We start from the raw sequence: 56,283 nt of genomic DNA on the forward strand, positions 1-56,283 counted from the left end.
CGGCTGACGAGCACATCGGTCTCGAGGTCGTTGGTCTCTTTACCCACGCCCCGGGTCAGATTCAGATGGCCGAGCCGATCAAGAGCCTGGCCGAACTCGAAGGCAAGAAGATCCGCCTCGGCGGCGGTATCCAGAGCGTGCTCGGCGAACGCATGCACGTGACGCCGGTCAACGCGCCGGCCACCAAGGTCTACGAGATGATGCAGCAGGGTGTCATCGATGGCGCCTTCATGCCAGTCTGCGAGCAGAAGGTCCTGCGCCTGAGCGAAGTCGCCGACAACCTGACGCTGCTGCCGGGCGGCCTGTACCTGGGCAGCTTTGCCATCTTCGTCAACCCGGACTTCCTCGCCGACCTGTCCGACGAGGACCGTGCAGCGGTTCTCGGCGTCTCCGGCGAGAAGCTGTCCCGGCTGGCCGGTGAGGTCTGGGATCAGTGCGGTCACGATGCCCTGGTTGAAAGCCGCGCTTCCGGTGTCGACATCGTCGAAATCGCCGCTAACGAACCGATGGCCGAAGAGTTCCGCAAGGTCGCCGAAGGCCTCGATGACGTCTGGCTGAAGGAAGTGGCCGACGAAGGCGTCGATGCCAAGGCGGCGCTGGCCGAACTGCGTGAAATCGCCCGCAGCTACCCCAACTGAGGATATCCGGCATGCATTTCTCTACCTGGTTGCATTCGCACTACAAGGAGAAAGGCCCGGTGCTATGGCTGGCGTTCGCCCTCGAAGCGCTGGCCGCGCTCGTCCTGGTGCTGCTGATGCTGCTGACCTGCGCCGATGTCGTCGGCCGCTATTTCTTCAGCAATGCGGTGGACGGCGCGGTGGAGATGACCGAGATCGCCATCGCCGTGATCGTCTTCGCGGAGATCCCGGTCATCACCTGGCGCGGCACCCATGTGGTGGTCGACATCATGGACAACTTCTTCGGCCAGGCCTGGGTGAAGTTGCTGGAGAGCCTGTCGGCGGTCGTGATCACCGCCTCCCTCTACTTCCTGGGCGAGCGCATCTTCGTCGAGGCTGCCCGCTCGCTGCGGCGCAACGAGGTCACCGAGCATCTGCAGCTGCCGATCGGCTACGTCATCCAGTATATCGGCGTGATGTGCTGGATCGCCGCCGCCGGCACCCTGACCTGGGGCATCTACAGGCTATTCCGCGGCAGGGCCGCCGCGGTCACCGCCTGATGGCGGCAACCCATAACAATAACTGCGAGAACCCAACATCATGACCGTTGCACTCACTGGTTTCGCCCTGCTGCTGATCCTGATCGTGATGGTGAGAATTCCGCTTGCCTTCGCGATGGCCCTGGTCGGCTTCTTCGGTTTCGCCTACCTCTCGGGACTCGGCTTCGACAACTTCATGGATTTCCGCTGGACGGCGCCGCTGGCGATGGCCTCGTCGCGGGTCGTCTCCACCGCCCAGGAATACAGCCTGTCCGTCATTCCGCTGTTTATCCTGATGGGCAACCTGGTGACCCGCTCCGGACTGTCCCATGAGCTCTACCGCGCCTCCAATGCCTTCCTCGGCCACATGAAAGGCGGCCTGTCGATGGCGACCGTGGTCGCCTGCGGCGGCTTCTCGGCGATCTGCGGCTCGAGTCTGGCCACCTCCGCGACCATGGCCAAGGTGGCGATGCCGCCGATGCGCAAATACGGCTATGACGACTCCGGCCACCGCCTCTATCGCGGCCGGTGGCACCCTCGGCATTCTGATTCCGCCGAGCGTGATCCTGGTGATCTACGGCCTGTTGACCGAAACCAGCATTCGCGAGCTGTTCGCCGCCGGCTTCCTGCCGGGCCTGATCGGCATCCTGCTGTACCTGGGCGCCGTGCGCTGGGTGGTCTGGCGCACCCCGGGAAGGGTCCGGGCGGCGAGCGCCGGGCTGGCCGGAGCGCCTGCGCGCCCTGAAGGACGTGCGCGACATCCTGTTGCTGTTCGTGCTGGTGATGGGCGGCATCTATATGGGCGTCTTCACCCCGACCGAGGCGGCCGGTATCGGTGCCGGCGGTGCCTTCGTCATCGCCCTGCTGCGCAAATCGCTGAGCCTGCGGTCGCTGTTCGAGTTGCTGACCGACACCGCCCGCACCAGCGCCATGTTGTTCGCAGTGCTGATCGGCGCGCTGATCTTCTCCAACTTCATCAACCGCGCCGGCCTGCCGGACGAACTGCTGACCTTTGTCACCTCGCTCGAGATACCGCCGATGGCGGTGATCTTCGTGATCCTGCTGATCTACATGATCCTCGGCATGGTGTTCGAGAGCCTGTCGATGCTGTTGCTGACGGTGCCGATCTTCTTCCCGCTGGTGCAGAGCCTGGGCTTCGACCCGGTCTGGTTCGGCATCGTAGTGGTGATCGTCACCGAGATCAGCCTGATCACGCCGCCGGTGGGAATGAACGTCTTCGTGCTCAGCGCCGTGCTGCCGGACGTGCGCACCGGCGTCATCTTTCGCGGCATCACCCCCTTCTGGTGCGCGGACATCGTGCGTCTGCTGCTGATCACCCTGGTCAGCTGGATCTCGCTGGTGCTGCCGCATCTGCTTTACAGGTGACGGGTGACGCGTTACGGGTGACGGGTGACGGGTGACGGGTGACGGGTGACGGGTGACCGGTGAGATTGATTCGTAACGCCTAACCCGTCACCCGTCACGTGTAACCGCCCTTTACGCCAGCTCTATCCTGTTGCGGCCATTGTGCTTGGCCTGGTACAGGGCCTGATCGGCTTTGTGGAACACATCCACCAGCTGCGCCCCTGGTACATTTCGCACAGCCCGATCGAGACGGTTATGCGCACACGCTGATTGCGGAAGTGGAATGGCAGCCGGGCCACCTGTTCCTGCACCTTTTCCAGTGCTTGCGCCGCAGCGGCCAGGTCCTTTTCCGGCAGCAGTATCACGAACTCCTCGCCCCCGTAGCGGGCGATAAAGTCGGCCTCGCCCAGGAGGCTGGCGACCTCCTTGCTGATCAGCTGAATGACCTTGTCGCCGGCCAGGTGACCGTATTCATCGTTGATCGCCTTGAGCTTGTCGATATCCAGTACAGCCACCGTCAACGGACAGCGGTTGCGATCCCAGCGCTGCAGCTCCAGCTGAGCGCGCTGTTCGTAAGCCACGCGATTGGGCAAGCCGGTCAGCGCATCCGTCAGCGCCCGCTGCTGCTCCCGGATCACCTGCTGCTGCAACTCGCGGGAGTCCTCTTCCATCTGGCTCAGGCGTTGCTGCAGTTCCCCCAACTGCGCATCGGCCGACTGCTCGCGCTCGGCCTCCTTTTGCATAAAGCGGTCCAGGGAGTCGAGGATGGAATCCAGGTTCGAGTTGACCGTTGACATCAGGCTCTCGACATCGGGCCCCGCCTGCATGCTCGCCTGCAGGTTGGTTACATGCCGGCGCACGGCATGCTGCAATTCGGCATTGTTGTTCCGGGAGCTGGAGTGGTTGGCCTGGCTGCGATCGAGCACCTGCTGGATGCCGTTGAGGCGTTCGTCCAGCGACTGCAGAAACAGCTCGAACTCCTGCTGTCCCCGGCCAAGGGCGCTGAGCACCAGGTCAACGACCGCATCGAAAACGTCCAGCAGCGCTTCGCTATCCGCCCCTGCGTCGAGACGACTTTTCAGCTGGCTCAGCTCCGCATGCATCGCGCCCGGCAACGGCAGCTGTTCGACCAGACTGCGCAACGATGCCGAAAGCTGATCGACTATGGCGGTAGGCTCAGGATCGGTTGCTGCAAGATCGCCGGCGGTATAGCCGTAGTGCTCGGGCGAATCGAGAGCGACACGGGAGAAAAAACGGTCGAGGAAGCCCGCCTTGCGTGCCGTCGGCGGTGGTGGCGCGATCTGCTGCAATGCCTGGGCCTGCAGACGGCCATACTCCGCCAGCAGCACCGGATAGCGTTGCAGACCGGCAACCCGCTGCTGCAGCCGATTGCCCAGATCGACCAGCGCGGCCTTATGGCTTTCGGGCAGCTCGCACCCGAGCAGTTGATCGACCAGGCTGCAGAGCGTCCCCAGCACCGTTTCGGTATCCCGCTGGCGGCGCCGGTCCAGCCCCTGCACGGATTGCTCGACCTGCTTGACCAGAGTGTCGAGCACAACGAGATCGGTGCCCTCCTGCTGCAACAGCGCGTGAAGCTCGAGCAGTTCGCAGTCCAGCTCGCTGTCGACGCCCTGGACGGCCGCGGTGACACGGAACAAAAGTCGTTCCAGCGTACGCATGCGGTTTCTCAGACTCGTTTCTTCCTGCTCGGTCGTTGCAAGCTGATCGAAATATTTTTGTCGCCAGCGTTCGGTTTCTGACAGCACTTTGATACCAGGTCCCTGTAAAGTGGCTGTAATCCTGATTGATTTTATGTACCGAACGCCATCACCGCAACAAACCGATGCCGAATTTACCGAATAATATTGAGTACCCCTGAAGCCGCTGCACCGGGCGCTCCAATGACGTGACAGCCGGCGCCATGCCGACTCTGCAGCCAGATGTTCTGCGTCGCCAGGTTGATGACGTCCCCCGGGCTCCTGAACTTGCAGCAGCAGCCTGGACAGATTGCCCGGCGCCTCGATTCGGTGCTCGTCCCGGGGAAGTTCGGCTAGCGGCTACTGCAGCTGCCTCCCGCTTTCGCTGCGCGCCAGCCGACGCAGGCGTCGCGACAGGCTGTCGACCAGCATGTTCAGAACTGCCGTCACCAGGATCAGCAGGAAGGCGCGGTCGTAGCGGATCTCCTCGAACGCCGAGTCGATATAGAAGCCCAGAGTGGCGATACCCAGTATTCCCATGATGGCGCTTTCGCGCAGGATCACCTCCCAGCGATAGAACAGCAGCGCCAGCATGGCCGGGAAACGTCGCGGCGTTTCGATATAGGCGTAACGCTTGAGTCCTGTCGGATCGTCCGGCCGGGCCTGCGGGCCATTGTGTTCGGCGTCGCTGGCGTTGGCGACGAGAAAGGCGATCAGCCCGCCGTTGTGCAGCGCCAGCGCCAGTACCGCCGGCAGGCCCGAGGGACCGAACAGCAACAGCAGCACATAGGCCAGCACCATCTCCGGCGTCGAACGCAGCACCAGCAGCAGGAAGCGTCCGGGCCAGCGCCCCCGTGGCCCGGCAAGCGCCCGGGTAGCGAAGGGATAGGCGGCCAGGATCAAAATACCGGTCAGCACCAGCGCGATCTGGGTCAGCAGCAGCGTCTGTACCAGTCCCGGCCAGATCTGCCCGCTGAACAGGGCGCCGTACCAGTCGAGCGTCGCTGACCAGTCCCCCTGCCGCAGCGCGGCCGGCCAGATATCCTGACTGACGAACTGCCACAGATAGCCGCCGTTGCTGAAGCCGATGGTCTGCGGCAACAGCCAGATCGCCACCAGCAGATAGACCGGAATCAGCCGTGGCCGCAGCCAGAAACGGATGCTGCCGATCAGCAGCAGGAAGGCCCAGAGCAGCGCACCGGCTTCGCTGTACTGTCCCTGCTTGAACGCCGTCTCGAGGTGAAAGCCCAGCGTCGGCAGGCCGATGAAACCCAGGATCGCGCTCGAGCGCAGCGCGCATTCGAAGCGGTAGCGGGTGTAGCTCAGCAGCGCCGGCCAGGCCGGGGAACGAGCGTATAGAGATGACGCTTCAGCGCGCCCACGCCCGGCGGCACTGTATGCGCCGGTTCCGGCGCCTGCTGTTCGAAGATCTCGGCGAACACCTTGGCGAAGACGCCGGTGAAGGGCACCAGGATCGCCAGCACACCGGTGGTGGCGCTGAGGCCGTACAGCTGCATGAAGATCAGCCCCCAGAACAGCTCGTGCACCGAGCGCACCGCCGCGCACAGCAGCCGCACCGGCAACCGGCGATACGCCAGCGCCAGCGCCAGCCCCAGGGCGCCGCCAGTGCCACCGCCAGGAGGGCAAAGGCGATGGTCTGCCCCAGCGCCTGCAGCAGCGCCGGCAGGTCGGTCCAGCCCGGCCGTATCAGTCCCAGCCCGATGCGCGACAGCTCCTCCCAGGGATCCACCGGATAGATCTCGATATCGGCGCCGATCAGCGCCAGCAGCGCGGCAACAATCAACAGTGCACAGACGCCGTTGAGCCTGCGTACGCTGGAGCCCGGACGCGAAAGGAAACCGGTGGCCGACATCATGAAGTGCGAATCACCCAGCCGTCACTGTCGGGAAGGGGCGGCGCCGGGCCGGCGACGCCTCCTGCTGGTAAAAGTCGTCGAGGTCCGCGGGGCTGAGTTCGCGGGCCGCACAGTCGCAACGGATGCGACCGTCGCGCAGCACCAGGATACGATCGAAGTGATCCAGCGCCAGCCCACGGTTGTGCAGACTCACCACGGCCGTCTCGTGCTGCTCGAGCAGGTGTCCGAGCAGCGTTTCGGCCTGCAGCGGATCCACCGACGATACCGGCTCGTCGCCGAGGAAGACCGGCTGGCGGCGATAGAGCGCACGGCCGATGGCGACCCGCTGACGCTGCCCGCCCGACAGCCGGTCCACCGACTGCCAGAGCTTGTCTTCCAGACCGAGCTGCTGCGCCACTTCCGTGATCGCTCGGCGATGGACCGGCAGCGGCCGCAGCAGGTTCCACAGCGCCGGCAGGTTGCCGACGCGATCCAGCGCGCCGATGAAGATGTTCTGGTACACCGACAGCAGATCCACCAGTCCCCCGCCCTGAGGTTGCAGCGCGCTTTGCTGCGGCTGCAGACTGTAGAGCAGGTTCAGCAGCGACGATTTGCCGGCCCCGGAGGGGCCGAGCAGCGCCACCTTCTCGCCCTTGCGGATACTCAGGCTGATATCGTCCAGCACCCGCTGCCGACCGTAAGCCAGCGACTGGCCGGTCAGCCGGAACAGGGCACGGGAGCGGCCCATCCGCTCACTCATCGAGCAGTCCGATCGCCCTGGCGGTATCCTCGATCGGCGCGTAGTCGGCATTGCTCGCCGGCACGAAGCTCTGGCGCGGGAAGCTTTGCAACAGCTCCGGATCCTTCATCGCCAGCAGCGCCTCGCGTACCCTGTCCCTGAAGCCTGCGCCGAAATGCGCATCGACATCGCCGCGCAGGGTCCACTGGTAGTCCGGATAGCTGGGCGTGGTCCAGATCACCCTGACCTTGCGCTCGTCGATCTTGCCCTGCTCGAGCTCGCTCTCCCAGACGCTGTAGTTCACCGCCCCGATCTGGTAGGCGCCGGACTGCACCTGGGCGATGGTGCGGCTGTGATCGCCCGAGAAGCCGACGCGGGAGAAGATCTCGTCCGGCGCGGCGCCGAAGCGTTCGCGCAGGTAGAACTCCGGCATCAGGCGCCCCGAGGTGGAGCCCTTGGAGCCGAAGGTGAAGGTCTTGCCCCTGACGGCGTCGCTCAGCGACTCGCCCGCCTCGACCCCGGCGCTCTCGTGGGCGATGAAATAGGTCTTGAAGAACTGATCCTCGTAGCCCTGCGCCAGCGCTTCGGAGCCGGGCACCAGGCGGCGCGCCTGGACGCCGGAGAGGCCGCCGAACCAGGCCAGCTGCACCTGATTGTTGCGAAACGCCGTGATCGCCGCGGCGTAGGACTTGACCGGAATGTACTGCACCTCGACCCCGAGCTGCCCGCTCAGGTAGTCGGCCACCTTGCCGAAGCGCTGCTGCAGGCGGGACTCGTCCTCGTCCGGAATGGCGGTGAACACGAAGCTTTCGGCCCGGGCCAGTGCCGGCAGCAGCAGCGCCAGCGTCAGTAAACGTCGCAATATAGACATAGGTTTCCTTTTCCTGTCAGTCAGCGGTTGAAGTGAGATAATCGCGGACCGCGACCCGGTCGCCACGGAAGACGATGCGCCCGGCACGCTTGTCCAGTTGATAGTCGTACATCGGATCGTAGTAATCCACCAGCAGGTGGCGGATCCAGTCGCGGTGGGGCTCCGGATTGCCGTTGCGGTGGCTGTCGAGCGCCCGCTCCAGCAGCGCGCCGACCTCGCGGTAGCGCACGCCACCCAGCCGCTTGCGCACCCGGTAGAGTGACTGGCTCAGGTCGTCGGCGAAGGCCTCGAAGCCCCCGGCCTCCCCCGATTGCCGCTGCCACTCGTCGAGCTTGTGCAGAATGTAGTTGCGGTAACTGTGTTCGATCCGCTCATCCAGCGGTACCTCCAGCACCAGGATCGGACTGCGCTCCATCGCCTGCTGCAGCAATGGCGGCACCATGCACCGGCCGACCAGGCGCCCCTCGTCCTCCAGCAGGAGCGGCTGACCCGCACGCACGCACGGCTGATGTTCCGCCTTCAGCAGCGCGACCGCCAGCGCGTTCTCGAAGCCGAGCTGGGTCGGCTGTCCGCCGGGGCGGCGCCCGAAGCTGGAGCCGCGATGGTGTGCCAGCCCTTCCAGGTCCACCGCCTGCGGCAACGCCTCGACCAGGGCGGTCTTGTTGCAGCCTGTGCGTCCGCCCAGCAGCAACAGCGGCCGTTGTGTGCAGATCCGTTCGAACTCGGTTATCAGGAAGCGGCGCATCGCCTTGTAACCGCCGCTGATGCGCGGAAAGTCGCAGCCCGCCTCGCGCATCCACTGCTGGCAGGTCTGGCTGCGCAGGCCGCCACGCCAGCAGTAGAGGTAACCGTCGGGATGCCGGCGGGCGAAGTCGACCCAGCCGGCCACGCGCTGCGCCTTGATCTCGCCATGCACCAGCCGGTGCCCCAGCTCGATGGCCGCCTGCTGTCCCTGGCGCTTGTAGCAGGTCCCCACCTGCGCCCGCTCCTCGTCGGTCATCAGCGGCAGACTGACACTGCTCGGGAAAGCCCCCTTTTCGAATTCCACCGGGGCGCGGGTGTCGATCAGCGGAATATCGTCGAGGAAGATCGACAGAAAATCCCCGGTATCGGGTCGGCTCACGGCGCCACCTCGCCGACGACCTCGACGAAGGGGCCGCCGTCCGCGGCACGAAGCTCGCCGATACTGCGGTGACAGACGCCCTGCCCGGCCAGCAGCGCCTCCAGCGCCGACGCCTGTTCCGGCCGCACCGCTATCAGCAGGCCGCCGCTGGTCTGGGGATCGCAGAGCAGCTGCTGCACCCGGGGCGCCATCGGTGCCAGCTTGTGGCCGTAGCTGTCGAAGTTGCGGCCGGTCCCGCCGGGCACGCACCCTGGGCCAGGTACGCCAGCGCCTCGGGGATCACCGGCACGGTGCCGGCATCCACCACCGCCTGGACACCGCTGCCCTCGCAGACCTCGAGCAGGTGGCCCATCAGGCCGAAGCCGGTGACGTCGGTGATCGCGGTCACGCCCTCCAGCGCCGACACCCGGGCGCCGACACTGTTGAGCTGGCACATGATGTCGCGCGCCAGATGGGTATGCTCCGCCCGGAGCTTCTTCTGCTTCTGCGCCGTGGTAAGAATGCCGATGCCGAGCGGCTTGGTCAGGTAGAGCCGGTCCCCGGCCCGGGCACGGTCGTTCTGCTTGAGCTGCTCGCGCGTCGTGAGGCCCGTCACCGCCAGGCCGAAGATCGGCTCCGGTGCATCGATGCTGTGGCCACCGGCCAGCGGAATGCCGGCGTCGGCACAGGCCTGGCGGCCCCCTCGACCACCTGCTGCGCCACTTCCGGTCCCAGCACGTTGACCGGCCAGCCGAGAATGGCGATCGCCATCAGCGGCCTGCCGCCCATGGCATAGATGTCGCTGATCGCGTTGCTCGCCGCGATGCGGCCGAAATCGAACGGATCATCGACGATCGGCATGAAGAAATCGGTGGTGCTCAGCACGACCTGACCGTTGCCCAGATCGTAGGCGGCGGCGTCGTCCTTGCTGCTGTTGCCGACCAGCAGCTGGGGAGAATCCGGCAGCTGCAGCTGCGATACCAGGATCTGGTCCAGCACCTTGGGAGAAATCTTGCAACCACAGCCCGCACCGTGGCTGTATTCGGTCAGGCGTACAGGGGATTCAGACATGCCTTGGCCTCCGCGTTGAAACAGGGGGTGAATAATACGGCCAATGCGGGGTTTTGTCAGTTGCCGGCCCCCTGTCAACGGGCAAACGCACTTTCTCCTTTTGGTGACGGGACGCCCCGGCTCGATATGACCCTGCCTGACACGCCGTGAATCGTCCCTGAGGGCTCGGCTGCTGCCGTCCTGGCGACAGACGGTCAGCCAGGGTCACATTGCCCCGCTGAACCTGTGACATCGACATGGGTCCTGCCTGCTATCGGTGTATTTCCAGTTTGCAGGATTGTCCAGGCGAAGCGGGCCCGTCAATCAATGCCCGCTTGCCGGTACCCTAGGAGCCTGTCTGACTTAGCCGATCGTAGCGAGGGAAAGTCCGTTTTGAGTCAGTTTTTTAGCGATTTTACGGCGAATAGTGGTTCTATTTAACAAGAAAGCGCTCAAAAAATGGCCAAAATCGGCTTTTCCGCAGTAGATCAGTGTTAAGTCCGACAGACTCCCAGGCTCAGGACATCAGATGCTGCTTGAAGAACTCGAGGGTGCGGCTCCAGGCCAGTTCCGCCGCAGCTTCGTCGTAGCGCCCGGTGGAATCGTTGTGGAAACCGTGGTTGACGCCTTCGTACAGGTGCATCTGGTACTGCTTGTCGCCGGCCTTGAGATCGGCCTCGTAGTCGGGCCAGGTGGCATTCACGCGCTCGTCGAGTCCCGCCAGATGGATCAGCAGCGGCGCCTTGATATCGCCGCGCAGCTCCTTGGCCGCCGGCGTGCCATAGAAAGGCACCGCGGCATCGACCAGATCCGGCACCCGGGCCGCCAGCATATTGGTGATATAGCCGCCGAAACAGAAGCCGACGACGCCGAGCTTGCCGTTGCTCAGCGGATGGTCGTTGAGGAAGCGGGCCGCGGCGATGAAGTCCTGCTCGATCTTTTCCCTGTCCATCGAGCTCTGCAGCTCGCGCCCCTTGTCATCATTGCCGGGATAGCCGCCCAGGGTATGGAGGGCATCCGGCGCGAAGGCGATGAACCCGGCCTTGGCCACCCGCCGGGCCACATCCTTGACATAGGGGTTGAGACCGCGGTTCTCGTGCACCACCAGCACCACCGGCGCCGACTCGGTGACCGCCGTCGGAGTTACCAGATATCCCCGTCCCTCGCCATGCCCGTCGGGGGACGGAAAGGTCGCGTATTCGGCCCGGATATCGGGATCGTTGAACGACACCTGCTCGGCGAGGGCATAGTTGGGGAGCAGCGCCGAGGTCAGCACGCTCAGACTGAAGCCCAGCGCCGTCAGGGTCGACAGCCGGCTCAGAAATTCGCGCCGGCTGATGATGCCGTGGGCGTATTCGTCGTACCAGTCGAAGGCTTCCTGGGGGATCGGGTACCGCTTGCCGTTATCCTTGTTCGCGTCCATAAACACCTCTGCATCATCGGGCCAGATCAGTCCATAAGGCTAGGCCATGGAAGGCCTTTGTGCAGACAATGCAGGAGCAATTGTCTGCCTGGCAAACAGACCGGAAAGCGCCCGGGAAACGAAGAGTCTTTACATTTCTTTATCGATCAATAGAACCAGCCCGTCCTGAAGGATACGCCGACGACCACAAAGAGCACCGCAAACAGCGTGACCGGGATGATATGCCAGGCCATGACCCGCAGATTGTGCTCGGACAGTCGCGGGATCACCCGGAAACGGGCATGGACGGCGAAGGCGGCCGTCAGCGCCAGCAGACCCAGCTTCAGCATCAGCACACGGGCGACCGGGTTGCCGGGATCGATCCAGTGCACCGGGTTCGGAAGCAGGCGATAGGCCAGTATCGGCCCGGTGATGATCTGGATCAGCAGTGCCGGCATGCCGATTTTCTCGAATCCCTCTTCGAAGCGCAGCAGCTCGGACGGCGAGCGTTCCCGGATGACCCGGGGCAGGACGGTGAGCGCCAGTACCAGGTGCCCGCCGGTCCAGACGGTGGCGCCCAGTATGTGCAGCAGCAGCAAGAGTCCGTACATGATTCACCCGCCTTCTTCAAAAAGACTTCAATTCCGAGCTACCTTGCCTAACCCCTGCAAATGATGGGCGATACTTCGATACGGCGGGAACTGTTGCCGACAATAGCCGACTCGCCTGCCGCCTGACCCGCCAATCGGTCGCCGATCAGGTTCAGCACCGACCACTTGTGGGCACACCAGTCTGGCGCCAAAAGAAGTTCGCGGGAGGCCGTTCCGGTCAGCCGGTGAAAACTCAAGTCTTCCGGCGCCGCCCGGATAATGCTGCAAACGATATCCACATATTCGGACTGCGAGAGCACCGGCACCTGGCCCTGCTTCCATTCCCGCGCCATCCGGGTCCCTTTCACCACGTGCAGCGGATGCAGTTTCAGACCGTCGGTCCCCTGCTCGATCGCCAGCTGTGCCGCGCCCAGACTGGCTTCGGGTGCCTCCCCCGGCAGTCCGACGATCAGGTGTGTGCAGACCTGCAGGCCTCGACGGCGCGCGCGTTTCATCGCATCCCGGTAACAGGCGACGTCATGACCGCGATTGACGCGCCGCAACACCGCATCCGACGCGGATTGCAGCCCCAGTTCGAGCCAGACCTCATAACCCCGGTCCCGGTACGAGGCTAGCAGATCCAGTACGGCATCGGGTACGCAGTCGGGCCGGGTGCCGACCGACAGGCCGATCACGCCCGGGACGGACAAGGCGCTGTCGTAGAGCGCGGCCAGTGTCCCGACATCGCCATAGGTATTGGTATAGGCCTGAAAATAGGCGATAAACCGGCGCGCGTTCATCTGCCGGCCGACCACCGCCTGGCCGGCACGGACCTGCTCCTCGACGCCCGGAATGCGCCGCGTATTGGGATTGAAGGAAGCATTGTTGCAGAAGGTGCAGCCGCCGATCCCCTTGGTCGAATCCCGGTTGGGACAGGTAAACGCCGCGTTGATCGAGACCTTGTGGACCTTGCAGCCATGGCGGGCACGCATCAGCCCGCCGAAGGTATTGACGTACTGGGTAAGATTCATGAGTCAGGCTGTCTGGATACCTGTTCGAAGGATGGCATTCAAGCCTAGCACCCGCACCCGCCGTGGCGCTTGATATCGGTCAAAGTCGACAAAGTATCCCTGCCCGGAGGCGCGCTCAGCCGGATTGGTCCGATGCGGGTTGCCGGTGCAACAACTCGATCAGTTCCGACTTGCGGCTGATGCCGAGCTTGCGGTACGCCCGCTTGCGGTAGGTGACGACGCTGTTCTCGGACAACGAGAGACGGCGACCGATGGTCTTGGCGGTATGCCCCTGCAGGATCATTTCGCAGATCTGGGCCTCGCGTTCGGACAACGAGGCCGACAGCAACCGGCGTTCATCGCCGGCGCGTCCCTCCTCCCGGAAGTGCCGGATCAGCAGCGCACTGATCAGCGGTACCTGCTGCCCGAGCCGTTCGATCTCCGGCTGCGAGAAGCCGCCATCGCGACCGGCGCGATAGAAGTTGATGTAGAAGATGCGGCCACTCTCCTCCTCCCGGGCGACGATGGCGAATTTCTCGTTGAGGTCGGGCATATTGAAGAAGCGACGGCGGTAGACCGGCGCCAGCCGCCCCTCAGCAACAGCTCGCAGGCCGGCCGGCTCGGACGGCTCAGCAGCTCGTCGGCCAGCCGGCTCAGAAGCTCGTCGGCCAGCCGGCTCAGAAGCTCGTCCTTGCGGTAATTGCCGTCGACATACTGGGCAGCCAGCCGGACGCCGAGTTCCGGATCCGCCACGTTGTGGGCCAGATAGCAGCGCGCCTGGTCACGGTCGTCCGAAAAGCCGAACACCATGTACTGGTCGATCCGGGCGATCGCCTCCATCAGTTGAAAGAATCGCGGATAGAAGCGTCCGCTGCCGAGCGCCTCGATGCAGGCCGCAATCTCGAGACCCGGCCCCGCCAGATTCCCGTCCTTCATCACGACTCCCGCTGCCTTATGATCCGATCAGCCTAGCGGTCTTCGCGCCTCGGCTTTGTCCCCTTTTGACAGGGACAAGTATAGCCTGCGGCCCGGGTAGTCTGGCCGCACAACAACAGCAACAGAAGCAGGAGCGCTGCCATGCATCAGCCACAGACGACGCCGCGTGCGTCGATCTATTACGATTACCGGGTCTATCCGTTCGAGACCGCCCCCGAGCAGCGCGGCGAATCCCGCCGCTACCCGGTGATCATCGTCGGTGCCGGTCCCATCGGCCTCACCACCGCGCTGGATCTGGCCCGTTACGGCGTGCCGTCGGTGATCGTCGAAGCCGAATGCCAGGTTTCCCATGGCAGCCGTGCCATCGTCTTCACCCGTCGTTCGATGGAGATCCTGCAACAGGTCGGAGTCGCCGACCGGATGCTGGAAAAAGCCCTGCCCTGGCGTTTTGGCAACTCCATCTACCGCGGCCGGCGGGTGTTCCGGATGGAGGCGCCCCATGACGACGACGACCGTTTCGCGCCGATGAACAACCTGCAGCAGCAATACCTGGAGGAATACCTGCTCGAGCGGGTACTGCAGACGCCGCTGATCGAACTGCGCTGGGGCACCAGGGTCACCGGCATCGACAACGGTGACGACGGCGTCCGCCTCGAACTCGATACCCCCGAAGGCGCCTACGGTCTCGACTGCGACTGGCTGGTTGCCGCCGACGGCGCCCGCTCCACCGTGCGTCAGTTGCTCGACCTGCGTATGGAGGGCGACAGCTACAGCGGCCACTTCGTCATTGCCGATATCCGCATCGACATCGACCTGCCGACCGAGCGGCTGGCGTTCTTCGACCCGGACTGGAATCCGGGCAACACCATCCTGATGCACCGCGAACCGGACGGCATCTGGCGTCTCGACTACCAGTTGCCGCCGGACGAGACCCCGGAGCAGGCGCTGGCGCCCGAAGCGCTGAATCGCCGCATCCAGGCCCAGCTCGAGATGATCGGCGTCGATGCCCCTGGGAACTGGACTGGTGTTCGGTCTATTCGGCCCGCGCCCTGACGCTGCCGGATTATGTCCGGGATCGGGTGATCTTCACCGGCGATGCCGCCCACCTGCTGCCGATCTTCGGCGTACGCGGCGCCAACACCGGCTTCCAGGACGCCCAGAACCTGGCCTGGAAACTGGCTTTCGTTGCCGGGGCCTGGCGCCCCGGGCGCTGCTGCAGAGCTACTCGGACGAACGCGTCGCGGCGGCCCGCGAGATCATCGCCGAGGCCGGCAAGAGCACCCGCTTCATAACGCCGCCGAGCCGCGGCTTCCGGCTGCTGCGCGATGCGACCCTGTCGCTGTCGCTGAGCGAGCCCTTCGTCGGCCCGCTGTTCCACTGGCGCACCTCCAGGCCCCACGACTACCACCACAGCCCGCTCAACGTGCAGGCGGACGACAATGAAATGTTCGTATCGGGTCCGGCCAAGGGTGCGCCGCTGCAGAACCTGCGCCTGGGCGACAACGACTACCTGCTCGATCACCTGCCAGTGGGCTTCTGCCTGCTCTGGTTTGCCGCGGAGCCGGAGCTGCCCCCGGCGCTGGCCACACAGCGGGATCGGTTGCAGGCGCGCGGTGTCCCGTTCGAGGTCCTGACCGTCTGCCGCCGCGGCGAGCCCCGGAGCGATAACCCGACCCTGATCGACCGCAGCGGCCGGTTGTTCGAAAAATACGGCGCCAGAGCCGGCAGCGCCTACCTGGTGCGACCGGACCAGCATGTCTGCGGCCGCTGGAAGGCCCTCGACACCGACGGGCTGCCCGCAACGCTTGCACAGGTACTGCAGAACCTGGAGGAGAACTGAAATGACGACCCCGAACCTGTCCGTCCAGGACCTGGAAACACTCTATGACACCCTGGCCGCAAGCCTCGATACGGTCGGCCCCGACCGTGAAGCCCTGTTCCTCACCAAGCTGGCGTTGCTGATGGGCCCCGAGATCGGCGATATCGAGAGGGTCCTGGAGCTGATAGACAAGGCGCGGAAAGACCTTTAGGAGCCTGTCGGACGCAGCATCGATCTTCGACGGAAAAGCCCGGCAGCCCCCGGTCGGCAGGCCTGCCTGCAGAGTGCTGCGTTTGGATTCAGGGCGCCGGTCTGAAGCGCAGCGTGCCGGCATCGTCGGCGAGCTGCAGGTAGAGCTGGCCGCCCTCGACCCGGAAGCCCTCGACCCGGTCCAGCGCCTGCATCAGGGTGGTATCGAGCGAACCCGGCAGGCAGGCCATGCGGGTCGTTGCGATCGCCCCGAACGCCAGGGTTCCGTCTCCGATCTCATAGCGGCCATTGCCGCGGTTGCAGTCGAAGCGCGCGAGCACCCGGCCGTCCGGCTGGAACTCGAGGGTATACTGCTCCGGCTGCGCCACCTCCAGCCGCTCCCGCTCCGAGGTCTTGCCGACCCACTGCCACTGCTGCCCCTGGGCGGCCTCGGGCTTCGTCACCGGACCGTCGACGGTGTTCATCGGTTGTTGCGCGCAAGCAGACAGCAGGGCGACCGAGGTGGCGATACAGATTGTCCTTAACATGGTAATGCTCCTTGAAACGGTGAGAGGCCGAGCCTATCGACCCGTGACGGTACCCCACCTGAATATAGCTGCTCCTTCCGGCCTGCTCCGCTTGTTCTGGCATGCACAGGAGAATTCTGGTAGTTTCTCCGCCCGCTTTTTAATAACCAGAATAACAGTGGTCAAACATGCTTCAGAATGCCCACCAGATCAGTGATATCAGCTTCGTCCCCTACACCGTCTGCGACAGTGAAGACTACATGAACGAGCAGCAGCGCGCGCATTTCACGCAAATACTGCTGAAATGGCGCCAGGCTCTGCTGCAGGACATCAGCAATACCGTCGGGCACCTGCAACAGGGCCCCATGAACCACGCCGACCCGCTGGACCGTGCCACGCAGCAGGAGGAGATGACCCTGGAGCTGCGCACCCGGGACCGCGAAAGCAAGCTGATCCGCAAGATCAACCAGACACTGGAGCGCATCCGCGAGGACGATTACGGCTTTTGCGATACCTGTGGCATCGAAATTGGCATTCGTCGCCTGGAAGCGCGCCCGACGGCGAACCTGTGCGTGGACTGCAAGAGCATCGCCGAGATCAAGGAGCGCACCCAGCGCTAAGTTTCGCGCTATCGATCGATGGACAGCTTCCGCAGGGCACCGTCAGCTTCCATGAAGCGTTTCAGGTGGATGGTTCGCCCGAGGAGGCCGGCGACGCTTTGGCGCCCGTTTGAGCGCAATGAACCTAAAAATAGCCGACAAGGCGCCCCAGCGTCATGGTCGCCAGCCAGGCGACCAGGGAAAATCCGGCGGCGAGGCGCAGACGCAGTAGCGGCACGCCGGTTTCGGGCCAGCGGGGTGATTCTCTGCCAGGCAGTAGCAAGCGCAGAGCCAGCGCATTCGCGCAGCCGGCGAAGACCAGGATCATTTTGGTAGTGAACAGGCTGGAGGCCGCATACTCGGTCGCCCTTGTCGCGAACAGCAAGCCTCCGCAGATCAGGGCCAGTGCGAGTCCGGCACTGGCGGTGCGGGTGAGTACCCGCCAGAGCGGGGCCAGCGGTACCGTCCGCCACAGCCCCAGCAGACGCAGATCCAGCGGCAGGATCGCCCCCAACAATAACGCCACACCGAGAATATGTGCAGCGTTGACCAGCGGATAGGTCCAGACGGAATGTCGCAACGCCACGGCGAAGCCCATGGCTTCCAGAGTCGCCAGCCAGTCTCCGATCATGGTCGTTCGGAAAGCCGCCTATCAGGATTCCCGATCCGGGTAGAGCACGTGGTTGTTCCCATCGATGACGAGACGCTCAGCTTTCATCCGCTTCTCCCCTTCCCGCGCGGACCGGTGACCATGGGCGGTGATTGCCTGTCCCGGCCGCAACAGCTCCTCCGTCAGTCCCGCGCGGGTATTGCGCCATGGCTGTCCCACTTCGACGATCCAGTGCTCGGCTCCCACCTCCAGCGTCAGTTCACCATGGGGATTGCCAAGGCGCACGTCAATGATGACACCGCTCAACTCGAACTCGTCGTCTGTCGCCCAGGCCCAGCCATGGTGGGCCCAGACTGCCTGGGACAACAACGCGCCCAGCACCAGCGCAAGACAGGACCCTCTGGCAATGCTGTGCATCCTGAACCCTCCCCGGTTGACCTTTTGTTCATTCATGCCTGAAGTGTAGCCCGGCACCGCAGCTGGCGGACATAGCGCACCGGCGGTATTTGCTGAGGCTTGTTCATGAACAGCCGTCCAGCGACCTGCACGCTGTTCGGCACGATGCGCTACGTTTGTGGCATCCCGGGTATGGAATTTCAGGAAGTGTGAGGAAAACGACTGGCGTCGGCGCCAAAACGGGTCCACCTTTTGGAAGCAGCAACAACGGGAGAGTGGCATGGGTACCGACAGACACGGCCTTACACTCGAGATCAACCAGGTAAATGATGAGTTCATGCTGTCTTTCAAGGCACTGGGCAAGTTGACCCATGACGACTACGCCGCCATCACGCCGGTACTGGAGTCGAAACTCGGCAGCGTGAAGCAGCCGAAGATACGGGCTTTCGTCGATGCCGAGGAGTTCCGTGGCTGGGAACCGCACGCGGCCTGGGACGACTTGAAGATCGGCCTTCACCACGGCAGAGAATTCACCCGGATCGCGATCTACGGTCATCGCGACTGGATGGACTGGGCCGCACGCATCGGCAGCTGGTTCATTGCGGGCGAGGTGAAACACTTCGATGACAGGGACGCCGCCCTCGACTGGCTCAGGCGCCCGGAAAGCGCGAATTCCGGTCGTTAACCCCTTGCAGCAGCCTCGCCGCGGAAAAGCTCCGGACGCTGATTGCACGAAGCACCTTCCGCCCGGGTCTCACCGTGACTGCCAGCTTCGGGTGGCCGAGTTCGCTGTCGATGCGTTCGATATGTTGCTGCGCCGTGCCGATAGGGCCCCACCAGGCCAAGCAGCAGGGCCGAAACAGGGTCGCAGGCCAGGTTCCGGCCGAAAGGCCGGTCTTGACCTGAGCCGCGCCCCTTTCCCGACTACCGTCCGAGCTTTTTCGCCGACTGGCCGCCGATACCGAACTGCGTTTTCGGAATCTCGTTGATCAGTACACGCACCGACTCCCGCGGCGCACCGACCGCCCTGTAACAGGCTTCGGTAAGCTCGTGGATCAGCGCTTCCTTCTGCTCGTCGCTGCGACCTTCCATCATATTGACCTGCAGAATAGGCATGACGCTTTCTCCTTAGACGAAACGCCCGCTGACCGAGCCGAGCCCCTGATAGTGGACGCTGAAGTTGTCGCCCGGATTGACCGGCATCGCCGCGGTGATGGCGCCGATCATGATGAAGCTGCCCGCCGGCAGGCTTTCGCCGCGCTCGCCGAGCATGTTCGCCAGCATCGCCACCGAGGCTGCCGGATGGCCCAGCACCGCCGCACCGGCGCCGGTCTGCACCACTTCGCCGTTGATCTCCATCACCACGCCAAGGGTCTTGAGGTCCAGCTCCGACGGCGGCGCCATGCGCCCGCCGGTCACGAAGCGGGTCGAGCTGGAGTTGTCGGCGATGACGCTTTTCAGGTCGAACTTGAAGTCCTTGTAACGCGAGTCGATCACCTCGACCGCCGGCACCACGAAGTCGGTGGCGCGCAGCACGTCGCCGATATGCACGCCCGGGCCCTTGAGCTCGTCTTTCAGCACGAACGCCAGCTCCGCCTCGATCTTCGGGTGGATCAGCTCGGCATGCCTGATCTCGCCGCCGTCCGGCACGCTGAAGTAGTCGGCCAGGAAGCCGTAGCAGGGATGCTCGACGCCCATCTGTGCCATCTTGGCCCAGGAGGTCAGGCCCATCTTCATGCCGACGATCTTGTTGCCACGCTCTTCCTTGCGGCGGCGGATCTCCCACTGGATGTCAAACGCATCCTCGTAGGTCATGTCGGGGAAGTCGTCGGTGATCTTGGTGACTTCGTACGCTTCGAGCTCGGCGTTTTCCAGGTGGATCGCCAGTTCTTCGATCTGCTGCTTGGTCAGGTTGCCCATTGTTTCTGTCCTTTCGGTTGGTCCGGCGGATGGCGGTGCGCGAAGCGCACCGCCATCCGCCGTCGCCATATTCGTTTCGGTGGTTAAACCAGGCCTTTCTCTTTCGCCATGGTCAGCGCCAGGTCCTCGATCATGTCCTCCTGGCCGCCGACGGTGCCGCGACGGCCCAGTTCGACCAGGATGTCGCGGGCCGGGATGCCGTACTTCTTCTCGGCGCGCTGGGCGAACAGCAGGAAGGAGGAATAGACGCCAGCGTAACCCAGGGTCAGGGCGTCGCGGTCGACGCGGATCGGCTGGTCCATCAGCGGCACCACCCGGTCCTCGGCCACATCCATGATCCTGTACAGATCGATGCCGGTGTTGGCGCCCATGCGATCGAGCACCGCGCAGAGCACCTCCAGCGGGGTGTTGCCGGCACCGGCGCCGAGGCCCGCCACCGAGCCGTCGATGCGGGTCGCACCGGCGTCGATCGCGGCCGGGAGTTGGCGATCGCCATGCCCATGTTGTGATGGCCGTGGAAGCCGATCTCGATGTTCGCAGGCAGTTCGCTGCGCAGCAGGCCGATCTTCTCGCTGACCTCGTCCGGCAGCATGTAACCGGCCGAGTCGGTGCAGTAGACGCAGTTGGCGCCGTAGCCGACCATCAGCTTCGCCTGCTCGAGGACCTTCTCGGGGCTCGCCATATGGGCCATCATCAGGAAGCCGACGGTGTCCATCTCCATCTTCGCGGCCAGGCCGATGTGCTGCTGCGAGACGTCGGCCTCGGTGCAGTGGGTGGCGACGCGGATGGTCGAAACGCCGCAGTCGCGCGCCATCTTCAGGTGATCGACGGTGCCGATGCCCGGCAGCAGCAGCGCCGAGATCTTCGCCTGCTTCATCTTCGGCACCACGGCGTTGAGGTATTCCTCGTCACTGTGGGCCGGGAAGCCGTAGTTGACCGAGGTGCCGCCGAGGCCGTCACCGTGGGTCACCTCGATCAGCGGCATGCCGGCCTCGTCGAGGCCGGTGGCGATGCTGACCATCTCGTCCAGGCTGATCTGGTGGCGCTTGGCATGCATGCCGTCGCGCAAGGACATATCGTGCAGGGTGACGTTCTTGCCTTTCAGGTTCATCATCAAATCCTCCTCAACCGCGTGCCGGCAAAGTGATGGTGCCGTTCGCCGCTTCTTCGGCGAACATCTCCGCGGTGCGCAGGCCCGCCGCGGTCATGATGTCCAGGTTGCCGGCGTATTTCGGCAGGAAGTCGCCCAGACCCTCGACCTCCATGAACATCGAGACGCGGTTGCCGTCGAACACCGGGCCGTTGACCAGGCGGTAGCCCGGCACGTATTTCTGCACTTCGGCCACCATGGCGTGGACCGACTCGGTGATCGCCGCCTGATCCGGCTCGCCCTCGGTCAGGCAATGGACGGTGTCGCGCATGATCAGCGGCGGCTCGGCCGGGTTGATGATGATGATCGCCTTGCCCTTCTTCGCCCCGCCGACCTTTTCCACGGCGCCGGCGGTGGTGCGGGTGAACTCGTCGATGTTCTGGCGCGTGCCGGGGCCGACCGAACGGGACGAGACGGTGGCGATGATTTCGCCGTACTCGACCGGCTGCACGCGGGAGACCGCCGCCACCATCGGGATGGTGGCCTGGCCGCCGCAGGTGACCATGTTGACGTTCATCTCGAGGTTCTTGGCGTGGTCCTGCAGGTTGACCGGCGGCACGCAGTAGGGGCCGATCGCCGCCGGGGTCAGGTCGACCATGATGACGCCCAATTCGTTGAGCTTGCGGCTGTTCTCGGCGTGGACATAGGCCGAGGTGGCATCGAAGGCGACGCGGATATCGTCCGCGATGACGTGCGGCAGCAGGCCGTCAACGCCTTCCGCGCAGGTCTTGATGCCCATCTCGCGGGCGCGCTTGAGGCCCTCGGATTCGGGGTCGATGCCGACCATCCAGACCGGCTCGATCCATTCGGAGCGCTGCATTTTCATCAGCAGGTCGGTACCGATATTGCCGGGGCCGATAATGGCGGCTTTGAGTTTTTGAGTCATAGCAATTGTCCTGAAAGAGTTATCGAACAGTGGGAGCCATGGGTGCCGATCAGGTAAAGCGCACCGAGGCGTTGCCGATGCCACCGATACTGACGCTCATGAAGTCACCGGCCTTGACCGGCTCCAGCGGCACCAGGGATCCGGACAGGATCACCTCGCCGGCCTTCAGCGGAATGCCGAACTGACCGAGGGTGTTGGCCAGCCAGGCGACGCAGTTGACCGGGCTGCCCAGCGCTGCCGCGCCGGCGCCGGTGCTCAGCAGCTCGCCGTTCTTCTCCACCACCATGCCGCAGGTGCGCAGGTCGACCTTGCGCGGATCGACGGCACTGTCACCGAGGACAAAGAGGCCGCAGGAGGCGTTGTCGGCGACGGTGTCCTGGATCTTGATCTGCCAGTTCTCAATGCGTGAATCCACCACCTCGAAGCACGGCAGCACGCAATCGGTCGCCGCCAGTACGTCGGCCGCGGTCAGGCCCGGCCCCAGCAGGTCCTTTTTCAGGATGAAGGCGATCTCGCCTTCGGCCTTGGGCTGGATCAGCCGCTCGGAGATCGGCATCTCCTCGCCCTGGCTGAACGCCATCTTGTCGGTCAGGAAACCGAAATCCGGCTGGTCGACGCCGAGCATGGTCTGCACCGCCTTCGAGGTCAGGCCGATCTTCTTGCCGATGATCTTCTCGCCCGCCTCGACGCGGCGCTCCACCATCCGCAGCGAGATATGGTAGGCATCCTCGATGCTGATATCGCTGAAGCGTTCGGTCAGCGGACGCAGAGTCTCGCGACGGGTCAGCGCCTGGTAGAGTTCGTCGCCGAGCGCCTGGATTTGCTCTTGTTGCATAGAAAGTGTCCCGCGTGAATTTGTTTGCATTCGTGTAGGGTGGAATGAGTGCCGAAGGCCCGAATTCCACCTTTTTGCCAGAAAGCATCGGTGGAATTCGCAAGCTCATTCCACCCTACGTAAGGCTCCTCAGAGCTTGATGCAGATGTTCTTCAGCTCGGTGTAGAACTCCAGTCCGTGAACCCCGCCCTCGCGGCCGATGCCGGACTGCTTGGCGCCGCCGAAAGCGGTGCGCAGATCGCGCAGGAACCAGCTGTTGACCCAGACGATGCCGGCTTCGATCTGCTCGGCGACGCGCACCGCGCGGGCGCTGTTCTCGGTCCAGATCGCCGCGGCCAGACCGTAGTCGGTGTCGTTGGCCAGTGCGATCACTTCCTCTTCGGAATCGAACGGGCGGATGTGACAGCAGGGACCGAAGATCTCCTCGCGGATCACCCGGGCGTCATCGGCAAGTCCGGTCCAGATGGTCGGCTCGATCCAGGCGCCGCCGTTCAGCGCCTCGCCCATGTCGGGGATGCCGCCGCCGATCTCGACGGTCGCGCCCTCTTCCACCGCCAGCTTGTAGTAGCTGTGCACCTTCTCGCGGTGCTCGTGGCTGACCAGCGGACCGAAGTTGGCGTCCCTGTCTTCCGGGCGGCCCAGTTTCAGTTTCGCGACCTCTTCCTTCATCCTCGAGAGGAAGGCGTCATAGACCGGGCGCTCGACGTAGACGCGCTCGGTGCCCGTGCACACCGCCGCAGTTGACGAAGGCGGAGCGCATGGTGCCCTCGACCGCCTTCTCCAGGTCGCAGTCGGCGAAGACGATACCGGGGTTCTTGCCGCCGCACTCCAGCGAGATATTGCGCAGGCCCACCGCCGCGGCCTTCATGATCGCCTCACCGGTGCGGGTCTCGCCGGTGAAGGTAATGGCGTCGACCAGCGGGTGCGTGGTCAGGAACTCGCCGGCCGAATCCGGTCCGAAGCCGTGCACGACGTTGAACACGCCCGCCGGCACGCCGCACTCGTTCATCACCTCGCCCAGCAGCGTGGTGGTGGCCGGGGTCTCTTCCGACGGCTTGACCACAACGGTGTTGCCGCAGGCCAGCGCCGGGCCGACCTTCCAGGTCATCAGCAGCAGCGGCAGGTTCCAGGGGCTGATCACCGCGATCACGCCCTTCGGCGTGCGGTGGCCGACGTTCAGGGCGCCCTTGCCGTCCGGGGTGTCGAGGCGGAAGCCCTCGGTCGGATGGTTGGCCAGGGTCTCGGAGAAGGCCTTGAAGTTGGCCGCACCGCGCGGGATGTCGATATGGCTGGCGATGCTGTGGGGCTTGCCGGTATCGCGGGACTCGGCCTCGAGGAACTCGTCGAAGCGCTCGTTGATGCGGTCGGCGACCCTGTTCAGCAGTTCGATGCGCTGCGCCTGGGTCAGCTTGGCCCAGGGCCCTTTCAGGGCGGCCTTGGCGGCGCGTACCGCGGCATCGACCTCGTCGCGGCCGGCCTCGTGGACCTGGCCGATCAGGCTGCCGTCGACCGGGCAACGGTTCTCGAAGGTCTTGCCGCTGGCCGAACCCACGTATGCGCCGTTGATAAAGTGTTTGAACTCTTGCATGTCTTTACTCCTGCCCACTGCCTCGAGAATCCTCGAAAACGTCTGTTCGCGTCCCGGAAATGGTTATTCGAATGTGACTTGGAGCCAGTATAGATGTCTCAAATCAGGAATGAAGCCAGCAAAACGAGTACTTATATTCCCATTTTCGGGATCATAATCCCGCGCGAAGCCCCGTCGGAATCGTTTCGGGCCCTGATGTTCAGGTTGCCTCGTCCCGGACGCCGGGACTCACCTGTCGGTAAGTCGATGATTCGACTGGCTTGCCCCGTGAGAGCAATGTCTTTGCCTACTGCGCCCCAAGCGGCAACTCATTCTCGACGTCTCACTCCGGCGGGTCCTGCTCTGGGGGGACGGGCGGTGTTTCGACCCGGATCAACAGGTCTTCACGGGGGAAGATCCGGCAGGCCAGGACCCGGCCGAAACTTTCGTCCCGCGCGCAGATATAGGCCCGGCTCATGCGCTTGCTGTCGTAATGCCCCGCGAGCACGCGAACCCGGCAGCGCCCGCAACCACCGCCCCGGCAACCGACCGGGATCAGCGCCGCACCGGCCTGCTCCATCGCCGCAAGCAGGCTGAGACCGGCCCGGACCTCGAACATCCCGCCGCCGTTCTCGAGCCTGATCCGGTATTTCGCTTTATCGACCCTCTCCATGCCCGAATTACCCCAAGGCCCGGTACAGGCTCTTGAGGTTCTCCTTGAGCGCCTGCTGCTGCGCCTCGGACAGGCACGCCAGGGTCTGCCGTTCGTGCTCAATCGCCATATCCAGCAGCTGATCGGTAACGCCCATGCCTTTCCCGGTCAATTCGAGGCGTTCACCATCGATGCGGATGAGGCCTTTGTCCTGCAACCATTCGCCGGTTTCCAGCAGTGCTTCGACAGGCTGGGAAACCTGCCCGGCGATCTCCCGAGCCTCCTGCGTGCCGCCGTCGGCCAGCAACGTCAGCACCCGCCACTCTTCGGCGGTGATGCCGAAGTGGCCGAGGCGCGGATAAAAGTCCTCGCGGTAGGCTGTCAGGCTCTGCCGCAACAGGTAAAGCAGGTAATCGCCGAGGAAACCACGCGCCAGCAGCGACTCGGTCGGCGACTTGGCCGCCGGGTGGACCTCGGGCACCGCATAGTGCCCGTTGTGGAACACCAGCGAGCTGGCATTGTCTTCGTAGCTGTAATTCAGCACCTCGCCAACGACGATGAAGTGGTCGCCGCCTTCATATACATTCCAGGTGCGGCATTCGAATACCGCGGCGGCGCCCGGCAGCAGCGGACTGTTACCAAGACCTTCGCGCACCTCGATACCGGCGAATTTGTCCTCGCCGCGCCGGGCAAAGCGGTTGGATAGCTCGACCTGGTCGTTGCGCAGCACGTTGACCGCGAAGTGGCGGCCCTCTGTAAAGGCTTCGAGGCTGTAGGCTCCCTTGTCGATACTCCAGAGCACCAGCGCCGGATCGATCGAAACCGAGTTGAAGCTGCTGGCGGTCACGCCGATGCGCTCACCGTTTTGGTCCCGGGTGGTGATGACGGTAACGCCGGTGGGAAACTTGCCCAGCGCACGACGGAAATCCTTGGGATCGAAGTTCATAAGGCCCCCGAAAATGTTGGTTAGGTTTGCCCCCCGTGCCTTGAAGCAGGCAACAGAGGGCCCTCGCCCCTGATCGGGCGATAGTGATGTCGTCACCGGCTCGCGCCGGGATCAGGTCAGTACGGTGAGGAAGCGTTCGTTGAGCTGACGGTCGTGGTAGAAGATCGCCTTGCCCAGCTTGTCCGCGTCCCAGGTGACCGGCGGGTGATCCGGGTAGAAGGCGTCGCCGCCGCAGAACACCTCGTTGCGGTTGCCGGACGGGTCGAAGAAGTAGATCGTCTGGCCGTGGGTGATGCCGTGGCGGGTCGGGCCGATATCGATCGAGGTGTCGGTCATCGAGATCAGGTCGCCGGCCCGCAGCACGTCCTCCCAGGTCTCGAGGAAGAACGATGCGTGATGGAACCTATTCTTCTCCGGATGCTTGATAAAGGCGACGTCGTGGGCCTTCATCGACACGGTGAGGAACTGGGCGACACGGTTGCCTTCGGGGTCGACCACCTGTTCGCACAGATCGAAACCGAGCACCTCGTTGAACAGCTCGTAGGTGCCGTCGATGTCGTCACCGTAAAGCAGGCAGTGGTCGAAGCGCTGCGCCTTCATGCCCTTGAGATCACGCGGCCAGGCTTCCGGGTTGTGATTGCCGATGCCGTAGCGGCCGGTCTGCTCCTTCTCGGCGAACAGCTCGAACGAATGACCGGTCGGAACGATGAAGCGGATGCGGCGGCCGCAGCCGTTGAGCTCGCCGGCCGGGATCTGCTCGACCGCGCAGCCGTACTCGACCAGCTCACCGTGCAGCCGCTCCAGCACTTCATCGTTGAGCACCTTGAACGCCATAAAGTCCATGCCCGGCGCATCGGCCTCGCGCAGCACCACCGAGAACTTGTCGACCTCGGTCCAGCCCTTCAGATAGACACGGCCCTGGCTGTCGGTTTCGACTTCGATCAGCCCCATCAGGTCGCGGTAGTGAGCCACCGCTTCGTCGATATCCAGTACCCGGAGCTGTACGTGACCTGGACGCATTACACCTTTTTTCATGATTTCGCTCTTCCTTTGTTGTGTGGCAGAGTCAGCCCAGCGTTCCGGGCAACAGCAGCGATATGGACGGAACAGTGGCAATCAGCGCCAACCGGCACAGGTCAGCCACCCAGAACGGCGTCACTCCGCGGAAAATGGTCGACAGCTTGACGTCGGACACCACACCGCGCAGCACAAAGACGTTCATGCCGACCGGGGGCGTGATCAGGCTGATCTCGGTGACCACTACCACCAGGATGCCAAACCAGATCAGGTCCATGCCCATGGCCTGGACCATCGGGTAAAACACCGGCACCGTCAGCAGGATCATCGACATGCTCTCGAGCACGCAGCCGAGCAGCAGATAGATCGCCACCAGCACCAGGATCACGGTCAGCAGTCCGAAGCCCTGCGCCATGACCCAGTCCCGCAGCAACATCGGCAACCCGGTGAGGTTGATGAAGTTGGAGAAGATCACCGCGCCGATCACCAGGAAAAACAGCATCGCCGTGGTGCGAGCGGCGTTGGTCAGGGCACGGCGGATGCCGGCAGCGCCAATCCGGCCGCTTAGCAGCGCGAGCAGAAAGGCACCCGAGGCGCCGATTCCCGCCGCCTCGGTGGGTGTGAAGATGCCGGCATAGATGCCCCCCATCACGACGATGAAGATAACCCCGATACACCCGACACCTTTCAGCGCCTCGCGCCGTTCACCCCAACCGGACCGCTCACCCGCGGGCCCGATCTCCGGCTTGAGGTGTACCACGACCGAGACGGCCGCCATGTAGAGCAGCACGCCCACGAGACCAGGCAACAGTCCCGCGACGAACAGCTTGCCAATATCCGTTTCGGTCATCAGGCCATAGATAACCAGGATGACGCTCGGCGGAATCAGAATCCCCAGGGTGCCGCCTGCAGCGATGGCCCCGGTGGCCAGGCTGTCGGCATAGCGGTATTCGCGCATCGATGGCATCGCGACCTTCGACATCGTCGCCGCGGTCGCCATGGAACTGCCGCAGACGGCGGAAAAAGCGCCGCAGGAGACGACTGTCGCCAGCGCCAGTCCGCCCTTGAAGTGACCGAGAAAGGCGTTGGCGGCACGGTAGAGTTCGCGAGACATGCCCGACTCGGTAATCAGGTTTCCCATCAGCAGGAACAGCGGCACCACCGACAGCCCGTACGCGAGTCCCGTATCGAAGGCAGTGGAACCGATCATGGTCAACGCGGCGTTCCAGCCGCGCGGGTTGCCGTATTCGAACATCTGGGTGAGCGCGAAGCCGATGACACCGACCGCCCCCATCGCGACTCCGAGCGGAACCCGTGCCAGGATCAGCACCATCAGCGCTGCAAAGCCGATCAGACTGGCTTCCATCAGTGGCCTCCCCGGACGACCAGACGGTCACCCTTGATAAACAGCATCAGCAGCAGCGCCAGCGTCGACAGTGTCGTGGTCGCGGCCATCAGAAAACAGAGCCAGGCATAGGGGATCTGCAGCACGGCAGTGGTGTCCCCGTAACGCAGCACCTTGAACGCCTTGTCCCAGAGCACCCAGGCGAAAACGCCGAATGCCAGCACATTCGCCAACCCGATCAACCAGCGCTGCAGCCGGGCCGGCATGAGCGAGTCCAGCAAGTCCACGGCGATATGGCCGTTTTCCGCGGTGATCAGCGGCAGTCCCAGAAAAATGACCGCCGCCAGCATCAGCTCGGTGAGTTCGAAGGCTCCTTTCAGCGGCGCGTCGAACAGATAACGCCCCACCACGTCGACCAGCGTCGTCGCCATCATCAGGAACATCACCACCATCGCGACGACCCGCAGCGGCCGATTGACCAGCCGGTCAAACCAGCGGATCAGGGTTTCGGAGTTTACGGTATCCATGCATCACCTCAGGGCGCCGCCGGCGCATCGCTCTCGGCACGAAACGCCTGCAACGCAGCGGCGCCGTCGATGCCAAGTTCTGCAGCCTCCGCCTGCCAGGCCTCGACCATTGGATCGACGCTGGCCCGGACTTCGTCGATGAGAGCTTCCGGCGCCTCGGTAATCTCGTTGCCGTTGGTTTTCAACGCCTCCAGCGCGGCCGCATCGACACGATCCCAGACCCGGCCGGCCAGGCGTGCCAGCGCTTCGCCCGACACCGACATGACGGCGTCCTGATCCTGCTGCGACAGGCCGGCGAAGCGGTCCCGGTTCATCGCCACGAAGAAGCTGAAGTTGTACAGACCGCCCGGCACCAGGGTGGTATGCGTGGCCTTGTCCTGGATGTTGAACGCCGTCACCGACTCCAGCGGGAACAGGGTGCCGTCGGCGACGCCGCTGGACATCAGTTCGTAGATGCTGGACGAGGGCTTCTGCAACGTCACGGCGCCAAGATCCGAGGCCAGATCGTTCATGATGCCGCCGCCGACACGCAGCTTGAGTCCCTTCAGGTCAGCCGCAGCGGAAACGGTTTTCCGGCTGTTGTGGATATGACCCGGACCGTGGGTAAAGAGCCCCAGCAGTTGCACGTCCCGGTGCTCGCCGGCCTTGCCCAGGGACTGGTTGTAGACCTTCCAGTAGGCGACCGAGGTCGCCTCGGCGCTGTCGCCGCCGAACGGAAACTCGACCATCTTGTAGAGCTTGAAACGGCCCGGAGTATAACCGTGGGCGCCGTAGGTGATATCCGCCTGACCGTCGCGGGCAATGTCGTAGTGCATTTTCGGATGCCCCAGCGCGGAGGGCAGCATGACGATCTCGACGCGGCCTTCGGTCGCCTGCTCGACCTGTTCGGTCCAGGGCACGATGACGTCCTTCACCAGCGGGTGACCGGACGGCAGCCAGGAGGACAACGTCAGTTTGGTGGTGTCGGCCTGGGACAGGGCCGCGGTCAGTGAGAGTGCCAGTGCAGCGCAGAACTTGAGTGGGTTTTTCATTGTTATCACCGTTATTGTTATTGCCAGTCGGTTGGGAAACCGGGCGCCTTTCACGCCATTTCGAAATCCCCTTCAGATATCCAGTACCAGGCGCGGCGTCTGGGCCCGCGAACAGCAGGGGGCGATCTGATCGTTGTCCTCGCGCTCCTCCTCCGAGAGGAAGTGGTCGCGGTGATCGGGGATACCCTCGAGCACGTCGCAGATACAGGAGCCGCAGACGCCCTGCTCGCAGTACATCTCGACCTTGACGCCCGCCGCCTTGAGTGCCTGGGCGATGGTCTGGTCGGCGCCGACCTGGACCCTGACGCCGCTCTGCGCCGCGACCACCTCGAATGCCTCGCCGCCGGTCTCGACCTCGGCACTGAAATATTCGAAATGGATGGACCCCTTCGGCATTCCCGCAGCTTTCGCCTGTTCGATGACCCAGTCCATGAAGCCGGTCGGTCCACAGACGTACAGGTGGGTGCCGGCCTCTGCGGACTGGCACAGCCCTTTGGGATCGACGAGATTGGCATCGCCCGCATCGTCGAAATGCAGCAGGAGCCGGGGCCCGAACTCGCGCTTGAGCTCCTCCAGGAATGCCGCCCGCGATTCGCTGCGGCAGCAATAGTGCAGCTCGAACGACAGGTCGGCCGCCTTCAGCGCATAAGCCATGGCGATCATCGGTGTGATACCGATACCGCCGCCGATCAGCAGGCTGTGCCGGGCCTTCGGATCGAGCGGAAAGTGGTTGCGCGGCGCACTGATCCGCACCTCGCTGCCCTCCCGGAGGCTCTCGTGGATCTGACGAGAGCCGCCGCGGGAGTTGGGGTCGTTCAGGATACCCAGGCGGTAGACCGAGTCGCCCGGCGCATTGCTGAGCGAGTATTGACGGATCAGCCCGGACGCCAGGATCACGTCGATATGAGCCCCGGCCTCGAACGCCGGCAGCGGACTGCCGTCCGCCGCCGCCAGCTCGAACGCCGCGATGTCGCCGGTCTGGTCCTCGCGTCGCAGCACGCGGGCATTGATGGTGTTCTCTGTGATGGTGCTATTCATGGTTGTACCTCAGCGCATGAAGATGCCGCCATTGATATCCAGGGTGGCGCCGGTGGTGAAATAGGCTTCGGGACGCGCCAGCTGCACCACCAGATCGCCGACAAAGCCGGCATCGCCGAGCCGTCCGGCCGGAATCGCCTGTAGCAGGCCCGGCAGCCGTTCCTCCGGCACCAGCGCCTTGACCATCGGCGAGTCGATCGGGCCGGGGGCAATCGCATTGACCGTGACGCCCCGCCCCGCCAACTCCCTGGCGAACACTTTGGTGAGGGTGATGATCCCCCTTCGACGCGGCGTAGTGGGCCCCGGTGGAAGTGCCGCCGTTCTGCCCGGCGAGCGACGCCATATTCATGATGCGGCCGTAGCCCCGATCGGCCATGTAGCGGCCTATCACCTGACAGCCCGAGAAGGTGCTGCCCAGATTTATATTGACGACCTCCGCGAACTCGGCGGCGGAGATTTCCATCACCGGCGTGGCCCGGGTGACGGCGGCATTGTTGACCAGCACCTGCAGGCCGTCCCAGCGCGCCAGCGTCGCCGCCAGCGCCGCTTCGAAATCCTCGTGGCGGGCGACGTCAAGCGCCAGCGGCAGCACCGTCCCGCCACTGGCATCCAGCGCGCCTGCTGCCGCTTCGGCGGCCGCCAGCGAGATATCGCTCAGCACGATGCGATATCCCGCCGCGTGCAGTCTGGCGGCGATGTGCCGCCCCAGTCCCTGAGCGGCGCCGGTGACCAGTGCCACCTGTGGTTCGTTTAGGTGAGTCATGCCGCACCTCCTCAGAAGATAAAGCTGACGGTGCGCAGGAAACTCTCGGCGTGCAGCAGCTTCACGACCTTGCGCTCGATGCGAAAGCCGTCCGCCACCGGCCGCAGCCGGTACTCGATATCCGCCGGATAAGTCACCAGCTTGCCGTGACGCATCTCGTTGAGGGTCTGGGCGCAACGCGCAATAACCAGGTTTTCGCCGCCCTCGAGAAGGCGCACGCGGGATACCATGCGCACCGTGTTCAGCGTGGATTTGGCCGACACAGACTCGCCGCTTTCGAGGCGCGCCACGCGCATGCGGCGCATGTCGGCGTCATCCAGCGCAAGGTTGAGACTATTTTCGTAGTCATCGGCCTTGAGTTCCGCCGGCACGATGTAGAGGCCGCTGTCGGCCCAGAGATCGAGCCATGACTGGTAGGCCTTGTGGTCGAGCAGATCGGCCTCCTGCCAGATGAAGGCGGTGACGTCGTTGAGCAGTTCCGTATAGTTTTTCATCGCTTAGTTCTCCTCGCCGTCAGTCATCATTTTCTTGTACTGGCGGTAAGCTCCACGCATGCCGGTCTCGGAACAGACGGCGCCGGCGACATTGCCGTCAGGCGTCGTATGCAGATTGTTCTGGCCGCGGTTGACCAGTATCCAGCCGTCGGGACCGGCCATCGAGCCCTTCTGCACCCGTTCCCAGGCTTCGCCGTCGTCCGGCGTACCGAAACCCATCGGCCCCTGGAAGTGCTCGTGCAGGCGCATGCGCTTGCGGTTGAACGCCGTCGGCGCGCCTTCGCCACCGAGGGCGACGTGCTGGATCTCGGTCTCGCCGACCGATACCGGCCGCAGCACCCGGAAGAACGCCATCGAGCAGGACACGTTGGGAAACAGGTTGAGGTTGAAACCGGTGCCGTGCACCGCCCGCACCAGCCGGCGCACCTCCTCGTCGGAATGGCCTTCCGCCCTGAGTTCGTCGGCCAGCGTCTCGAAACGGGCCGGGATCGGCTCGTCCAGGTTGTCCTCGAGATCGATCAGCTCCGGAATCATCACCATCACGCTGTGGCCGTTGCCGAGGTCCTCGACGAAGCCCTCGCCATCGAGGAAGTCGAAGATGTCGGCGGTCGCCTCGTCCAGCGACGAGATGAACGACTTGTGGATGATCGGGAAGTGGTAGGCGTCGGTGGTGTTCTCGAGCTGGATCTTCCAGTTGCCCGGGAAATTGAAGCGATGTTCGCCCAGCACCTTGACCGGGTAGCCGCCGCCCTGCTTCATGAACAGGTCGATCCACTTCTTCGCGCCGCCGAGGAAATCCGCCAGCGGCTCGATGTCGTCGCGGAAGGTGGCGAACACCAGACCGGCGTAGCTTTCACAGCGCAGGCGCTCGAGTGGCAGCTCGGACGTGTCGATGACGCCGGCGTATTCCTCCGCCTTGGGCAGCGAGCGCAGCTCGCCGTCGAGGGCGTAGCCCCAGCCGTGGTAGGGACAGGTGAAGCTTTTGGTCTTGCCCTTGCGGCCTTCGCAGACGGTGGCGCCGCGGTGGCGGCAGCGGTTCAGCAGCACGTGCAGGTTCTTCTTGCGGTCGCGCACCAGTATCACCGGCTGACGACCGATAAAGGCGGTCTTGTAGGCGCCCGCCTCCGCCACTTCGCTTTCGTGGCCGACGTAGACCCAGGTGTTGTTGAACACCCGATCCAGCTCTTCCTCGAAGATTTCCGGATCCGAGTACAGGGCTTTCTTGACGCGCCCCTTCTCGTCATCGACCATGTCGGCTGCGCGCTTGCCAATGCTTTGTGCATCGACATTCTGAATATCGATCAAGTCACTCATCGCTGTCTCTCACGTTGAATTCGGGTTGTCTGTCCGGGGCTGGCGCCGGCCGACTTTTCCGGTACCGGCAAGTGGGCTTCGCTGTTCCAGTGATCCACCGGGCGACTGAACAGGTTTCGGGTCTGGAAGCGGGCCATGCGCCACGCCCCTGCTTCCTGGCGAAAATCGATCTCCAGCCGGGCACTGTTGAGGTGGGAGCCGCCAGCGCTGAAGCTCGACACCTGCAGCATGTTCCAGCTGCCGTGGGCGCGATCACCGTCCACCGTGATCACTTCCGAGGTCAGGTAGTGGACATTGAGGGCAAAGTGCGGCGGCTCCAGGCAGTACCTGCCCAGCATGGACACAATGGCGTCGCGTCCCTGGTGCCCGCCAAAGCTGCTGGCATAACGGGTCCCCTTGCCTTCCCAGATGGCATCCCCGGTAAACAGCTCGCCCAGCTCGGCCATCGGCGTGCTCGCGTCCAGGTGATCACACAGATCCATGTAGCGATTGAGGCAGGCACGGATCGCCTTCTCGCTTTCCAGTGCCATCAGCCGCTGACGCAGCTCGGCAAATTCGATCGGATCGATCTCGCTCATTACGGCCGCCCTCAGACGCGCTGCACGATCAGTTCACGACCGGTGCGGGCTTCCACCTTGGCATAGCGCCACAGCTTGTAGGGGCCTTCACCCACCGCGGTGCTACGGAACAGATTGCAGCAGGCCACCACGGTGTCGTAATCGGCGACATCGGCCAGCAGGTAGGTGGTCCAGGGATAACCGTCAGACGGGCCCACCATACTCTGGTCGTCGTCCATGTTGCCGATCACCTCGACACCCTCCATGTCATGGATGCCGTGCCACATGTCGCCAAAAGCAGCCCAGACGTCGAGCTGTTCTTCTCGCGGGGCGTCCATGAAGTTCTGGTTGATGGCCATGCAGAACAGAACGCGCAGAGGCTTGTTGTCACTCATGGTCTTAATCTCCGTGGATTCAGTTACAGGTAGCCCGGCAGCGGTTCATGGCCGAAGAACATGGCGCCGGCGTTTTTCAGCGTGATTCGGCCCATGAAGGCGTGCTGCGTGAGCATGCTGGAGTCGCGCAGAATCCGCGAAAGCGGATGGCTGTTAAAGGCGCCGGTCATGCCGGTGACCTCATAGGTCATGCGTACGGCCTCGGCGCATTCGTGTGCCAGATTGGTGGTGGCCAGGCGGACAAGGTTGATCTGTTCCGCCGCGGGCTTTCCACCGGCGACCACCGCGTTCCAGGCCTCTTCCGTGGCTTCGTAAAAGAAAGCGCGGGAGGAGCGCAGCTTGGCCTCGGCCTGTGCTATCTCGATCTGTACGTATTCACGCTCGCCCAGGTTGGGTGCGCCGGTTACGGACTTGCGACCGGCCGCTTCGGCCTGCACCACGTCCAGCGCCTCTCGAGCCAACCCGGCACAGGTAATGGCCAGCACCTGGGCGGCAAACGACAGGCTCGGATAACGGAAGAAATCGGAATCCAGGTTCGGCTGACCTCCGCGGATAAAGGTCCATTCTTCCGGTACAAACTGGTTTTCCACCACCAGATCGTGGGAGCCGGTACCGACCATGCCGATCACATCCCAGTTGGGCTTGATGGTGACCTTGTCAGCCGGGAACACTGCCATGCGAGGCAGCAATTCATTTTCCTCCTTGATGCCCACACCGATAAGCGAGGCCCCCATCGAGCCACTGCCAAATTTCCAGGTGCCGCTGACCCTAAAACCGCCTTCAACACGCTCGGCTTTCTGGGGTGGAAAGATACCGCCGGCAAACACCACATCAGGACCGTTAGCCCAGACCTTGTCGACGGTTTCGGGCGGCAGAGCGGCCAGGTAGGCCGGGTTCATGCCAAAGCTGGCGACCCAGCCGGCGGAGCCGTCGGCCGCGGCCAGTGCCTCGACCATCTGCAGGAATTGCATCGGGTTGCGCTCGTCACCACCAAGGGCCTTAGGCACCATGGCGCGGTAGACGCCGATGGCCTTGAAGGACTCGATGACGTCCGGGGAAATATGTTTCTGGTCCTCGAACTCCTGGCGGCGGGTACGAAGATCCGCCAGCAACGCATCGAAAACCTTTTCACCGCCCCAGAGGGACTTGTCGATCTGATGACTGGGCATCTGAAAGCGCTCCGTTAATCGTTGTTGTCGTTGATGGCCACGAGACGCTCGAGCTCGCGGGCGGCGGCCAGCAGCCGGGCGTCATCGCCACGGCGTGCGACCAGCTGAAGTCCCGCTGGTCGACCGTCGATATCCAGCGGGATGCTGAGGGCCGGATGGCCGGAAAGGTTGAAGGGGCGCACCAGCGCGGTGCTGCGCAGGTCGGTCTTGCCGGCCAGCGCCTCGTCCAGCATCAGCGGGAACGAGGGTAGCGTTGGCAGCGCCAGTACGCTGAACCGTTCGAGCAGTGCGTCCAGCTGTTCGCCGAATGCCTGGCGTACCCGCTCGGCGTCGGCGACCGCCTGCGGGCTGGTTTCGGCGGCACGCTTGAGACGTTCGGCGACATCCGCCCCGACGCGACCGGTTTCGAGACAGGCGCCGAAGGCGTTCCAGGTTTCGGCATTGATGATCGCGAGGCCGGCTTCGAAAGCGGCATCCAGCAGCTGCAACTCGACCTCTCCGGCACTGCAGCCGCTGGCCGTCACGTAATCGCGCACCGCCCCGGCGATAGCCGCATCCGCTTCGACGGCGACCAGGCCGATGCGCAGCTCACCGTCGAAGGCCTGCGCCTCGAACCGCGGATCCACGATCGCCGTCGCACGCTCGAGCAGCTCAAGCGTCGATGCGAAGACGCCGACACAGTCGAGCGACGTCGCGGACGGCCAGACACCGTGTCGGCTGACGCGGCCGAAGCTGGGCTTGAAACCGTAGACGCCGCAGCAGGCAGCTGGCTGGCGGACCGAACCACCGGTATCGGTACCCAGCGCGATATCGGCCTCGCCTGCCGCGACCGCAACGGCCGAACCGCTGGAGGAACCTCCCGGTATCCGGTTCGGGTAGCGGTGGTTGCGCGGCGTACCGCAGGCGGGGTTGATGCCGCTGACACCGAAGGCGAACTCGTGCAGCACCGTTTTGCCGACGATGCGACAACCGGCGTCCAGCAGCCGCTCGACAACATCGGCATGCCGGGCGGCGGGGGCGGCGTTATCGAACGCCGCACTACCCATGCGGGTGGCCATGCCCGCCACGTCGATCGAATCCTTGATAGCCACGCGCATGCCCTGTTCGGGGCCCAGTGCGCAGCGCTCTACAAATACCGTCATGTCTGCTCGCCGTTGTTGGGTTTTGTCCTGGCGGGGCTCAGCAGCCTGAGTCCCGCTCGATCAGCTTGACTTCAGAATTCCACTTTTCACTTGATTCGTCAATTAATATTTCAAGCATAAATCCAACCCTTACGACAAGCGAAAAGCTCAACCTGAATACATTTAATGGCGTCGAACTCAGCGAACCAAGTCGCGAACAACCTATATTGTTTTATATTTTTCAATTAGTTATAAATATACATCAGCGCCTTCCCGGGCCCCTTACCCAGGTCCCGGCGCAGCCGATCGAATTGAGAAAGTCTCAATCACGGCGTTCAAAAAATCTTTTTTTAGACACAAAACAACAATAAACACACCGGAAAGGTGTAAAGGCAGCGCTGTCTGCACGATGAAATAGCAACCACCTGCCCCGCTTCGGGAGAGGTACCGCTCTGAGGATGAAGACGATTTCGCCTGAGGAAGGATGAACTTTGCGTAGTGAATTCTGTATACTTGAAATTTCAAGTTGTTCGAAGAGACGTCATTGTCTCTTCCGCCGGCGCGGCGGCAGATCGGCCGTGACCGGCCCGTCCGGGTAAAAGTGACAGATGGCAACCGTAAAAAGCAAATTCGACATGTACGACCCGCTCGGCGAGAACTTCCATCGCCACGAATTCCCCTTTTATTGGATCGCACGGGTCAACGCCCTCTACACCCAGGAGATGGAGCGCGTGCTGAAGAAGATCGACATGGACGTGCCGCGCTGGCGCATCATGATGATTCTCATGGAACAGGATCCGATCAGCATTTCGGAGGTCGCCGACCAGGCGGTCGCCAAACTGCCGACGATCACCAAGATCCTCTACCGCATGCGCGATCAGGGCCTGGTCGAGCTGTCGACCTCGGCAAGCGACGGGCGTGTGACGCTGGTATCGATGACCGATGACGGGCGCCAGCGTCTGGAAACCGTTCGCGACTCCGTCAGCGGCATTTTCAAGCGCTGCTTCCAGGGCCTCAGCGCCGCCCAGATCAAACGCCTCAACGGCCTGCTGGAACAATTGCACGGCAATATGCGATCGCTGCGGAACTGACGGACGGACATCGAAACCCGGGCACTCAGCGCTTCCGGGAGGCGACAGAAACGGCATGCCCGCGCCCGGCGGTGACATCTCGTGGAACCGCGCGTCGAATCACAAGCCCCTGCCCGGCTATGCTCCGCGAAGAAGCAAAAGAGGGCCCGACCGGGCCCGTAAAAACCGCCGTCCTCCCCCGCAACCAGGAACGAACAGCTTCCTCACTACTGTTGCAGGAGGGGGTACCAGGGCGGCCTGAGGGAACCACCCCGCCCCCAAACCGTTGTCACCCCTTGCTGATGTTGAGCAACTGCGCCTGGGTGTACTCCAGCAGGCCTTCGAGGCCGAATTCGGTACCGATACCGGACATCTTGCTGCCGCCGAACGGACAGTGCGGCAGCACCTCTGCATGGTTGTTGATCCAGGCGGTGCCGCTGTCAAGGCGCGAGGCCACGGCTTTCGCCTGCTCGAGGTCGGTGCCCCAGACCGAGCCGCCGAGACCGTTGGGATTGTCGTTGGCGCGGCGGATGGCATCCTCGACGTCGCTGTAGCGAATCACCGGCAGCACAGGACCGAACTGCTCCTCGTCGACGAGACGGGTGCCATCGGTGATGTCGGCAACGATGGTGGGGGCGTAGAAGTAGCCCCTGTCGCCGATGCGCTCGCCACCGGCGACGATGCGGGCGCCGTTGCGACGCGCGTCCTCGACCAGCTCCGCGACCAGTTCGAACTGGTCGCGGTTCTGCACCGGGCCGAAGGTGACGCCCGCCTCGATGCCGGGACCGACATTCTGGGCACGGGCCAGCTCGCCCAGCTTGTCCACCAGCGCATCGTACAGGGAGTCGTGCACGTAGAGGCGCTTGAGCGCGGCGCAGGTCTGACCCATGTTGAGGAAAGCGGTCTGGAAGATCGCCGGCGCCAGCTTGTCGATATCGGCATCGGGCAGCACGATGCCGGCATCGTTGCCACCGAGCTCCAGCGTCAGGCGCTTAAGGTTGTCGGCGGCGTTGCGCATGATGGTCTGGCCGGTCGGCGTGGAGCCGGTGAAGACGATCTTGCGGATGCCGTCATGCTTCACCAGGCTGCTGCCGATGCCGCCTTCGCCGGTGACGATGTTGACGACACCCGCCGGCAGCACTTCATTCATCAGCTCGACCATGCGCAAGGTGTTGAACGGCGTCATCGACGAGGGTTTGACGACCAGGGTGTTGCCGGTGCGGATCGCCGGCATCAGGTGCCGGTGGCGATCATCAGCGGCCAGTTCCAGGGCGTGATGGAGCCGACCACGCCCAGGGCTTGCGGTGCAGCTCGGCGCGACGCACCTCGCTGTCCTCGATCACCTCGACCGGGATCTCCAGCGAGGCGGTGTAGCGCGTCCAGGCCACGGCGCCGCCGACCTCGAAGCGCGCCAGGTCCAGCGGTTTGCCCTGCTCCAGGGTGATGATCTCGGCCAGCTCCCCGGCGTGCGCCTCGAGCTTGTCGGCGATGGCGCCCAGGGCCGCGACACGCGTCTCGTCGGAGCTGTGCTGCCAGCTCTGGAAGGCCTCGGCGGCGGCCTTCACGGCCTGATCCACCTGCTCTGGCGAGGCAAAGGGACACTGGGCAACCACTTCCTCGGTAGCGGGGTTCAGTACCGCGAAGGAACCGCGATCGCCAGCCAGAGACTGGCCGCCGATGATCAGGGAGAAGGTGTCTTTCATTTCCGAACTCCTGTTGTCAGGACTCTGACAAGGTGAAAAGTCGCCGCAGCCACATCAGAACGGCACGATGGCCAGCAGCTGCATGTAAGTGTTGGTGTCGTCGCTGCCGATCTGGGTACCCCCGTCGGCGGCGCTGTTGTCGGGTGTATAGAAGCCCACCAGCGGACTCAGGATCAGGTGTTGGTTGACCACCCACTCGGCATAGAGGTCCAGTTCCTGGCCATCCAGCGCTCCTGTGCCGGCACCGGTATCGCTGAAATCGAAGAACAGGGCGCCGAGCGACAGCATTTCGGTCGGGCTCGCCTTGACGCCCAGGTGCTGGACCGTCGCATCGCTGTTGAAAGGCCCTGCGTAGTTCGCGGCCACCTCGCCCTGGAACCAGGTGCCGTAGCCGCGACTGAAGCCGAAGAACAGCGGATCGAAGCCCTCGTCGAACTCGGCATAACGATAGTTCACGGTCGGCGACCAGGGCAGGCCGGCGAAGGTCCAGCCGGCCTCCAGGTACCAGCCGTCGCCATCGGGACGGCTGTCGTCGCCCTGATCCTGATCGACGTACTCGCCCGACAGGAACAGGTTCTCGACGCCGGCGTTGCCCTGGTAGCGCAGGCTCAGGGTCTCCTGGCCGTCGCGGTGTCCATATCCCAGTGCCTGGGCGTATTTGTCGTTGACGTCGAGCCCCTCGATATAGGTCAGCCCGAAGGTCCCCTTGTCCCCGACATGCTCGACATTGACGCCGGCCAGTTCCATGTCGGCCTGGGCATGGTTGTCGGACTCGAGCCAGAACAGATCCGCACGCAGCCCTTCCCTGCCGCCGATGCGCGCGACCGCGGTGCGGTCGAAGGCCTTGCGCGCGGCCAGCCAGTAGGCACCGCCACGATCGAAATCGAAGCCGCCGCCATTCAGGGCATCGCCGAAATTGAGGGAGTCGCCGTTGATCAGGAAGCCGTCGCCGATCTGAAAATTCTGACGACCGAACGAGAACTCAAGGCCGTTCTCGCCCAGTGCCGGCACCAGGCTGCCGGAGCGCCAGCCGAGGTAGGCATCTTCCAGATCGGTCTCGCCCTCGTCGCCGGAGCTGAAACCGCCCGCATCGCCATCGCCCCAGGTACCCGAGGACAGTAGATTGATACCGCCGAACAACGCCGCACCGGAACCGAGCGCCTGCGAACCCGACAGGCCGTACTTGACGTAGGCTTCCTGCCAGTCGGCTCCGCCACGGTCGGTATCGAAGAGGTAGTTCTCGTCGCTGCTGAAGGCACCGGCCACCAGCTCGATATCGAGATTCAGTTCCCGGCCGTTTTCCGAATAGAGATTGTAGGCCGCCGCCGGCATGGCCAGGGTCGTGGCAACGGCGGCGGTCAACAACTGACGAGCGAAAGGCAGGGTTTTCTTGTTATGCATGGGGGTTTCATTCCATCGGGGCACGCCGGCCATGGTGTCCGGCGTCCGGGTTGTCGATACCGTCAAGACTAAAGCGTGGCTGTAAACCAGGTTCGCGCTCTTTGTGCGCTTTTGTCGGAATCTTGTAACAGGATGTAACTGGAGGGTGGTCAGTGGTGAATCGGAGGGCGCCATGAGCGCAGCAACCGCCATGGATGGCGGGAAGATCGGTATTGCAGGAGCAAATACCGACGAAACGCGCCGGGTGGCCGGTCAGCGATGGGGACAAACGCAGCCCGGGCGCGCATCCGGAAGGCACCCGGGACACAGACTACTGCCGCTGCTCGGGACCCTGATAGCTGGCATGAACGATTAGCCAGGCACGTGCGCTCGCAATACCGGAGAGACCGTCTTCGGCGAGATAGCGGGCCAGGTGGCCGGTCAGCGATGGGGACAAACGCAGCCCGGGCGCGCATCCGGAACGGCACCCGGGACACAGACTACTGCCGCTGCTCGGGACCCTGATAGCTGGCATGAGCGATTAGCCAGGCACGTGCGCTCGCAATACCGGAGAGACCGCCTTCGGCGAGATAGCGGGCCAGGTGACCGGTCAGCGATGGGGACAAACGCAGCCCGGGCGCGCATCCGGAACGGCACCCGGGACACAGACTACTGCCGCTGCTCGGGACCCTGATAGCTGGCATGAGCGATTAGCCAGGCACGTGCGCTCGCAATACCGGAGAGACCGCCTTCGGCGAGATAGCGGGCCAGGTGACCGGTCATGTGGGCGCAGCCCATGCTCGCGCCGGAGGCGCCGAGCCGGCCGTCGAGCGGGCGGACGTGGCCGCCGAAGTCGGCGTATTCGGTGTCGAGGTGGGAGATTTCACCGCGGGCGCAGCGGGCATCGCCGGTCATGCGAAACACGCCCGGGTAGGCAGAGGGATACACCGGCTCGCCACGGGCCGGGCTTGCCGCGCAGAGCAGCACTCCGGCCGCGAGCGCGCGCTCGCAGGCATCGCGCAGCACGGGCCTGTCCTCGCGCAGCCCGAGACTCAGGTTGATTACCTGGACCTGCTGCCCGACCAGCCAGTCGATCGCCGCGGCGACCTGGACCGCGGTGGTGGAAAAACGCTTGCGGAACACCTGCGCCAGCACCAAGCGGGCGTCGGGCGCCAGTGCCTGAACGATGTCAACGATGGCGCTGCCGTGCCCGAGCCTGTCGACGTCGGCCTCGGTCTGCCAGAGCTGGCCGTCCTCGATCACGAAGGCGGCCTGGGCATCTATCCACGCCATCTGCTCATCGCGACAGCCGCTGTCGACGATACCGACCTTAACCATCGACTGCCTCGCCGGTGACTTCGGTCAGCCCGCCTTCGGCCATCAGCAAAGTGCGGTCCGCCCCGGCCAGGTGCTGCGCCGGTGACTGATCAGGATGCGGGTACGGCCGGCGAACAGCCGGTCCACCGCCGCGATCACTTCGGCCTCGGTGGCCTCGTCGACCGCAGAAGTGGCCTCGTCGAGCACCAGCACCGCCGGCTGCTGCAGCAGCGCGCGGGCGATGGCGATGCGCTGGCGCTGGCCACCGGACAGCTGCTGTCCGCGCTCACCCAACAGGGTGTCGATACCCTGCGGCAATCGCTCGATCATCTCGCCGAGGCGTGCCTGCCGGGCCGCTTCCAGCACCGCCTCATCGGACGCATCGGGTGCGGCGTAGCGGATATTGTCGGCCAGAGAACCGCGGAACAGCGTGATCTCCTGGCTGACCACCGCCACTGCGCGGCGCAAATCGCCAAGGTTCAGGCGTCGCAGATCGATATCGTCGAGCCGGATGCTGCCGCTCACCGGATCGAAATGCCGCTGCAGCAGATCGATCAGCGTCGACTTGCCGACGCCCGAGGCGCCGCTGAGCGCCACCTTCTGCCCCGCTTCGATGCGGCAATTGACGCCTCCGAATACGGGCTCCGCACGTCCCGGATAGGCGAAGGACAGGTCGCTGAACTCGAGGTCCCCGCGCAGAGCGGGCGGCAAAGGCTGCACAGCCTCGCCCGACTCGATGTCCACCGGCGCCTGGCGCAGCTCGCTCACCCGCCCCAGGCTCACGCTCATGCGCTGGATCGCGACGTACAGGCCCAGCAGGCTGTTGACGGGACCTGTCGCCATGCCGAGGTAGGTGGAAAAGGCGATCAGCGAGCCCAGCTGCCACTGGCCCTCGATCACCCACCAGCCGCCAATCAGGAAGGCCGCGGCGCGGGTCATCGAGGTCAGGGTGCCGGGTATCGCGTGGGTAAAGAATTCGGTGACCTGGAGCTTCAGCAGGTCCTGGAGATAGTTGTCGCTGTGCCGGTCGAGGCGGGTACGCTCGGGCTCCTCCTGCCCCACCGACTGGATGAACTTCATCGCCGGCAGCGTCTCGACCAGGAAACTCGACAGGTCCGCCGAGCGCTCGCGCAGCCGCCGTGCCCGCTGCTCGACCTTGCGCCGCATCCAGCGTAGCCAGAGCACCTCCAGCGGGATCAGCACCAGCACCAGCAGCGACAGCTGAGGCGACAACGTCAGCATCAGCGCGAGGGCGCCGACCAGGCCGATCACGCTGCTGACCGCCGAAAACAGACTGTCGACGGCGAAACGCTGGATTTCGGCGACATCGCCGTCGATGCGCGACAGTAGGTCGCCGATGCGGCGCTGGCCGAAGAACGCCGGCGACAGCTTCTGCAGATGGGCGTAGAGATCGCCGCGCAGCCCGAACAGGATGCGGCCGGAGAGCCGGGTGTGCAGGTAGCGGTTGAGGCCGCCGAGCGCCGTGCCGAACACACCGACCAGGATCATCCACAGCGCCATCGTCACCAGCATGCCGTAATCGCGGGCCAGCAGCCCCTCGTCGATCAGCAGCTTGGTCAGCCAGGGCTGCAGCAGTACCAGCATGGACGCAATGAACGACAGCGCCAGCAGGCCGCCGATCGCGCGCCGCTGCGGCCGCACGAAACCGTAGAGCCACTCGAAGCCGCGCCGCAGCTGCTCGCGGTTGTCGGCGTGGATGGCGCGAACCAGCCAATCAATCATCGATAGTTTCCTTCGGTTGGGCACACCTGCGAAACAACACAAAACCGCAATACCGTAGGTTGAGTCTAGCGGCGCAGCCGCGTATCCCAACACCCGGGCTGCCGACAGCTACCCATCGATCCGGGGTCGATATGATGGGTTGCGCCGCAACAACCCCGCTGCACGCCTGCAGCACATTTTCATTGCGGCTCCACCCATCCTACTGTGTATACGAGGCCGCGACGAACAAAAAGGAGGCGCCGCAATACGGGGCCTCCCGTCTACTATACAGCTGCGTATGGAAATGTCAGTCCCGGATCGTCGCGACGCGCAGGTCCGAGGTGGTCATGTCGCCGCTGAGCTGGATCGAGCCGATCTTCTCCAGGGTGTCGGAGTCGTGGATCGAGATGTCGCTGCTGGTGCCGCCGACGTAGATCGTCTTGCCATCCGCCGAGATGTTCAAGTCGTAGTAGGTGTGCGGCATCTCGTGGACGGCCAGCGTTTCCCGCTTGCTGATATCGTGCTTGGACAGCGTATTGAAGCTGCCGTAGAAGATATTGGGATCACGCGGATCCGAGATGAAGTTGAAGACGATGAACTCGAACGGAATGATCTCCTGGCGCACAGCTTCACCGGTTTTCAGATCCACGCGGCTGATGCCCCACCACCACTCGGCCGTCTCCATGTTCATGGACTCGTCCTGAAACCTGGCGGTGACGTACGGCATGATGTACTCGTTGGCCTGTTCGCCCTGGGAGTGCATCGCGAAGGCATCGGGCGGCAGCCACAGCGGGCCGCGATCCCAGCTCTGCAGCGGCGTGACCATGCGGGTTTTGCCGGTCTGCGGGTCGATTGCGGTGACGTCGGCGCCACCGAGGATCACCTCGCCCTTTTCGGTCGCGGCGATCTTGGTGATGCGCCGCTCCACCGGGTAGGTGCGCACGGGCTTCGCGTCTATCCCGTCGGCGATGTTGTAGACCGCCAGTTGCGGCTGCAGGACCTCGAAGCGGTCGGGCAGGTGCCTGACCGGGTTCTGCACGGTGTAAAGTTCTTTGCCATCGCTACTGACCGCGATCGACTGATGGCTCTTCACCCGGATATTGTCCTGGGACTGGGCCGCGTGGAAGGTGATATCGCAATTCATGATATCGAAGCCGTAGACATCCTCGGTCATGTTGCTCAGCACGTAGGCACGCCTGCCATCCGGCGCCAGGGCGATGGAGCCGGTTCCGAACTTGCCGGGGATATCGCAGCTGCGCACCACCTCGTTGCTGGACATGTCGATCACCTGCAGCTGGCCCGGACGGGTGACCGTCAGCAGAAACTCCTGATCGGCACTGGCGGGCAATGCCTGCAGCACCAGCAGCGCGGCGCCGGCCAGGGCGGTCGTTTTCACACTTTTATTAACATTCATCTACACCGCTCTCCGTTACTCGCCGTCCTCGAAAATACCTTCCAGCTTGCGCCAGTCCCTGTCGGCCTTGGCGACGCCTTCGCCCCAGTCCGGATAGGTGTTCGCGGTGTCAGGCACCTGGGCCGGCCACCAGCAGGCATCGGCGCAGCCATAAATATCGGACTCCATCGGCTGACACAGCGAGCCGAGGCCGCCGAACGGGTCAAGTTCCCAGCCCGGGTCGGTGGTGGCGGTACAGCCGACCACCGTTTGCATCGCGACAACGTCTTCGACTTCTTCCGGGCTCACCGCCTGGTTGATCAGTTTGGCTTTCTTGTTCAGTGATTTCAGATGTTTCATTATCAGGCACTCCTCCTCGGAGAGACGTAGGCTTCGAAGAACCCCGGGTTCCCGAGCATGATCCGCGAGTACACTTCCACCCCGTAGTCGATCCAGTCGCGCATCAGGTCGCAGTAGTGATACGAAGGCTGTGTCGGATCCCCATACTTGGCATAACTTTCGTGGTAGCAGCCCCCGAACAGAGGTTGCGGATACGGCAGGTCTCGCAGCCGGTGTTGCTGCGGTCCAGGCGCTTCTCGACGAACTCGGCCAGCCGCGGCTTGTCGATGCCGGTCTCGACATTGCCGAACAGCGGCAGGTCGGAACCGGTGAAGCGGTGGCAGAGGTTCAGTCCGCCGTCTTTGTCGACCGCCAGCAGTTGCACGCCGGCACCGCACGGAATCAGCTTCTTGTTGCCCTCATACATGTCCGTGAGCATCTGGTGCATGTTGCCGAAGCCGAAGTTCTCGCCGCGCCGGGCGGCCTCGAGATAACGGCGGCCGAGCCGCTTCATGCCCTCGAACACCTCGACCTGCTCCCGGGCCGTGAGGTTGAACTCGGCGATATCACCGGAGGTCACCGGGCCGAAGCCGACTTCGGCGAAGCCGAGATCGTAGTAGAGGTGATCGAAGATCTTTTCGACGTCGGTGATACCGCGGGTCAGGGTCACGCGGCAACCGACCGGGCGCGCGGTGTAGCGCGCCAGCAGCATTTCCACCTTGCGGCGAACGACATCGTAGGTACCCTGGCCGCCGACGGTGATGCGGTTCTTGTCGTGCATCGCCTTGGGGCCGTCCATCGAAATGGTCAGACCGAAACGGTGCTCGTTGAACCAGTCCACCAGCTTCTCGTTGAGCAGCGTGGCATTGGTCGTCAGGGTGAAGTCGACCTTGGCACCCACCTCGGCGAAGCGCTTCTCGCAGTAGGCCACCACCTCGCGGATCAGCGGCATGTTGCTGAGCGGCTCGCCGCCGAAGAAGACCACGTTGTAGCGCGGCTGATCCGGCGACTCCCTGAGCAGCATTTCGACCGACTTGATCGCCGTATCGTACCCCATCAACTCCCCTTTCGAGGGCGTCGTGAGGTCTTCCTTGTAGCAGTAGGTGCAGCTCAGGTTGCAGCCGGTGTTGACGTTCAGCACGACCGTGGTGAGCGGGAACTTCGTCACCTTCTGCGGTTCCGGGTTGAGACGTCCCACGACGCCCTCGCCGACGATCATCTCCAGCGCCCGGAACTCCGAGATCGCCTCCTCGACATCGGCGGCGCCGAAACGGCCGTTCAGGGGAGCCAGCTGTTCTTCGGTCACCTCGTCGTGGCGGTCGAACAGCGCCAGCAGCTCGCGGCTCAGGTCGTCCAGCTCGAAGATACTGCTGCTGGGCACGTGGAACAGCATCTGGCGCGCATCGACGTCAATGCGGTGCAGATTCGGTTTAACCAGCGTCATGGCGCCCATAGTCACCTCTTGTTCTTGTTCAGGGGTTGCGACGGTCATCAGTCCAGCACGCGGCGGACAAAGTCCTGCGGCGCAACCAGCAGGCTGCCCTCGCCCTTGACCTCGTTACCGCCGTCGCTCACGCTGGCGACGACCTTCAGGCGACCGACATTGTTGGCGGACATCTTGCGCTCGGGGTTGGGACCCGCGTCTCCGGGGTGAAGATACCTGCGGCATCGATCATGCCGGCGTACTTCTCGTCCTTGTCGTGTGCGGCCACTTCGTCGGCCGGCACGATGCTCCAGGTTGCCGGCATGTAGCCCAGGCGCAGATCGTCGCCGGTACCGGCCTCGCCGTCTGCACCGGCGGCATAGCCGACGGCCCTGTAGGTGGTGCGGACCTTGGCCAGGTCGCCGCCGTTGCCGCCGACGCGGCTGAGTGCATTGGCCGGCATCACCTCGACACGCGCCAGGCTGTCGTAGACCGCCAGCGCCAAATCCTTGCTCGCAGCCCCCACCGTTACGGTGCGGGCACCTTCGGTGCCGGTCGCACGGGCCAGTACGCGGATGCTGTCAGCGTCGCGCGCGATCACCTCCTCGATCTCGATGCCATCACCCAGGGACAGGTCGCCCTCCAGGTGCTGGCCGACGATGGTCAGCTCGGCGCTTTCGCCCAGCCGCAGGTGCGACGGCATCACGGCGACAACCGCGGCCTCGCCCCGATCACGGAACGCCATCAGCTCACCGCCGATTTCACGGGCTTCGGCCGAGAACATGCGCCCCTCCATCCGGCTGCCGTCGCTATCGGCGGCCATCACCTGGCGCATTTTCACGCCGTCGATCTCGATCGAGGCGCGCCACTCGTATCCGGTGTATAGACGGGCGCTGCCACGGCCGGACAGTTCGTTGCCGTCGGCGTAACGGCCTTCGAGCTGCAACTGATAACCGGTGTCTGATCTGGCGGCGCTCATCCAGGCGGTGAACTCGCCCCTGCCCGGCACATAACCCAGCACGCGCCAGCGACCGGTCAGGTCGGCCTTCGGCGCGGCTGTCCAGCTGTTCCACTGCGGCGTGATCAGCGGGAATTTCTTCCCCAGCTCCACAGCGGTATCGTTGCGGGCGATATCAAACCAGGCACGGTCACGCGCCAGGGAGTGCAGTTCGATGGTGGGGAACTGCCCCATATGGAAGTCGACCAGGCGTTTCCACTCGTCCTCGGTGCGACGCTGCAGCGAGAACCGCGCGGCCGAGTGGCAGCGGGCGCACATCTGCCCCAGGCCGTCGTCGACCCCGGATTCGACCAGGTTGGTGTCCTGCTCCAGCAGGTAGCGGTAGGGCTCCGTTTCCTGTGGCGCCAGGCCCTGGTGATCGGCCAGGTACTGCACCAGCGCTCGCTTGTCCTCGATCGAGATCTGAGCACCGCGCAGCTCCTGCATGCGATTGATGGTCATCAGCCAGCCTTCCGGCGTCTTGCGCTGCTCGCTGATGCGTGTAAAGGGCGCCCTGCTGTCTCCGGTCTCGCTGTGACACGCCAGGCAGTTGTTGCGAATGAGCGTCTCGCCGTCCGGCTCCGCGGCCAGCACGGGGGCCGCAAACACCGCCAGTGCCAGCGCCGTCCGCACCAGCGGCACGCGTTTCTTGTTATGTGTAGTCAAAGCCACCACTCCCTCACTGATGATGTTGCACCTGGAACGAATCTACACCTTAGCTGTAAATGAAGTTCCCTCGGTTTGTGCTAAGTTGTAGACGAATGTAACGGGCTGTAACAGCCAAACATAAGTCTTTGATTTAAATAAGATTACCTGATCCGTGACACTCCGTGGCGCGGCTTTCCCCAATCCACGCCGTTGGTAGACTCAAAAGCAGTGTCCCCAGGAGTTTCAGAAGATGTCGAATGCTGCCGCCCGTCCGGCCCATATCCTGATCGTCGAGGACGATTTCGCCTCGCGCTCGCTGCTGGTGAGTTACTTCGAGAAGGAAGGTTACCGGATCAGCGAAGCGGAACAGGCCGATGACCTGCCGGCCAGGGTCAGCCGAGACCCGATCGACCTGGTGCTGCTGGACATCAACCTGCCGGGCAAGGACGGACTGACCCTGACCCGGGAACTGCGGGCCACCTCGACCTGCGGCATTATCCTGGTGACCAGCAAGGGCGACGAGATCGACCGCATCGTCGGCCTGGAACTCGGCGCCGACGACTATGTCACCAAGCCGTTCAATCCCCGCGAGTTACTGGTAAGGGTCAAGAACCTGCTGTGGCGCGTACAGGGATCGGGACAAACGGGTGGGGGCGCGCGGGAGAGCCAGTGCTGGCACTTCGAAGGCTGGGCGCTGGATATCAACAAGCGTCAGCTGGCCGGTCCCGACGGCCAGCTCGAACGATTGCCCGAAGGCGAGTTCCGGTTGCTGCAGGCTCTGCTCTGCCATGCCGGCCAGGTGCTGAGTCGCGATTACCTGATGGACGCTATCCATGATCGCGAATGGACGCCCAACGACCGCTCGATCGATGTTCTGATCGGCCGCCTGCGCCGTAAACTCGGCGATAACCCGTCCAATCCCCAGCTGATCCTCACCGCCCACGGCGCCGGCTATGTCTTCGCCGGCAACCTGAGCTGAGACGATGTACTCGCCGCCTGAGCCTCAGCATCGCTGCCTTCGTCACGCCACCGGACTGAATCGATGAACGCCCCCGGAGGTTTCCGCGTCGAGGCCGAGCTGCACCGCGGGCCGGCCTGCACCCTGAGCCGTGCGATTCGACTGGCGGACCATCAGCCCCTGATTCTCAAGCAGCTGCAGCGGCAGCAGAACGACCCGGAGCGGCTCAGCCGCTTCCAGCACGAGTTCGACATCCTCCAGGAACTCGATATCGACGGTGTCCCGAAAGCGCTGCAGCTGCAGCAGCTCGACGGCGGTCCGGCCATCCTGTTTCGCGACTTCGGCGACCTGACGCTGCGCCGGGCGCTCGATACCGGCCCCCGGGACTGGCAGCAGTGGCTGCCGGTCGCACTGCGCCTCGCCGAGATCCTGACACAGCTGCACGAGGCGCGGGTGATCCACAAGCAGATCCGCCCCGAACACATCGTGCTCGACCATACCACCCTGGCGCCGACGCTGATCGACTTCAGCCACGCGACCCGCCTCGGTCGTGAACAGGCGAGCTGGGGGACCGCGCGGCTGGAGGCCTCGGCCCTGCCCTACCTGGCACCGGAACAGACCGGACGCATCAACCGGGCGGTCGACTACCGCACCGATTATTACTGTCTCGGCGCCACCCTGTTCGAGATGATGACCGGCCAGCCGCCCTTTTCCAGCGACGACGAACTGGAGCTGGTGCACAGCCATATCGCCCGTCCGCCGCCCTGGCCCGACGCCATCAACCCGAGCCTGCCGCGGACACTGGCGCGTATCATCCGCAAACTGCTGGCCAAGGACGCGGGCAAGCGCTACCAGTCGGGATACGGCCTCTGTCACGACCTGCGCCGATGCCTCGATCTGCTGCGTCGCAACGGCCACATCGACGAATTCGAGATAGCCCTGGAGGACCGCTCCGCCCGGCTGCAACTGCCTCAGGTACTCTACGGCCGCGACGACATGCTGCGCCAGCTCGGCGACTGCTATGACCGCTGCGCGAAGGGCGAACAGGCGCTGCTGCTGATCAGTGGCTATGCCGGCGTCGGCAAGTCGAGCCTGGTGCACGAGCTGCGCCAGCACGTCAACGCCCGCGGCGGGCACTTCTGCAGCGGCAAGTTCGATCAGATGCGGCGCAACCGGCCCTACCTCGGCATCCATGTCGCCCTGCAGGGGCTGATGCGCCAGCTGCTGACCGAGCCCGAGAGCCATATCGCCCGCTGGCGTGACGACCTCTTGCGGGCGCTCGGCAACCAGGGCCAGGTCCTGATCAAGCTGGTGCCGGAGCTGGAGCTGATTCTCGGCCCTCAGCCCAGGATCACGCCGTTGCCCCCGATCGAAGAGCGGAGCCGTTTCTCGCGGCTGCTACACCGACTGCTCGGCGTACTGGCGACCGCCGAACACCCGCTGCTGCTGTTCCTCGATGACCTGCAATGGGCCGACCCCGCGTCGCTGCACCTGCTGGAATCGCTGGCGGGCACGATGCGGGTGCCGCACCTCTTGCTGATCGGCAGCTATCGCGAAAAGGAAGTCGGACCGGGGCACGCCCTGCGCCCTGTGCTCGAGACGCTGCGTGCCGGCGAGCAACCGCCGCGCGAATACCGGCTCGAGCCGCTGAGCCTGGACGATATCAGCCTGCTGCTGGCCGACACCCTTGGCGCCGAAATCCGGCACCTGAGACCGCTGGCGCGGCTGTGCCTGGAGAAGACCCAGGGCAACCCGTTCTTTCTCGGCCAGTTTCTCTACCGGCTCGACGAAGACGGCCTGCTGCAGCTGCGCAACCAGAGCTGGCAGTGGAACGAGGATGCCATCCGCGCTCTGGCGATGAGCGACGACGTGCTCGATCTGATGGTCAGCAAGATTCAGCGCCTGCCCGCCGCCACCCAGCGCATCCTGCCACTGGCGGCCTGTATCGGCAGCACCTTCGTGCTGCGCAACCTGGCGATCGTCAGCGAAACCGAGACCACCCGGGTCGCCGAGCAGCTTTGGCCGGCGCTGACCGAAGGCCTGATCGTGCCGCTGGACGACAGCTACCAGTTGCCGCGGCTCGGGACCGGACGCCCCCGTTATCGCTTCGTCCATGACCGCGTGCAACAAGCGGCCTACTCGCTGATCGACGAGGCCAGCCTCGAGCCGTTGCACCTGAAAATCGGCCGGCTGCTGCAACGAAGTCTCGGTGACACGGAACGCGACAGCCGTATCTTCGAGATCGCCAACCACCTCAACCAGGCGCAACGGCTGATCAGGAACGCCGACGAGCGGCAGGCGCTCGCCGCCATCAACCTCGAGGCCGGGCAACGTGCGCGGCAGTCCGCGGCCTTCGATAATGCCCTGGAGTACCTGCAGGCCGGTCTGAACATGCTGCCCGGCGACGCCTGGAACAGCCGCTACGACCTTGCGCTGGCGTTGCACCGGCTGCGCCGAAGCGGCCTATATCCGTGGTGAAATCGAGCTGATGGACCGGCTCGTCGAGCAGATCGACCTCCAGGGTTGCAACCTGCTCGACCGGGTCCGCGGCCAGGAGATACGGATTCAGTCGCAGGTTTCGCGCAACGGTTTTCAGGCCGCCCTGAAAACCGCGCTGAAAGCGCTGGCCCAGCTAGGGGTGGTGCTGCCTGCGGCCCCGGCCGGCGCCACAGTCTGGCGGGATGGCTGCGCGCCGAATGGTGGCTGCTCCGCAGAACCCCCGAACGCATTCTCGAGGCCCGGGATATGGACGCCCCCGAGATGGCAGCGGCGTTGCGCCTGCTGGTCGGGATGTTCGGCGTCGTCAAGTTCTCGAGCTCGGGCCTGAGGCCGCTGGTCACGGCCCGCAGTGTCGAACTGACGCTGAGACATGGCCGCTCACCGGACACCGCCCTGGCGCTGGCCGGTTTCGGCGGCGTGCTGTGCGGCCAGTACGGTCTCGTCGGCCAGGGCTACCGGCTGGGCAAACTGGCGCTGTCGCTGGACCGCCTGTCCCCGGCGACGCTTAATCACCACCGCACCCTGTACCTGTTCAACGCCTATATCCGCCACTACCGGGAACCGCTGGCGGCCTGCCGCGACGACCTGCTGCACGCCCACGACCAGGCACAGGAGAGCGGTGATGTCGAATGGGCGGCCTACGCGCTGGCCGGGCATATCCAGTACTGCTTTCCGCTCGCGCAGAACCTCGAAACCTTTCAGGCACAGCTGGCGGAACAGCTCGACCGCCTGCGCCGCTCGGGCCAGCAGCAGTCGCTGCAGTACTCGCTGCTGCTCCAGCAGGTGGTGGACAACCTGCGGGGAAACAGCAGCAGTGCGGCGCGACTCGATGGCCGCTATTACCGCGACGTCGAGATGCTGGCCCGGCACCGGGCGGAAAATCATCTTACGGCACTGGCGCTGCACCAGCTGTACCAGGGGCTGTTGCACTTCCTGCTCAACGACTATGCCAGTGCGCGACTGCGGCTGCACGACGCCTGCCGCCTGCGCAACTACATCGGCGGGACCTTCTCATCGTCCTGGCTGCAGGTCTTGCGCATGCTGACGGAGCTTGCCCTGCTGCACCGGCAACCGGCTCTCGTTCGCTGGCGTGCGCTTGCGCGCCTGCTGCCGGGCCTGATCAGGCTGCGCCGGCTTCGGCAACAGGCTTCGGACAACTTCAACCATTCGATGTCGCTGATACAGGCCGAGCTCTATCGCCTGCACGGCCGCGCCGACCGGGCGAGCCGCCACTACGATCGCGCCATCGAGCAGGCGGAGCGGCAGGGTTTCCTGTTCGAGGCCGCCATCGCGACGGAGTTCGCCGGCCGCTTCTTCCTCGAGGGCGGCAAGCGTCCGATCGCCCGCCTTTATCTACAGCAGGCCTACCGGCGCTTCGCCGACTGGGGCGCCGTCGCCAAACTGCGGCAGATGGAACAGCATTACGGTCGCGACCTGGTGCAGGCCGAGCCCGGTGGCGGCGAAAACAGGGCCCGCGACACGCTCAGCAACCAGGCGTTCGACATCACGTCGGTCATCCGCGCCTCCCAGGCGATCTCCGACGAAATCCGCCTCGAGCCGCTGCTCGGCCGGCTGATGCGCCTGACGTTGCAGAACGCGGGCGGGCAGCGCGCCCTGCTGATCCTGGTGCGTGACCGGCAGTTGCTGCTGGCCGCCGAAGCCGACGCCGAACAGGAACCGCGCTTTTTCGGTGAACGACCGCTGGACGGCGCCAACGACCTCGTGCCGGTCAGCCTGCTGCACTTCGTCGCCCGTACCCGGGAACCGCTGGTGCTGGGCCAGGCCGGCCCCCACCCGGAGTTCGATCAGGACAGCTATATTCGCACCCATCAGCCGCGCTCGCTGCTCTGTCTGCCGATTCTCTACCATGGCGATCTCACCGCCCTGCTCTATCTGGAGCATCGCGAGAGCCGCGATGTGTTCGATGCCGAACGCCTCAAGACGCTGCAGATCCTGACGTCCCAGGCCGCGATTTCGCTCGAAAACGCCAAGCTCTATTCGAGCCTGCAGCAATCGGAACGGGAGTACCGCTCGCTGTTCGAGAACGCCATCGAGGGGATCTTCAGGATCGAACCACGGGGACGCTTCATCTCCGTGAACCCCGCCCTGGCCCGCATGCTCGGCTACGGGTCGCCGCAAGCCTTCATGCAGCAGATCGACAACGTGGCGCAGCAGTGCTTCGAAGATGGCGACACCCTGCGGCAGTTCATGCAGATACTCGATCGCGAAAACCGGGCGCTGAACTTCGAAACCCGCTGGCGCCGTCGCGACGGCAGCCGCCTGCAAGTGTCGCTGTCGGCCCGGCGCGTACTGGACGAACAGCAGGAATTGCTCTACTTCGAGGGTACGGTGAACGACGTCAGCGAGCGCAAGGCCAAGGAACAGGCGGAGCTGGCGCGGGAGAAGGCCGAAGCGGCCAGCGAGGCGAAAAGCCAGTTTCTCGCCACGATGAGTCACGAGATCCGCACCCCGATGAACGGCATCCTCGGCATGGCGCAGTTGCTGATGCGCTCGGAACTGAACGACGAACAGCAGGCACGGGTCCGTTCGATCTACCAGTCGGGTCGCACCCTGCTGTCGATCCTCAACGACGTGCTGGACTTCAGCAAGATCGAAGCCGGCCAGCTGGAGCTGGAACGGCATCCCTTCTCGGTGGCCGAGGTCATCGACGAGCTGCGGCCGCTGCTCGGTTCGCTGACAGAGGAGAAGTCGCTGCAACTGATCCTGCACTGCGACAGCCGGCTGCCGGCGACCGTACTGGGCGATCGCCGGGTACTGAACCAGGTACTTCTGAACCTGTGCGCCAACGCCATCAAGTTCACCGAACAGGGGCAGGTGGCGCTGCGCATTCGCTGCCTATCGCACACGGATGACCGGGCGCGGCTACGCTTCGAGGTCGAGGATACCGGGATCGGCATTCCGGAGTCCGCCCGGCCGCGCATCTTCACCCACTTCAGCCAGGCCGACAGTTCGATCACACGCCGCTTCGGCGGCACCGGCCTCGGGCTTTCGATCTGCAAGCGTCTGATCGAGCGGCAGGGCGGCGAGATCGGTTTCACGAGCACCGAACACCAGGGCAGCCTGTTCTGGTTCGAACTCGACTATCAGCTGGCCAAAGCACCGACAGGCCCGGCGCCGGCCCAGCCGGTCGCAGGCCCGCCGCTCGACATCCTGCTGGTCGAGGATACCGAGATCAACCAGGAGGTCACCGCCGGTCTGCTCGAAAGCGAGGGTCACCACGTCAGTATTGCCGACGACGGCTACACCGCCCTGTCGATGCACAACGACCACGACTACGACCTGGTACTGATGGATATCCACCTGCCGGACATGGACGGCGTCGAGACGGCAAGGCGCATGCGCCGCCATCGCGATCGCGGCAAGGCCGGCGTGCGCATCGTCGCCCTGACCGCCTCGATCTCCGACGACGATACCCGCCGCTACCTCGAGGCCGGCATGGATGCCGTGGTCGGCAAACCGCTGCAGTTCGACCAGTTGCAGCGCCATCTCCACGGCAAACCTGCGGCCAGCCGCCCAGGCCCGCCGGCGACGGCGGGCTGCTCGATACCGGCCTGCTGGCGCAGCACCGCCAACTGCTGGGCGAGGAACGCTTCATCAGCCTGCAGGCACGGATGCGCGAGCAATGCGAACAGCTGCTCGAAGCCCTGGAGGCCGCGGACACCAACCATCCTGAACTGCTGCACAAACTCGCCGGCACCTGTGCCAACTTCGGCCTCGCCGCCCTCTCCGCCCGCGCGCGGGCGCTGGAAAAGGCCGCAATGCCAATTGGCGCCGAACAGCTTGCGCAACTGCGTGCGCTGTACCGGCGCAGCCTCGAGGCGATCGGCTGAGTCTCGTTGCAATAGCGCGGTACCCAAGGGTATGCCCATGGTGCCAGCTTTTTCGCCTCGGGGCGAGGCTCCTACGCATGATCAAGCATCGCACCCTGCCGTAGGAGCGCCGCGCCGGTGCGAATGACCAGGGTGCCCAATTTGTTCGCCGCGGGGCGCGGCTCCTACGCATGATCAAGCATCGCACCCTGCCATAGGAGCGCCGCCCCGGTGCGAATGACCAGGGTGCCCAATTTGTTCGCCGCGGGGCGCGGCACCTACGCATGATCAAGCATCGCACCCTGCCGTAGGAGCGCCGCCCCGGTGCGAATGACCAGGGTGCCCAATTTGTTCGCCTCGGGGC

51 protein-coding genes and 7 pseudogenes (1 of these 58 cut by a window edge) are annotated in these 56,283 nt (G+C 64.2%); 13 read left to right on the forward strand and 45 right to left on the reverse strand.

The genetic code is table 11. The annotated features are described in order from the left end of the window. From ACFQDL_RS00270 to ACFQDL_RS00280, 3 genes and pseudogenes are all read left to right on the forward strand, one after another. Positions 1–638: the 3' portion of a TRAP transporter substrate-binding protein gene (locus ACFQDL_RS00270; protein ID WP_379907257.1), read on the forward strand. The gene continues 382 nt to the left of window position 1, outside the view; the window shows 638 of its 1,020 coding nt (coding positions 383–1,020); its start codon lies beyond the left edge, outside the window; its stop codon occupies positions 636–638. An 11-nt stretch (positions 639–649) separates the two neighbouring features. After that, on the forward strand, positions 650–1,177 hold the full coding sequence (locus ACFQDL_RS00275; protein WP_379907258.1) for a TRAP transporter small permease: 528 nt from the start codon (positions 650–652) through the stop codon (positions 1,175–1,177). Positions 1,178–1,217: 40 nt separating this feature from the next. Continuing rightward, positions 1,218–2,542 (forward strand): annotated as a pseudogene (locus tag ACFQDL_RS00280) (TRAP transporter large permease). A 122-nt stretch (positions 2,543–2,664) separates the two neighbouring features. Here ACFQDL_RS00280 and ACFQDL_RS00285 read toward each other — a convergent pair. From ACFQDL_RS00285 to ACFQDL_RS00345, 13 genes and pseudogenes are all read right to left on the reverse strand, one after another. Then, positions 2,665–4,287: a GGDEF domain-containing protein gene (locus ACFQDL_RS00285; protein WP_379907259.1), complete on the reverse strand. Its 1,623-nt coding sequence runs from the start codon at positions 4,285–4,287 to the stop codon at positions 2,665–2,667. Positions 4,288–4,578: 291 nt separating this feature from the next. Further along, entirely contained in the window at positions 4,579–5,334 is a 756-nt protein-coding gene (locus ACFQDL_RS00290) for a PhnE/PtxC family ABC transporter permease (protein ID WP_379907261.1), read from the reverse strand. Positions 5,335–5,540: 206 nt separating this feature from the next. Next, positions 5,541–5,765 (reverse strand): hypothetical protein, encoded by a 225-nt coding sequence (locus tag ACFQDL_RS00295; protein ID WP_379907262.1) that lies wholly within the window; start codon positions 5,763–5,765, stop codon positions 5,541–5,543. Then, a complete protein-coding gene (locus ACFQDL_RS00300) occupies positions 5,741–6,094 on the reverse strand; it encodes a hypothetical protein (RefSeq protein WP_379907264.1) in 354 nt (117 codons plus the stop codon). The genes ACFQDL_RS00295 and ACFQDL_RS00300 overlap by 25 nt, the downstream gene beginning before the upstream one ends. 10 nt (positions 6,095–6,104) lie before the next feature. Beyond that, positions 6,105–6,833, reverse strand: coding sequence for an ATP-binding cassette domain-containing protein (locus ACFQDL_RS00305; RefSeq protein ID WP_379907265.1), 729 nt, complete (start codon positions 6,831–6,833; stop codon positions 6,105–6,107). Then, positions 6,826–7,683: a putative selenate ABC transporter substrate-binding protein gene (locus ACFQDL_RS00310; RefSeq protein WP_379907267.1), complete on the reverse strand. Its 858-nt coding sequence runs from the start codon at positions 7,681–7,683 to the stop codon at positions 6,826–6,828. The genes ACFQDL_RS00305 and ACFQDL_RS00310 overlap by 8 nt, the downstream gene beginning before the upstream one ends. Positions 7,684–7,699: 16 nt before the next feature. Further along, positions 7,700–8,806: a tRNA 2-selenouridine(34) synthase MnmH gene (mnmH, locus tag ACFQDL_RS00315; RefSeq protein ID WP_379907269.1), complete on the reverse strand. Its 1,107-nt coding sequence runs from the start codon at positions 8,804–8,806 to the stop codon at positions 7,700–7,702. Then, positions 8,803–9,856 (reverse strand): annotated as a pseudogene (gene selD / locus ACFQDL_RS00320) (selenide, water dikinase SelD). Before selD ends, mnmH begins: the two are co-directional and overlap by 4 nt. A gap of 496 nt (positions 9,857–10,352) precedes the next feature. Beyond that, positions 10,353–11,258 (reverse strand): dienelactone hydrolase family protein, encoded by a 906-nt coding sequence (locus ACFQDL_RS00325; RefSeq protein ID WP_379907271.1) that lies wholly within the window; start codon positions 11,256–11,258, stop codon positions 10,353–10,355. 146 nt (positions 11,259–11,404) lie between these two features. Then, positions 11,405–11,848 (reverse strand): CopD family protein, encoded by a 444-nt coding sequence (locus ACFQDL_RS00330; RefSeq protein WP_379907273.1) that lies wholly within the window; start codon positions 11,846–11,848, stop codon positions 11,405–11,407. 47 nt (positions 11,849–11,895) lie between these two features. Continuing rightward, entirely contained in the window at positions 11,896–12,858 is a 963-nt protein-coding gene (gene mnmL / locus ACFQDL_RS00335; RefSeq protein ID WP_379907275.1) for a tRNA modification radical SAM protein MnmL/YtqA, read from the reverse strand. Positions 12,859–12,973: 115 nt separating this feature from the next. Then, a complete protein-coding gene (locus ACFQDL_RS00340; RefSeq protein WP_379912784.1) occupies positions 12,974–13,186 on the reverse strand; it encodes a response regulator transcription factor in 213 nt (70 codons plus the stop codon). A gap of 59 nt (positions 13,187–13,245) precedes the next feature. Further along, positions 13,246–13,773 (reverse strand): hypothetical protein, encoded by a 528-nt coding sequence (locus ACFQDL_RS00345; protein WP_379907276.1) that lies wholly within the window; start codon positions 13,771–13,773, stop codon positions 13,246–13,248. A gap of 141 nt (positions 13,774–13,914) precedes the next feature. Between ACFQDL_RS00345 and ACFQDL_RS00350 the strand changes: the two genes are divergently transcribed. The 3 genes from ACFQDL_RS00350 (at position 13,915) to ACFQDL_RS00360 (ending at position 15,803) form a co-directional block, all read left to right on the forward strand. Next, positions 13,915–14,826 carry an FAD-dependent monooxygenase gene (locus ACFQDL_RS00350; RefSeq protein WP_379907278.1) on the forward strand — a complete coding sequence of 304 codons (912 nt, stop codon included), beginning with the start codon at positions 13,915–13,917 and terminating at the stop codon, positions 14,824–14,826. A gap of 2 nt (positions 14,827–14,828) precedes the next feature. Further along, the gene (locus ACFQDL_RS00355) at positions 14,829–15,065 is read left to right on the forward strand and encodes an FAD-dependent monooxygenase (protein ID WP_379912786.1); all 237 of its coding nucleotides are present in this window, start codon (positions 14,829–14,831) and stop codon (positions 15,063–15,065) included. Positions 15,066–15,614: 549 nt separating this feature from the next. Next, positions 15,615–15,803: a hypothetical protein gene (locus tag ACFQDL_RS00360; RefSeq protein WP_379907280.1), complete on the forward strand. Its 189-nt coding sequence runs from the start codon at positions 15,615–15,617 to the stop codon at positions 15,801–15,803. 88 nt (positions 15,804–15,891) lie between these two features. Here ACFQDL_RS00360 and ACFQDL_RS00365 read toward each other — a convergent pair whose 3' ends face one another. After that, the gene (locus tag ACFQDL_RS00365) at positions 15,892–16,329 is read right to left on the reverse strand and encodes an META domain-containing protein (protein ID WP_379907282.1); all 438 of its coding nucleotides are present in this window, start codon (positions 16,327–16,329) and stop codon (positions 15,892–15,894) included. A gap of 167 nt (positions 16,330–16,496) precedes the next feature. On the opposite strand from ACFQDL_RS00365, the gene dksA reads away from it, so the two are divergent. After that, positions 16,497–16,928, forward strand: coding sequence for an RNA polymerase-binding protein DksA (gene dksA / locus ACFQDL_RS00370; protein ID WP_379907284.1), 432 nt, complete (start codon positions 16,497–16,499; stop codon positions 16,926–16,928). Positions 16,929–17,052: 124 nt separating this feature from the next. On the opposite strand, the gene ACFQDL_RS00375 is transcribed toward dksA, so the two are convergent. Then, a complete protein-coding gene (locus ACFQDL_RS00375) occupies positions 17,053–17,538 on the reverse strand; it encodes a hypothetical protein (protein WP_379907285.1) in 486 nt (161 codons plus the stop codon). A gap of 21 nt (positions 17,539–17,559) precedes the next feature. After that, positions 17,560–17,934: a DUF6152 family protein gene (locus tag ACFQDL_RS00380; RefSeq protein WP_379907287.1), complete on the reverse strand. Its 375-nt coding sequence runs from the start codon at positions 17,932–17,934 to the stop codon at positions 17,560–17,562. Between the two features lie 259 nt (positions 17,935–18,193). Here ACFQDL_RS00380 and ACFQDL_RS00385 point away from each other — a divergent pair, with 259 nt between their 5' ends. Next, positions 18,194–18,598 carry a SpoIIAA family protein gene (locus tag ACFQDL_RS00385; RefSeq protein ID WP_379907289.1) on the forward strand — a complete coding sequence of 135 codons (405 nt, stop codon included), beginning with the start codon at positions 18,194–18,196 and terminating at the stop codon, positions 18,596–18,598. A gap of 239 nt (positions 18,599–18,837) precedes the next feature. On the opposite strand, the gene ACFQDL_RS00390 is transcribed toward ACFQDL_RS00385, so the two are convergent. The 20 genes and pseudogenes from ACFQDL_RS00390 to ACFQDL_RS00485 all read right to left on the reverse strand — a co-directional run bounded on the left by ACFQDL_RS00390 (position 18,838) and on the right by ACFQDL_RS00485 (position 36,661). Then, positions 18,838–19,029: a 2-hydroxymuconate tautomerase gene (locus ACFQDL_RS00390; RefSeq protein ID WP_379907291.1), complete on the reverse strand. Its 192-nt coding sequence runs from the start codon at positions 19,027–19,029 to the stop codon at positions 18,838–18,840. 12 nt (positions 19,030–19,041) lie between these two features. Further along, a complete protein-coding gene (gene dmpH, locus ACFQDL_RS00395) occupies positions 19,042–19,833 on the reverse strand; it encodes a 2-oxo-3-hexenedioate decarboxylase (RefSeq protein ID WP_379907293.1) in 792 nt (263 codons plus the stop codon). 83 nt (positions 19,834–19,916) lie between these two features. After that, positions 19,917–20,944: pseudogene (dmpG, locus tag ACFQDL_RS00400) on the reverse strand (4-hydroxy-2-oxovalerate aldolase). A 13-nt stretch (positions 20,945–20,957) separates the two neighbouring features. Next, positions 20,958–21,869: an acetaldehyde dehydrogenase (acetylating) gene (locus tag ACFQDL_RS00405; protein WP_379907294.1), complete on the reverse strand. Its 912-nt coding sequence runs from the start codon at positions 21,867–21,869 to the stop codon at positions 20,958–20,960. 49 nt (positions 21,870–21,918) lie between these two features. Then, on the reverse strand, positions 21,919–22,704 hold the full coding sequence (gene dmpE, locus ACFQDL_RS00410; protein WP_379907295.1) for a 2-oxopent-4-enoate hydratase: 786 nt from the start codon (positions 22,702–22,704) through the stop codon (positions 21,919–21,921). A gap of 129 nt (positions 22,705–22,833) precedes the next feature. Next, positions 22,834–24,292, reverse strand: a pseudogene (locus ACFQDL_RS00415) (2-hydroxymuconic semialdehyde dehydrogenase). Between the two features lie 322 nt (positions 24,293–24,614). Beyond that, positions 24,615–24,944 carry a 2Fe-2S iron-sulfur cluster-binding protein gene (locus ACFQDL_RS00420; RefSeq protein WP_379907296.1) on the reverse strand — a complete coding sequence of 110 codons (330 nt, stop codon included), beginning with the start codon at positions 24,942–24,944 and terminating at the stop codon, positions 24,615–24,617. Between the two features lie 7 nt (positions 24,945–24,951). Beyond that, a complete protein-coding gene (locus ACFQDL_RS00425; RefSeq protein WP_379907298.1) occupies positions 24,952–25,869 on the reverse strand; it encodes a flavin reductase in 918 nt (305 codons plus the stop codon). A gap of 111 nt (positions 25,870–25,980) precedes the next feature. Next, positions 25,981–26,904 (reverse strand): catechol 2,3-dioxygenase, encoded by a 924-nt coding sequence (locus ACFQDL_RS00430; protein WP_379907299.1) that lies wholly within the window; start codon positions 26,902–26,904, stop codon positions 25,981–25,983. 31 nt (positions 26,905–26,935) lie between these two features. Next, complete coding sequence (locus tag ACFQDL_RS00435) at positions 26,936–28,252, reverse strand: TRAP transporter large permease (RefSeq protein ID WP_379907300.1); 1,317 nt, start codon at positions 28,250–28,252, stop codon at positions 26,936–26,938. After that, on the reverse strand, positions 28,252–28,758 hold the full coding sequence (locus tag ACFQDL_RS00440; protein ID WP_379907302.1) for a TRAP transporter small permease: 507 nt from the start codon (positions 28,756–28,758) through the stop codon (positions 28,252–28,254). The genes ACFQDL_RS00435 and ACFQDL_RS00440 overlap by 1 nt, the downstream gene beginning before the upstream one ends. 8 nt (positions 28,759–28,766) lie before the next feature. Further along, the gene (locus ACFQDL_RS00445) at positions 28,767–29,789 is read right to left on the reverse strand and encodes a TRAP transporter substrate-binding protein (RefSeq protein WP_379907304.1); all 1,023 of its coding nucleotides are present in this window, start codon (positions 29,787–29,789) and stop codon (positions 28,767–28,769) included. 72 nt (positions 29,790–29,861) lie between these two features. Next, a complete protein-coding gene (locus ACFQDL_RS00450) occupies positions 29,862–30,827 on the reverse strand; it encodes a PDR/VanB family oxidoreductase (protein ID WP_379907306.1) in 966 nt (321 codons plus the stop codon). Positions 30,828–30,836: 9 nt separating this feature from the next. Next, positions 30,837–31,590 (reverse strand): annotated as a pseudogene (locus ACFQDL_RS00455) (SDR family NAD(P)-dependent oxidoreductase). 11 nt (positions 31,591–31,601) lie between these two features. Continuing rightward, positions 31,602–32,084, reverse strand: coding sequence for an aromatic-ring-hydroxylating dioxygenase subunit beta (locus ACFQDL_RS00460; RefSeq protein WP_379907308.1), 483 nt, complete (start codon positions 32,082–32,084; stop codon positions 31,602–31,604). Positions 32,085–32,087: 3 nt separating this feature from the next. After that, positions 32,088–33,398 (reverse strand): aromatic ring-hydroxylating oxygenase subunit alpha, encoded by a 1,311-nt coding sequence (locus ACFQDL_RS00465; RefSeq protein ID WP_379907310.1) that lies wholly within the window; start codon positions 33,396–33,398, stop codon positions 32,088–32,090. Further along, positions 33,395–33,976: a nuclear transport factor 2 family protein gene (locus ACFQDL_RS00470; RefSeq protein ID WP_379907312.1), complete on the reverse strand. Its 582-nt coding sequence runs from the start codon at positions 33,974–33,976 to the stop codon at positions 33,395–33,397. The genes ACFQDL_RS00465 and ACFQDL_RS00470 overlap by 4 nt, the downstream gene beginning before the upstream one ends. An 11-nt stretch (positions 33,977–33,987) precedes the next feature. Beyond that, entirely contained in the window at positions 33,988–34,350 is a 363-nt protein-coding gene (locus ACFQDL_RS00475) for an IacB protein (protein WP_379907314.1), read from the reverse strand. 23 nt (positions 34,351–34,373) lie between these two features. Next, complete coding sequence (locus tag ACFQDL_RS00480; RefSeq protein WP_379907315.1) at positions 34,374–35,519, reverse strand: acyl-CoA dehydrogenase family protein; 1,146 nt, start codon at positions 35,517–35,519, stop codon at positions 34,374–34,376. 14 nt (positions 35,520–35,533) lie between these two features. Continuing rightward, a complete protein-coding gene (locus tag ACFQDL_RS00485) occupies positions 35,534–36,661 on the reverse strand; it encodes an amidase (protein ID WP_379907317.1) in 1,128 nt (375 codons plus the stop codon). Between the two features lie 587 nt (positions 36,662–37,248). Between ACFQDL_RS00485 and ACFQDL_RS00490 the strand changes: the two genes are divergently transcribed. Continuing rightward, entirely contained in the window at positions 37,249–37,731 is a 483-nt protein-coding gene (locus tag ACFQDL_RS00490) for a MarR family winged helix-turn-helix transcriptional regulator (RefSeq protein ID WP_379907319.1), read from the forward strand. 268 nt (positions 37,732–37,999) lie between these two features. On the opposite strand, the gene ACFQDL_RS00495 is transcribed toward ACFQDL_RS00490, so the two are convergent. The 9 genes and pseudogenes from ACFQDL_RS00495 to peaA form a co-directional block, all read right to left on the reverse strand. Continuing rightward, the gene (locus ACFQDL_RS00495; protein WP_379907320.1) at positions 38,000–38,944 is read right to left on the reverse strand and encodes an aldehyde dehydrogenase family protein; all 945 of its coding nucleotides are present in this window, start codon (positions 38,942–38,944) and stop codon (positions 38,000–38,002) included. A gap of 19 nt (positions 38,945–38,963) precedes the next feature. Next, entirely contained in the window at positions 38,964–39,413 is a 450-nt protein-coding gene (locus ACFQDL_RS00500; protein ID WP_379907321.1) for an aldehyde dehydrogenase family protein, read from the reverse strand. A gap of 54 nt (positions 39,414–39,467) precedes the next feature. Continuing rightward, the gene (locus tag ACFQDL_RS00505; protein ID WP_379907322.1) at positions 39,468–40,814 is read right to left on the reverse strand and encodes an alginate export family protein; all 1,347 of its coding nucleotides are present in this window, start codon (positions 40,812–40,814) and stop codon (positions 39,468–39,470) included. Positions 40,815–41,462: 648 nt separating this feature from the next. Then, complete coding sequence (qhpE, locus tag ACFQDL_RS00510; RefSeq protein WP_379907323.1) at positions 41,463–42,131, reverse strand: subtilisin-like serine protease QhpE; 669 nt, start codon at positions 42,129–42,131, stop codon at positions 41,463–41,465. Between the two features lie 42 nt (positions 42,132–42,173). Then, positions 42,174–43,853: an ABC transporter ATP-binding protein gene (locus ACFQDL_RS00515; RefSeq protein WP_379907324.1), complete on the reverse strand. Its 1,680-nt coding sequence runs from the start codon at positions 43,851–43,853 to the stop codon at positions 42,174–42,176. Positions 43,854–44,139: 286 nt separating this feature from the next. Beyond that, positions 44,140–45,246 carry a quinohemoprotein amine dehydrogenase subunit beta gene (gene peaD / locus ACFQDL_RS00520; RefSeq protein ID WP_379907325.1) on the reverse strand — a complete coding sequence of 369 codons (1,107 nt, stop codon included), beginning with the start codon at positions 45,244–45,246 and terminating at the stop codon, positions 44,140–44,142. Between the two features lie 15 nt (positions 45,247–45,261). Next, complete coding sequence (qhpC, locus tag ACFQDL_RS00525) at positions 45,262–45,585, reverse strand: quinohemoprotein amine dehydrogenase subunit gamma (protein WP_379907326.1); 324 nt, start codon at positions 45,583–45,585, stop codon at positions 45,262–45,264. 103 nt (positions 45,586–45,688) lie between these two features. After that, positions 45,689–47,008, reverse strand: coding sequence for a quinohemoprotein amine dehydrogenase maturation protein (peaB, locus tag ACFQDL_RS00530; protein ID WP_379907327.1), 1,320 nt, complete (start codon positions 47,006–47,008; stop codon positions 45,689–45,691). Positions 47,009–47,055: 47 nt separating this feature from the next. Continuing rightward, positions 47,056–48,659, reverse strand: a pseudogene (gene peaA, locus ACFQDL_RS00535) (quinohemoprotein amine dehydrogenase subunit alpha). A gap of 223 nt (positions 48,660–48,882) precedes the next feature. Between peaA and torR the strand changes: the two are divergent. The 4 genes and pseudogenes from torR (at position 48,883) to ACFQDL_RS00555 (ending at position 55,940) form a co-directional block, all read left to right on the forward strand. Beyond that, positions 48,883–49,611: a two-component system response regulator TorR gene (gene torR / locus ACFQDL_RS00540; protein WP_379907328.1), complete on the forward strand. Its 729-nt coding sequence runs from the start codon at positions 48,883–48,885 to the stop codon at positions 49,609–49,611. Positions 49,612–49,674: 63 nt separating this feature from the next. After that, positions 49,675–52,068, forward strand: coding sequence for an ATP-binding protein (locus tag ACFQDL_RS00545; protein WP_379907329.1), 2,394 nt, complete (start codon positions 49,675–49,677; stop codon positions 52,066–52,068). A gap of 1,431 nt (positions 52,069–53,499) precedes the next feature. Beyond that, positions 53,500–55,587 (forward strand): annotated as a pseudogene (locus tag ACFQDL_RS00550) (hybrid sensor histidine kinase/response regulator); the annotation flags it as partial. A gap of 134 nt (positions 55,588–55,721) precedes the next feature. After that, positions 55,722–55,940, forward strand: coding sequence for an Hpt domain-containing protein (locus ACFQDL_RS00555; protein ID WP_379912788.1), 219 nt, complete (start codon positions 55,722–55,724; stop codon positions 55,938–55,940). Positions 55,941–56,283 lie beyond the last annotated feature (343 nt).

The sequence above is a fragment of the Marinobacterium aestuariivivens genome (assembly GCF_042661465.1).
Lineage (GTDB): Bacteria > Pseudomonadota > Gammaproteobacteria > Pseudomonadales > Balneatricaceae > Marinobacterium_A > Marinobacterium_A aestuariivivens.

Bases quoted from the DNA above. Each gene is read 5' to 3' on its own strand.
- ACFQDL_RS00485 (WP_379907317.1), bottom strand. From the start codon at position 36,661: ATGACGGTATTTGTAGAGCGCTGCGCACTGGGCCCCGAACAGGGCATG.
- ACFQDL_RS00380 (WP_379907287.1), bottom strand. From the start codon at position 17,934: ATGCACAGCATTGCCAGAGGGTCCTGTCTTGCGCTGGTGCTGGGCGCG.
- peaD (WP_379907325.1), bottom strand. From the start codon at position 45,246: ATGAATGTTAATAAAAGTGTGAAAACGACCGCCCTGGCCGGCGCCGCG.
- ACFQDL_RS00440 (WP_379907302.1), bottom strand. From the start codon at position 28,758: ATGGATACCGTAAACTCCGAAACCCTGATCCGCTGGTTTGACCGGCTG.
- ACFQDL_RS00330 (WP_379907273.1), bottom strand. From the start codon at position 11,848: ATGTACGGACTCTTGCTGCTGCTGCACATACTGGGCGCCACCGTCTGG.
- dmpE (WP_379907295.1), bottom strand. From the start codon at position 22,704: ATGCAACAAGAGCAAATCCAGGCGCTCGGCGACGAACTCTACCAGGCG.
- qhpC (WP_379907326.1), bottom strand. From the start codon at position 45,585: ATGAAACATCTGAAATCACTGAACAAGAAAGCCAAACTGATCAACCAG.
- ACFQDL_RS00435 (WP_379907300.1), bottom strand. From the start codon at position 28,252: ATGGAAGCCAGTCTGATCGGCTTTGCAGCGCTGATGGTGCTGATCCTG.
- ACFQDL_RS00420 (WP_379907296.1), bottom strand. From the start codon at position 24,944: ATGGAGAGGGTCGATAAAGCGAAATACCGGATCAGGCTCGAGAACGGC.
- peaB (WP_379907327.1), bottom strand. From the start codon at position 47,008: ATGACGCTGGTTAAACCGAATCTGCACCGCATTGACGTCGATGCGCGC.
- ACFQDL_RS00545 (WP_379907329.1), top strand. From the start codon at position 49,675: ATGAACGCCCCCGGAGGTTTCCGCGTCGAGGCCGAGCTGCACCGCGGG.
- ACFQDL_RS00480 (WP_379907315.1), bottom strand. From the start codon at position 35,519: ATGCCCAGTCATCAGATCGACAAGTCCCTCTGGGGCGGTGAAAAGGTT.
- torR (WP_379907328.1), top strand. From the start codon at position 48,883: ATGTCGAATGCTGCCGCCCGTCCGGCCCATATCCTGATCGTCGAGGAC.
- ACFQDL_RS00305 (WP_379907265.1), bottom strand. From the start codon at position 6,833: ATGAGTGAGCGGATGGGCCGCTCCCGTGCCCTGTTCCGGCTGACCGGC.
- dksA (WP_379907284.1), top strand. From the start codon at position 16,497: ATGCTTCAGAATGCCCACCAGATCAGTGATATCAGCTTCGTCCCCTAC.
- ACFQDL_RS00495 (WP_379907320.1), bottom strand. From the start codon at position 38,944: ATGCCGGCGATCCGCACCGGCAACACCCTGGTCGTCAAACCCTCGTCG.
- ACFQDL_RS00385 (WP_379907289.1), top strand. From the start codon at position 18,194: ATGGGTACCGACAGACACGGCCTTACACTCGAGATCAACCAGGTAAAT.
- qhpE (WP_379907323.1), bottom strand. From the start codon at position 42,131: ATGGTTAAGGTCGGTATCGTCGACAGCGGCTGTCGCGATGAGCAGATG.
- ACFQDL_RS00460 (WP_379907308.1), bottom strand. From the start codon at position 32,084: ATGAAAAACTATACGGAACTGCTCAACGACGTCACCGCCTTCATCTGG.
- ACFQDL_RS00465 (WP_379907310.1), bottom strand. From the start codon at position 33,398: ATGAGTGACTTGATCGATATTCAGAATGTCGATGCACAAAGCATTGGC.
- ACFQDL_RS00445 (WP_379907304.1), bottom strand. From the start codon at position 29,789: ATGAAAAACCCACTCAAGTTCTGCGCTGCACTGGCACTCTCACTGACC.
- ACFQDL_RS00275 (WP_379907258.1), top strand. From the start codon at position 650: ATGCATTTCTCTACCTGGTTGCATTCGCACTACAAGGAGAAAGGCCCG.
- ACFQDL_RS00470 (WP_379907312.1), bottom strand. From the start codon at position 33,976: ATGAGCGAGATCGATCCGATCGAATTTGCCGAGCTGCGTCAGCGGCTG.
- dmpH (WP_379907293.1), bottom strand. From the start codon at position 19,833: ATGGGCAACCTGACCAAGCAGCAGATCGAAGAACTGGCGATCCACCTG.
- ACFQDL_RS00375 (WP_379907285.1), bottom strand. From the start codon at position 17,538: ATGATCGGAGACTGGCTGGCGACTCTGGAAGCCATGGGCTTCGCCGTG.
- mnmL (WP_379907275.1), bottom strand. From the start codon at position 12,858: ATGAATCTTACCCAGTACGTCAATACCTTCGGCGGGCTGATGCGTGCC.
- ACFQDL_RS00430 (WP_379907299.1), bottom strand. From the start codon at position 26,904: ATGAAAAAAGGTGTAATGCGTCCAGGTCACGTACAGCTCCGGGTACTG.
- ACFQDL_RS00345 (WP_379907276.1), bottom strand. From the start codon at position 13,773: ATGAAGGACGGGAATCTGGCGGGGCCGGGTCTCGAGATTGCGGCCTGC.
- ACFQDL_RS00405 (WP_379907294.1), bottom strand. From the start codon at position 21,869: ATGACTCAAAAACTCAAAGCCGCCATTATCGGCCCCGGCAATATCGGT.
- ACFQDL_RS00325 (WP_379907271.1), bottom strand. From the start codon at position 11,258: ATGGACGCGAACAAGGATAACGGCAAGCGGTACCCGATCCCCCAGGAA.
- ACFQDL_RS00475 (WP_379907314.1), bottom strand. From the start codon at position 34,350: ATGAGTGACAACAAGCCTCTGCGCGTTCTGTTCTGCATGGCCATCAAC.
- ACFQDL_RS00450 (WP_379907306.1), bottom strand. From the start codon at position 30,827: ATGAATAGCACCATCACAGAGAACACCATCAATGCCCGCGTGCTGCGA.
- ACFQDL_RS00350 (WP_379907278.1), top strand. From the start codon at position 13,915: ATGCATCAGCCACAGACGACGCCGCGTGCGTCGATCTATTACGATTAC.
- ACFQDL_RS00365 (WP_379907282.1), bottom strand. From the start codon at position 16,329: ATGTTAAGGACAATCTGTATCGCCACCTCGGTCGCCCTGCTGTCTGCT.
- ACFQDL_RS00360 (WP_379907280.1), top strand. From the start codon at position 15,615: ATGACGACCCCGAACCTGTCCGTCCAGGACCTGGAAACACTCTATGAC.
- ACFQDL_RS00300 (WP_379907264.1), bottom strand. From the start codon at position 6,094: ATGATGTCGGCCACCGGTTTCCTTTCGCGTCCGGGCTCCAGCGTACGC.
- ACFQDL_RS00310 (WP_379907267.1), bottom strand. From the start codon at position 7,683: ATGTCTATATTGCGACGTTTACTGACGCTGGCGCTGCTGCTGCCGGCA.
- ACFQDL_RS00425 (WP_379907298.1), bottom strand. From the start codon at position 25,869: ATGAACTTCGATCCCAAGGATTTCCGTCGTGCGCTGGGCAAGTTTCCC.
- ACFQDL_RS00515 (WP_379907324.1), bottom strand. From the start codon at position 43,853: ATGATTGATTGGCTGGTTCGCGCCATCCACGCCGACAACCGCGAGCAG.
- ACFQDL_RS00505 (WP_379907322.1), bottom strand. From the start codon at position 40,814: ATGCATAACAAGAAAACCCTGCCTTTCGCTCGTCAGTTGTTGACCGCC.
- ACFQDL_RS00500 (WP_379907321.1), bottom strand. From the start codon at position 39,413: ATGAAAGACACCTTCTCCCTGATCATCGGCGGCCAGTCTCTGGCTGGC.
- ACFQDL_RS00390 (WP_379907291.1), bottom strand. From the start codon at position 19,029: ATGCCTATTCTGCAGGTCAATATGATGGAAGGTCGCAGCGACGAGCAG.
- ACFQDL_RS00490 (WP_379907319.1), top strand. From the start codon at position 37,249: ATGGCAACCGTAAAAAGCAAATTCGACATGTACGACCCGCTCGGCGAG.
- ACFQDL_RS00555 (WP_379912788.1), top strand. From the start codon at position 55,722: ATGCGCGAGCAATGCGAACAGCTGCTCGAAGCCCTGGAGGCCGCGGAC.